Source organism: Sporosarcina sp. P17b (genome assembly GCF_002743115.1).
GTDB lineage: Bacteria > Bacillota > Bacilli > Bacillales_A > Planococcaceae > Sporosarcina > Sporosarcina ureae_C.
This window is the reverse complement of the sequence record NZ_PDYP01000003.1, coordinates 1-57671: the sequence shown is the minus strand read 5'-3', so window position 1 is coordinate 57671 and position 57671 is coordinate 1. Positions and strand designations below refer to the sequence as shown.

The following is a 57671-nucleotide window of genomic DNA, read 5'->3' as shown; positions in this document are numbered from 1 at the left end:
TTGCACTTCAAAAACTTTTCGATACAATTGGACCACGTTATGCAGATCGCCAAGGCGGTTATACACGTATAATGAAAATGGGACCTCGCCGTGGCGATGGCGCACCAGTAGTTATTATCGAATTGGTGTAATTCCAACACTTCGAGGGTGTGTCTGTCACGCACAGCACACCCTCTTATTACAAATACGAGATTTATACGACATAAAAGCTGAGTGTTATGATCCGCGAGCAATCGACTGGTCTAGCTCTACGTACCTCATCTGAGATGTCGGCATGAGCAACCGGCATTTTCGTTTTCAAAGGCGCATTCCTTAGATGAGGTACGCGCTTTTTTTTTATACATAAGAATAGTTCTATACATACGATATACTTATCAAATAATACATTTAAGAGGAGGAGCCTGAATGAAGGAAATTGCGTCGATGCATCACGTAGAGTTTTCTTACGATATGGAAGAAGAGGATTCTTCACATATCCCAAGTAAAGCATTACAGGATGTGTCTTTCACTTTGTATGAAGGAGAATGGTTGGCAGTTGTAGGACATAATGGTTCTGGCAAGTCCACGCTGGCGAAGCTGTTGATCGGCTTGATGTTTCCTTCTTCAGGTGATGTGAATCTCTTTTTAGAACGACTTTCTGAAAACAATCTTTGGGAAACCCGTTCGCGCATGGGGATCGTCTTTCAAAATCCCGATAACCAATTCGTCGGCTCAACGGTACAGGATGATGTGGCGTTTGCACTGGAAAACAATGGCGTGCCGTATGACGTGATGGTTAAACGAGTCCACGAGGCCCTAGAGCAAGTGAAGATGACGGATTACATCAATCATGAACCCCATCATCTCTCAGGGGGCCAGAAACAACGTGTGGCCATTGCAGGCGCATTGGCTTTGCAACCTGAGTTGCTTATTTTAGATGAAGCTACTTCTATGTTGGATCCCCATGGACGTGAAGAAGTAATAGAAATTGTTAAGAAGTTACGTTCTGAAATAGGCTTGACTGTGTTGTCGATTACCCACGACTTAGAAGAAGTGTTATTAGCAGATCGGATTTTGGTTATGAATGAAGGACAAGTCTTAATGATCGGTACACCGCAAGAGATCTTTCAGCAAGGAACTGAACTTGAAAAGGTCGGCCTCGACTTACCGTTCGCTCTGCGTGTTTCAGAGCTATTGAGAACAGCTGGTGTAGAATTGCAAGGTAATCATATGACAGAAGAAGAGTTGGTGAATGAATTGTGGACATTTCACTTCAGCAAGTAGGTTACTTATATGCTAAAGATTCACCGTTTGAGAAACGAGCCTTGCAGGATGTGACAGCTACAATCCCTTCAGGCTCATATACGTCGATCATTGGTCATACAGGCTCTGGTAAATCTACATTATTGCTTCATTTGAATGGATTATTAAAGCCATCTGAAGGTACCGTCATGATAGGCAATACTAAAATTACAGCTCAAACAAAAGGTAAACAAATGAAGGAAGTTCGGCATCAAGTAGGAATTGTGTTTCAGTTCCCTGAACATCAGTTATTTGAAGAAACAGTTGAGAAAGATATTATGTTCGGTCCTATAAATTTTGGTGTGCCGAAAGAGATAGCAAGAGCTCGAGCGCATGAACTCGTCAAACTTTTAGGTTTGCCGGATGATGTGCTTCAGAAGTCTCCTTTTGAGCTGTCAGGCGGCCAAATGCGGCGTGTGGCGATTGCGGGTGTCCTAGCATTCAAACCGTCTGTTCTAGTCCTTGACGAGCCAACAGCGGGACTTGATCCTAAAGGGCGTAAAGAAATCATGGAGCTGTTTTATCATCTGCATGAGACCGAAAACCTGACGACCATTCTTGTTACCCATAGTATGGAAGATGCCGCACGATACAGCGATAGAATTCTTGTGATGCATGAGGGAACGTCGGTTATGGAAGGAACACCTGAAGAGATATTCAGTCAAGAAGAGGAACTTCATTCATTTCGACTCAGTGTACCGCGTTCGATACGTTTTCAGCGTGAGATCGAAAAGATGAGTGGACAACGTTTTGATCAAATTGCGCTTACTGAAGACATACTGGCAAATGAACTAGCGAAAGTCATTGCAAGAAAAGAGGAACGGCCATGTTAGAGAAAATGATTATTGGTCGTTTTATTCCAGGGACGTCTATTGTGCACCGAATGGATCCGCGTTCGAAGTTACTCTTTGTCTTTTTATTTGTAGTAGCGGTGTTCTTAGCGAACAATGTTGTATCTTATGCAATATTGCTAGTCTTTACAGCATTTGTCATCGCACTCGCAAGAATTAGACCCTACTTTTTGGTCAATGGATTAAAACCGGTCATCTTTTTGATTATTTTCACTCTCCTCTTACATATCTTCTTTACGCGTGAAGGGCCCATCATATTTGAATGGAAGTTTATCAAAATTTATGAAGAGGGACTGCGAATGGGTATTTTTATATCTATCCGATTCCTAGTACTTGTGTTGATTACGACAGTATTAACATTGACCACTTCACCAATTTCGATCACAGATGGATTAGAGACATTGCTCAACCCTTTTAAAAAGTTGAAGTTACCGGTGCATGAACTTGCATTGATGATGTCCATTTCGCTCCGTTTCATCCCAACTCTTATGGATGAAACGGATAAGATTTTAAAAGCCCAGCTTGCAAGAGGATCAGATTTAAGCAGCGGTTCGATTAAAGAACGAGTCCAGGCCGTCATTCCGTTACTCGTGCCGTTATTTGTCAGTGCCTTTAAACGCGCAGAAGATTTAGCAGTGGCAATGGAAGTACGCGGCTACCGTGGTGGGGAAGGCCGTACGAGATTCCGCCAGCTATCGTGGCAAATGAGAGATACAGCTGTCTTGATCGCATTTGTAATCTTGGTGGGTGTATTGCTGTGGGTAAGGAAGTGAATAATTTGAAACGAATGAAAGCAACTGTTGCGTATGATGGAACGAATTTTGCTGGCTATCAATCCCAACCAGGCATGCGGACAGTTCAAGCCGAAATCGATAAGGCGCTTGTTAAATTGCATAAGAATCCAACTTCACACGCTGTGGCGAGTGGACGCACCGACGCCGGCGTGCATGCATTAGGTCAGGTCATCCATTTCGATACGCCACTTGATTTAGGCGATCGCTGGCTAATGGCTTTGAATGTGCTGTTGCCTAAAGATGTACGTATTACGGCTGTTGAACAGACATCTGAAGACTTCCACGCACGCTATGGTGCAAAAGGAAAGACGTATCGCTATAAATGGTCGTATGGGGAATTGCAAAGTCCATTTGAACGCAACTTCGCTGTTCATTTAGGTAGATGGAATCCAGATGTGGAACGAATGAATGCAGGAGCTGCTTATTTGATCGGTACACATGACTTCACCAGTTTCTGTTCGGCGAAGACTGCTACTTCGAATAAAGTTCGCACAATCCGAAAGCTGACAATTGAACGGTATCAGGATGAGCTGATTCTTGAAGTAGAAGGTGATGGGTTTCTTTACAATATGGTGAGAACAATTGCTGGTGCTTTGCTGGCGGTAGGCATCGGTTGGGACGAGCCGGAAGATATCCAGAAAATTCTCGAGGCGAAAGATCGTCAAAGGGCAGGGAAGACAGCGGCAGCACACGGTTTGTACTTACTAGAGGTCACCTATTAAGCTCATGGCAACTAATCCTGGCGTATTCATAAAAACGCTTGACTTTATGGACAATAAAGGATAACATGATAAATGGTATTTCAATAACCCCACAAACAAGCCCCGGAAGTTTATTTGTGTTTAGGGATAGAGAAAACAAGGGAACAGATTTGATATTTTAGGAGGATACACAATATGCGCACAACATTCATGGCTAAAGGTCACGAAGTCGAACGTAAATGGCTAGTTGTCGACGCTGAAGGACAAACGCTTGGTCGTCTTGCTTCAGAAGTTGCAACTCTTTTACGCGGTAAACATAAACCAACGTTTACACCACATGTTGATACAGGTGATCACGTGATCATCATCAACGCTGAAAAAATCCAATTGACTGGTAACAAGTTAAAAGATAAAATGTACTACCGTCACTCTGGTTACACAGGTAGCATCAAGTCACGTACTGCTCTTGAAATGCGTACTAACTACCCTGTGAAAATGCTTGAACTTGCGATTAAAGGAATGCTTCCAAACGGTCCTCTAGGTCGTCAAACAATCAAGAAATTACACGTATTTGCTGGTCCTGAACATCAGCATGCAGCACAAAAACCAGAAGCTTTTGAGCTTCGCGGTTAATTAAGAGGAGGAAACCCACTTGGCACAAGTACAATATATCGGCACTGGCCGTCGTAAAAGCTCAGTAGCTCGTGTACGTCTAATTCCTGGCGAAGGCAAAATTGTCGTCAATAATCGTGACGTAGAGGACTACGTACCATTCGAAACACTTCGTGAAATCATTAAACAACCACTAGTTACAACGGAAACACTTGGAAGCTACGATATCCACGTTAACGTTAACGGTGGAGGTTACACTGGTCAAGCAGGCGCAATCCGTCACGGCGTAGCTCGTGCATTGCTTACTGTAGATCCTGATTTCCGTGCAGCACTTAAATCAGCAGGATTCCTAACACGTGATCCACGTATGAAGGAACGTAAGAAACCAGGTCTTCGCGGCGCTCGTCGTGCTCCACAGTTCTCAAAGCGTTAATTTATATTTTCAAAAGCTCTTCTCATTATTTTATGAGGAGGGCTTTTTTATGTTTAGCATTAGTTGTACTTTTATGTGTAGATATCTTGCCAACCCCTTATGTAAGCGGGAACACTTGAATCTTCACCGAGAAACTGTACAATAAATTAGTAGCAGTAACTCCAAATTACTTTCCAAAACATTTTACTTAAGAAAATAGACCACCCTTCATTTCCAGTTGTATTAGCTATTTGAGAGGCTCACAGATCAACCCCTGATGTTATGAGTCATTAATGAATCAACTGCGAGTAGACCATTTTATAATAATCTTGTTACCATATCATATGATTCAAAATTAGTGACATCTTAACAGAAAAATTATTCCTGCCGCTTATAATAGTTTTATCTGTGAAGTGTTACGCGGTCAACGTTTATGCTAAATAGCATTTGGGTAAACTGTGACAAGTTGAACTTATATATTTATAGGTGTTTTAGTTCAATCGAATGATATGGATAAAAAAACCTGAAGATCGATTGAAAGATTATAGTAGGCCAATGTGGGAATTTTCATTTTATAGAATATTCTATAGCTTAATTCGTATGAAGAAAAGAGTATTGCTGCAGTATATTATATTATTTTAGGAGGTTGAACAATGCGATTACTACCGCGTGAAATTGATAAGTTAATGATCGTTGTTGCGGCAGATCTTGCCAGAAGACGAAAGGATCGGGGACTTAAATTGAATCACCCAGAAGCTATGGCTCTTATTACATATGAGGTATTGGAAGGCGCCAGAGACGGCAAAACAGTTGCAGAACTCATGGCTTATGGCGCGACGATTTTATCTCGTGAAGATGTAATGGATGGTATTCCAGAAATGATTGATGATATTCAAGTAGAAGCAACGTTCCCTGATGGGACGAAGTTAGTCACAGTGCATAATCCAATCAGATAAAAGATGTATAAATAGGAAAGGGGACGTAACGATGATACCAGGCGAATATTTTTTAAAAGAAGAACCGATCATTTGTAATGCAGGTGCTGAAAGTATACATGTGCAAGTTATTAATCATGGCGACAGACCTATTCAAATCGGTTCCCATTACCATTTTTATGAAGTGAATAATGCATTAAAGTTTGATCGGGAAGTGACATACGGTAAACGTCTCAATATACCCGCAGGCGCTGCTGTTCGTTTTGAACCAGGTGATGAGAAAGAAGTGCAGCTAATTGACTATGCTGGAGAAAGAAAAGTTTATGGATTCCATAATAAAGTAGACGGAGCATTGGAAGGCGGGAATGCAAAATGAGTTTTAAAATGGATAGAGAGCAATATGCTCAAATGTATGGACCGACAACCGGAGACTCTGTCCGACTAGCAGATACAGATTTGTTCATCCAAATTGAAAAAGATTATACGAAATATGGAGAAGAAGTTGTGTTCGGTGGCGGTAAAGTTATTCGTGATGGAATGGGACAACATCCTTTCATTACGCGCGAAGAAGATGAACGGGTACCGGATACAGTCATAACAAATGTGGTTGTGCTCGATTACACAGGAATATATAAAGCGGATCTAGCAATTCGAGACGGTAAAATTTCAGGTATCGGTAAGGCGGGTAACCCCCTTGTACAAGACAAAGTAGACATTATTATTGGAACTTCCACTGAAGTTATTTCGGGAGAGGGTAAGATCATTACTGCGGGTGCAATTGATACGCACGTGCATTTCATTAATCCAGCACAAGTAGACGTAGCGCTCACTGCAGGGACAACGACGCTGATCGGCGGTGGAGCTGGGCCTGGAGATGGTTCTCGGGCTACGACAGCCACACCGGGTGCTTGGCATCTTCATTCTATGTTGAAAGCTTTGGATGGACAACCGATCAATATTGGTTTAACGGGTAAAGGGCATGCAGCAGCGGGAGCTCCTTTAGCGGAACAAATAATTGCAGGTGCAATTGGTTTGAAAGTTCATGAAGATTGGGGTGCGACACCGTCCGTTCTCGATCATGCATTACGGATTGCGGATGAATATGACGTGCAAGTCGCTCTTCACGCGGATACATTAAACGAATCCGGATTTTTTGAAGATACGATCAAGGCGATTGATGGTCGCGGTATCCATATGTACCATACAGAAGGTGCGGGTGGCGGACACGCTCCAGATTTAATTAAATCTGCTGGTATGATGAATGTGTTGCCTGCTTCTACGAATCCGACATTGCCGTATACGATTAACACAATTGACGAGCATTTGGATATGGTAATGGTTGCTCATAACTTAAACCCTTCAGTGCCTGAAGATATCGCATTTGCAGATTCACGCATTCGCAATGAAACGATTGCAGCAGAAGATGTCTTACAAGACTTAGGTGTCTTTAGTATGACAAGCTCCGATTCTCAGGCAATGGGCCGTATCGGTGAAGTTGCACTTCGTACATGGCAAGTAGCTCACAAAATGAAAAAGCAACTTGGAGTTATGGAAGGCGATAGTGAGCATTCAGATAATAATCGAGTAAAGCGCTATGTCGCTAAATATACGATTAATCCAGCCATTGCTCATGGTATATCGGAATATATCGGTTCAATTGAAGTTGGAAAAATGGCCGATCTTGTACTATGGGATCCGAAATTCTTTGGGGTTAAACCGGAAATGATTTTGAAAAGTGGTATGGCAGTCTATAGCTTAATGGGTGATGCCAATGCAACGATTCCGACACCGCAGCCGATGATTTATCGTCCGATGTATGCAACGCTCGGTAAGGCATTGTCTCAAAGTTCCATTACGTTTGTTTCGCAAATTGCCTATGATCAAGGAATAAAAGAGAAGCTAGGACTTGATAAAGTAGTGCTGCCTGTCCGTAATATACGCAATCTGACGAAAAAAGATATGAAGTTAAATGCAGCGACACCACATATTGATGTGGATCCACAAACGTACGAAGTGAAAATTGATGGAAAACTGATTACATGCGATCCGATTGACGTAGTGCCAATGGGGCAACGCTATTTCTTATTCTGAGGTGAAGAAAATGATTGTAGAAAAAGTTTTAATGAATGTTAGGGATTTAGATCCAAGTGAGTATGAAAGCCGTCATAAAGAGAAAGTGTACTTAGAAAGTGCACACTTAATGAAAAGAATTCAACGCGTGGAAACTGATCATGGACGTGAAATTGGCATTCGATTAAAAAACCCACGTGATTTAGAAGCGGGAGATATTCTGTTTATGGATGATAAGAATATCATTCTGATTGATGTGCTTTCAGATGATTTAATTATTATTAGCCCACGCACGATGCTTGAAATGGGGACGATTGCTCATCAGCTAGGCAATCGACATTTGCCTGCGCAGTTTGAGGATGAAGATATGCTCGTGCAATATGATTATTTAGTTGAGGATTTGTTGAAAGAAATGGGTATTCCATTTAAGCGAGAAGAACGAAAAGTAGCCAAGGCTTTCCGTCATATCGGACATAGCCATGACTAATCATGCACTATCCTTGCTGCAGCTATGCGATTCCAGTTTCCCGATCGGCTCTTTTAGCCAATCATTCGGACTGGAGACATATATTCAGAAGGACAAGGTTACAGACGCCAATACGTTTTCCGAATGGCTACATGTCTATGTGCATGAACAACTTGCTTATGCAGACGGCTTGGCTGTAAGACTTGTTTATGATGCATTGGATAAGGAAGGTTTTGATAAGATTTGGGAATTGGATCGCATATTGACTGTGCAGAATCTCGCCCGCGAATCACGTGATGGTACTCAGCGCATGGGAGATCGGATGTTAGACATTGCAAAATCCATTTACAATATACCGATGTTATCTATTTACGCGCAGAAAATTCAGGACAAAGAAGCTTTTGGCCATCCGGCTATTGTATTTACAATGATTGGACATCACCTTCAAGTCGAAAAGAATACAACAATTCTATATTATTTATACTCGACGGTTGTTAGTCTTGTGCAAAATGCCGTGCGGGCTATCCCGCTTGGACAAACTGCTGGACAGAAGATTATATACACGTTTCAACAACAACTTCAACAAACAACAGACAAAATAATGGAGTTAGATCAAGAAGAGTTTGGTATCGTATCTCCAGGACTCGAGCTTTCACAAATGCAGCACGAACGTGTTGGCATACGTATTTTTAGTTCATAATGAACGCAATGAAATTGATATTAAGGATGTGCTTAGAATGGGACCAATTAAAATAGGTGTTGGCGGACCAGTTGGTGCAGGAAAAACTATGCTGGTCGAAAAGATTACACGCGCTTTAGAGGGCGAAGTAAGTATGGCGGTTATTACTAATGATATATATACGAAAGAAGATGCCAAGTTTTTAGTTGCGAACGGTATTCTTCCAGAAGACCGCATTGTCGGAGTAGAAACAGGAGGTTGTCCACATACGGCAATTCGTGAAGATGCATCGATGAACTTCGCGGCAATTAATGAATTGAAGGAAAAACATCCCGATGTTGAGCTGATTTTTGTAGAAAGTGGCGGGGATAACCTAGCAGCCACATTCAGTCCGGAACTCGTTGACTTTTCCATTTATATAATTGACGTGGCGCAAGGTGAAAAAATCCCACGTAAAGGTGGGCAAGGAATGATTAAGTCTGATTTATTTATTATTAATAAAACAGACTTAGCCCCATATGTCGGCGCAAGACTTGAGGTAATGGAATCTGACACAAAGATATTTAGAGGAAAGAAACCGTTCTTTTTCACCAATTTAAAAGACGATCAAGGACTAGATGAAGTGGTAGAGTGGGTCAGAAAACATGCTTTATTAAAAGGACTAGGACAAGATGTCTGAATGGACAGGCGTTCTTGACCTCGTCATGGAAAATCGGCTAGGCCGCTCCGTGGCGAAAACTGTCTACTTCCAAGGCGCATTTAAAGTGATGCGTCCTGTCTATTTCAATAAGAACAGTTATCCATGCTATTATTTATTGAATCCTGGCGGTGGCTATTTAGATGGAGATCGGTATCAAATGAAAGTCACGCTTGGTGAAGGGGCGATGCTGACGCTAACGACTCAGTCGTCGACGAAAGTATATAGAACACCAACCAAGCCAGCGTACCAAGAGACGATTTTTCGTATGAAAAAAGACAGTTATCTAGAGTACTTACCGGATGCACTGATTGCATACAAAGATGCTAGTTGTTATCAGAAAAATAGTATATATATGGAAAAAGGGGCGACCTTGCTGTATTCCGATATATTGACTCCCGGCTGGTCGCCGGATGGTGAGAAATTCAGTTACGACATGCTTCGTTTGAAAACAGAGATTTATATGGATGATCAGCTTGTTGCTTTTGACCATATTAAACTCCATCCGGCATCACAAGATATGAATGCGTTAGGCTTTATGGAAGGATACACACATTTAGGTTCGTTAATTGTCGTTGGTGAAAAAACGAGTGATGCTCTATTGGATCGATTGTATGAGGCGATTCAACGAGAAGATGGGGAGTTTGCATTTGGATTATCCAAGCTTGCTGTTCCCGGCTTCACGATTCGCATATTAGCAAACTATACACAGGTTATAGAGCGAATTATTTCAGTCTGTCACCATATAATTAGCGACGAATGGTATCAAACGAAACCAAGTTTTTTACGGAAGTACTAGGACCTACCCGACAATTCAAAAGAGTTGTCGGGTTTTTTTACCAATTGAAGTAAAGCTATATTTATAGTTGCTACGCTGAAGTTTATCAAATAGTGGAAGTATTAAAGACCATATTTCAAATGATTGAAATATGGAATTTTGGGTATCATTATATATATGCACTATAAAGTATAAGGTCGAAACCTTACTCTACTTCCTAACTACACATAATAGGTAATATCGTTAATTGATTTGACAATCACCAATTCCTGAGATATATTCGAATATCATTTGTAATGAGAAGAGAAAAATATAAGTGGGCAGGAATGTTAGAGAAATTAAACTTTAGGCTAGATCGCTTGAATTAGTAGCGATGGATGAAGTAAGATAGCTTATTCTATAAAAAGAGACTTCATACTATTTTGGAGGTGTTTCCTGTGGTTGATGACTTTGAAGCGGAAAAAGTTTTTGAAGACAGGCCGTACGAGCGAATTCAGTTTAAGCTCATATTAGAAGGACGTAAGTATAAAGGTGACTATCATGAAGGTGAAATCCAGTGGCTTCATCCACATCCCAAGCAAGATGTCGGCGAAGAAGAAGTTATTGCCATAGAGGACAAAGTGTTAGAACTGTTGTCTGAGCAAGGAATTAGAAATGAAGCAGATGATATTGAAATCGAACGTTCCCTTAGCAGAAATCAAACCCGTCCACTTCAGTTATTTAAATTGAAGATCCAAGGCGAGGAGTTTAAAGGGACATTTATTAATGGCGAAATCGAATGGTTTCATCCTAAACCAAGACGTAAACTAAAAGATGAGCGCGTAAAGAAAATTGAAGAAGATGTTCAGAAAAAGCTAAAAGAACATCTAGAATAAAAAATGAAACTGCGTGACTGTTTTGTACTTGAGACAGAGTGCAATCTCAATTTGTTTGACCTTTCTGACAAGATATGCCTACAATGGATATACAAATGAAATAGTCGTTACCGCTAGGGGTGCTCTGTGGAGCTGAGAGAAGCATATTGCTTTAACCCTTTAACTTGATCCGGTTCATACCGGCGTAAGGAAGTGGTGCAGATGTTACGTAGCTTCTTTTTGGGGCTCAGTGACGTCTCTCCGCCACTTCTGGTCAAGAAGTGGTTTTTTCATTTACTACGAAAAAGGGGAGAATATACATGAAGTTCACTGAGCGTTTATTAGAGAAGACATTACCGATTTGGAGACAGAATCATAGTCATCCATTTGTCCAAGAGATTGGAAATGGTACGTTGGATCAGGAGAAGTTTCGATTTTATATGGTGCAAGACTATTTGTATTTAATTGATTATGCGAAAGTATTTGCTATAGGCACAATGAAAGCGACCGATGTCGAGATGATGGGGAAATTTGCTGCGTTACTTAACGGTACACTAAACACAGAAATGGATCTTCATCGACAATATGCAGCCCGCTTTGGTATTACTGAAGAAGAGCTTGAGAATGCCGAACCATCTCCAATTGTCCTTGCCTATACGCACTATATGCTGCATGTTAGTCAAAATGGTTCTTTGGCGGAAGTCGTCGCTGCATTATTGCCGTGTGCGTGGAGCTATTGGGAGATCGGCAAAGAGCTTGCTGAGTTGCCTGGTGCGTTGGATCATCCGTTGTACGGTGACTGGGTTCGCATGTATTCATCGGAAGACTTTGGCGAGTTAGCTACTTGGTGCTTAGAATTAATGGACGAAACTGCAAAAGGAAAGCCTGAATCAGAATTAGTGAGGTTAGAAGAAATCTTCCTTAATACGACTCGTTATGAGTATATGTTCTGGGATATGGCTTATACGAAACAAATGTGGCCCGGTGTAAAACAAGAGCAATCGATGACAAATTAATCTACAAAAGACGTCCAACTATTTCGGTTGGATGTTTTTTATTTAGAATCGAAAGGTTGTAAACGGCGCATGCTATTCTTGAAGGAGGTGTGCGCCATCTTTGCGAAAATAGGTTTAGCACTTGGAGTTTTATTGACAAGTGGGTCGCGCACTAGTGATGCGCCAATTGCTACACTTAGTAAAGTGGAAGTGCCGGCATATGCGAAATGGTCAAGGCTTGCTATCAAGCAAACGATGCTCAAGTATCCCCAGGCAGAGATCAAGGATTATTTGCATATCGCTACCAACTCAAAGAAAGTCACGAGTGTGGAGAAGTTTCAACTTTGGTTAAAAGAAGACGATCGAGAATTCGGTGTGATCGTGACAGTCACCTATTCAGCTGAAACAGATAAATTTATTCGCATTGACTTTCAAGAAATACCTGTTAAATAAATCAATGCCCCTATACCATATATTCTGGCGTAGGGGCGTTGATTTATTCAGGGTCTTTTTGATAAAAGAAATTGTGGGTCAAGATGTCGTTGGCATATCGCTTGTGATAGATATGCGTGGCGGATGGTGTACATGGAAATAACTATGCCTAATTAACCGAATCTTATTTAATCTGAAAGTAAACGACGTATCATTTCCTGTCCCGCATCTTTCGGATAGGATCGATACAGGTGACCAGATAAGCGAACGGGATCACCAAAGAAATACCGTTCGTATTGTGTTTGTCGTGTGCCGAACGAACTCATCGTCAAATCCCAAGCTAGACGAAACAGTTGTACACGTTCAACCGCAGTTTTTGTAGCTCCTTGTAGATACTTTTCGAGATCAGGCTGAATAGCGGAATGAAAATCCTTATCGGTAGGTAACGCAATCATCCCACTTGCTCCGATTAGCTGAATGATCTCACTGAAACGCGGGTAGACTTTCGGGAAAATATTGCTTGCTACTTGAAGCGGTATTGCACTGGGACACATATATCCCCATTGATCGAGTGCAGCATCGGCTTCCGATTTATCTCGCAATGCTTTCATCGTTTCGAGCCCAATAATTATTTCAGATAGCTTTTCTTGAATGTGGAGATATTCTGCTATATTAATGGTTTGGACGAGCTGCTCTGCCAAATTCAGCATGAACTCCGTTTTGACAATCTGTCTCGTAATGACTTGATGCGTGGCAAACGGATGGAATGAACTCTTTGAAAAAAATTCTGAAGCTACTTCCGGGTTGTGATGAAAGAATACACGCTCCCATGGGACCAGAACATTATCGAAAATAACTACAGAATCCATCTCTTCAAAACGCGAACTAAGTGGGTAATTGAATGTAGAATCCCCACCGACAAATGATTCCCTGCAAAGAAAACGCAAACCTTTTGTACCGGAAGGAATGGAAAAGGCGAAAGCTTCATCAGGATCTCCAAGAAAAGAAGGTGTGCTGAATACCAGTACTTCATCCGTCACGCCACCCTGAGTTGCAAGTAGCTTAGCTCCTTTAATGATGAGTCCTTCAGACGTCTTTTTAATAATCCTTGCTGAGACAGGTTCATCTGACATATTAAAAGCACTCTGAGATCGATTGACCTGTGGCGTAATGAAGGTATGAGTAAAAGATAGGTCCTCTTCTCGCGCTCGTTCATACAGCGCTTGAATATGTTCTGGAAAGCAGTTTTCCTTACCGAGCAAGTGAGGGGAAGATGAGGCAAAGCTCATGATCACCGTATTGAGGTAATCGGGACTTCTACCAAGCAAGCCGCAAGAAAGTCTTGCCCATTCTTCTGTCATGATTCTGCGGTTTTGCAAATCGGTTTTGGTTTTAGGTTGTAAGTAAGAAAGTCCAATTCGCTCATTTGTGACTGGCGAAGCATATGTCATGAGAGATCTATGTGAAGGTGACAGTTGTAAATCATATAGAGAAGCCTTTGTTTCTATAAGCCCCTTAAAAGCTGGATGTTCAGAGATAGGTCCTTTCAATTGTTGCCCATCGAGCCAAATTTCCGCGTTCTGCGCATTCATTCTGCGTACAAAATCATTGCCATTTATAGCACCCATACCATTCCTCCTGAATTTTCTAGTTGCTATAGTATATTATGGCATCTTCATGAATGATCAAAATAGTTCTCGTTTTGAACAATAGACAATAGTTTTGATACAATACAGAAAGAGTACATAGGAAATTTATCTGGGCCAGGGAAAGGTGTGTATACAATGAATGAAGAATTGGTAATGAAGTATATCGTGTCGTGTACAAATCTATATGGGATTGTGCCTGTTGAAAAAGTTATTGAAATCTACAATAATCAAAATGAAGAAAGTATTTCATTGAATGAAGTGGAAAGTCTTTTGCAATCTACGCAAATGAAACAAAAACTTGAGGAGAGTTTCGTCTATATTCAATCAAATGAATTTGTAGCTGAGGCGACAAGCGAAGAAGATGAAAAGGAAAATCTAAAACGAAGTGCAGCTGAAAAGCCATATTATGTACCGGGAAAAGAAGAACTGCTATGTTACATTGACGAAGAGTATTTTCAAGAAACTCCCGAGCAATTACTGGTAAAGAATATGTTGAAAGAGGACTTCGGTGATCAATTGGATGTCGATGAAGAAGTCTCTGAACTAGTATATAATCTGCAAGTAAGTGGCGGCGACTTCATGATGGAACTATCCTTGTTTATAGCTGGTCTAGAACTGCCTATCAAAAAATCTGAGCGTTATATCCCTGCGATTGTCGAAGTAGCAGACACTACTAGATTGTGGGAAAATCGTGGACATACTATGAAAGAATTACAGCAACTCTAATTAGTTCGTTTCAATAGACAATGCTCAACCTAGCAAGATAGAATAAAGGTACATTAAACACACATTAAACATTTTGGAGGATATGACTCATGACTTTAAAAGAATTGACTGCAAAAGAAGTTCAAGAGCAATTGGAAAGTGGTAAAAAACTGAATATCATCGATGTACGCGAAGATGACGAAGTAGCAGAAGGTATGATTCCAGGTGCAGAACACATCGCCCTCGGTAATCTACCTGTCGAAATGCACGACTTGAATGCAGAAACACCCTTCATCCTCGTATGCCGTTCAGGTGGCAGAAGTGGCCGTGCTCAAGAGCTTATGGCAGACGAAGGATTTGACGTAACGAACATGGTAGGCGGCATGCTAGCATGGGAAGGCGAAACAAAGTAATAAGTTAAACCAAAGCTGTCGTAAGAAGTGAAAACTTCTTACGACAGCTTTTTTATTAAAAGGGATAGAAGTTGAATTGCACTGTAACGATGCATCCCGTCTTCTAATTCATTAATCCGCTGACGTGTAGACATAACCTCAAAAGTCCAAGCGTATAGTGAAAGAAAAAGGCGGTGTCTGTATGAAAAAGTGGCTTGTAGCAGGGTTACTCATAATTTTCTCATTAGGTGGAGTGTTATACGGCGTCAAAGCATCTGATCGTGGCTTCTTTCTGCCCTCTGAGCTTGGTGGGGTAAGTATCCTCATTGACCCTGGTCATGGTGGGGAAGACGGGGGGGCTTCGGCAGGTGAACTCATTGAAAAAGATATTACATTAAACATTTCCCATGAAGTGAGTAAACTTTTAAAGAAAAAAGGTGCAACTGTAGAAATGACGAGAGAGAAAAGTGGCGATGCGATTGCAGAACATGCACCATCCGAGAAGTTCACTTCGTTGAGAAGCAGAAAGTTCGCAGACTTGAAACTACGTGAAAGCATGGCAGTCGATTCGAAGCCGGATATGTTTATCAGCGTCCACGTTAACGCGATCCCAGAAGAGCGCTGGAGAGGGGCGCAAGTATTCTATCATCCGGGTGGCCATCCTGAAGGTAAGCAACTGGCGACATCAATCCAAAACGAATTGCGCGATCAATTGAAAAATACAGAGCGGGAAGCTATGAAAATCACGGGAGTCTACTTATTGAAAAAAGTACCAGTACCGGCTGTGTTGGTTGAAACAGGTTTCTTGTCCAATCCAGAGGAAAGGAAATTATTGTCGAATAAATCTTATCAGAAAAAAGTAGCAGCTGCGATTGTAGATGGAATCGTAAAATATCAACTTGCTGATGAACAATGAAGCATATGACGTTTGAGTGAATAGTGAATATGATATACTGAAAAGGAGTGAATGAATTCAGTAGGGAGTGTCGAATGTGATTAATGAACAACAAGTTCGTGAACTGATTGGCGCATTGGAAGATCCGTTTTTACATAAAACATTGGCAGAAACAAATGGAATTGTGGATGTAACCATAAAACCTGAGAAAGAACATGTCAGTGTTAAAGTCGCGATTGCGAAAGTGAATACCGGAGAGCAATTGACGCTACAATCAAAAGTGGTTGAAGTATTGAAAGAAGCAGGAGCCGACTCGGTTGGCATTCGTTTTGAAGAATTGCCTAAAGAAGTATTGGAACAATTCCGCGGCACGGTGACGGAAGCGGAAACGCAGGATATCTTATCACCTTTATCTAACATTGAATTTATTTCGATTGCATCTGGTAAAGGCGGCGTCGGAAAGTCTACGGTCTCTGTGAACTTGGCAGTGGCTTTAGCAAGACGCGGCAAAAAGGTCGGATTGATCGATGCAGATATTTATGGCTTTAGTGTACCAGATATGATGGGTATTACGGCTATGCCTGAAGTACGTGAAGATCGCATCATGCCAGTAGAACGTTTTGGCGTAAAAGTCATTTCAATGGGCTTCTTTGTTGAAGACAACGCACCCGTTGTTTGGCGTGGACCTATGCTTGGAAAAGTGTTGGATCAATTCTTCCGTGATGTGGAGTGGGGCGAGCTGGATTACTTATTGCTCGACTTGCCACCAGGAACAGGTGACGTAGCACTTGATATTCACCAAATGATCCCTGCGTCTAAAGAAATCGTCGTTACGACTCCACATCCAACTGCAGCATTTGTAGCAGCGCGTGCAGGAGCGATGGCGTTACAAACTGAGCATGAGCTACTTGGTGTAGTTGAAAACATGTCTTGGTTCGCATCTAAAGCAACAGGTGAGAAAGAGTATGTCTTCGGTCAAGGTGGAGGTGTCCGTCTTTCTGAGGAGCTTCGTACGGAACTATTAGGACAAATCCCTCTTGGTCAGCCTGACTGGAACGAAACGGAATTCGCACCTTCAGTTTATGCAGAAGATCATCCGATTGGAAAGATCTACTTAGAAGTTGCTGATACAGTAATCAAAAAAACTAAAAAGTAATAAATAGCAGACGAAAAAGGTTATTTTCCTTCTTCGTCTGTTTTTTTATCTTTTCCTCCATCTTTTCCACTGTCCTCAGCAGCCCCTTTACCAGCTTTCATAATCAGTTCTTGCCACTTTGCTTGCATGAGTGGGCTATTGATCGTATCTTCCACAGCCTTCTCCATTTCTTTCTTGAGTGTCGCTGAATTAACGATCTTCTCCATCTGTTTCATCATGTCTGGCTGTCCGAAAAACTTCTCCATTTCTTTTTGAAATGAAGCATCTCCCATCAAATCTTTCATAATATCGGCTTGTTGCTTTTTCATGCTCTTAGCTACGCTTTCAGTAAACTTAGGATCTTCAAAAGCTGTCTTCCAAAAACGCTCTCCCTCTTTAGAAAGTAAGACGTTTTCAATACTTTGCTTCACTTCTGGTTGTTCGAGTACGAGTAACTCCCTGAACTCAGGATCAGTCATTATTTTCCGGAGTGCTTTTTTTCCATCTTCCGTCTGGATTGCATCTGTCATCATCTTCTTCATTTCGTCATAGCTTGGTGACGCCTGACTTCCTCCGCTGCAACCCGCAAGGAATAGAAGGAATAGAAAAATGCCTGCAAATTTTTTCATTCCACTCAACCTTCCACTTGTATTTTCATTTATTGTTCACAATATAAGAAGGAATATGCATGATTCGTTCAATGAAATAGATTTTTTTGTCGATCGTTGATACACTAGGATGGACATGATAAAAAGGGGAACAGTGCTGTGACAATACGAAATTGGGTTAAATTTTTCTTGCGCGCAATGGCAATTGGTGGATCAATTACAGCGGTTGTTGGTCTAATAGTACGTTGGGACTTCTTCTATGGATATTTACAGGCAGGCGAGATAGGGCAATTTCTTGGTGCCTTTTTATGGATGATTTTTTTAGGCTTTACGATGAGTGTAGTTGCGCAAATGGGCTTCTTCGCCTATTTGACTGTTCATCAGTTTGGCGTCAATATGTTCCGTACGTTAACTTTGTGGAACTGGGTGCAAATGCTAATCATAGTCGTTGTGCTGTTTGATTTAGTATTTTTCCGTTTCCAATTAACGAAAGCAGATACAAGTCGGACGTTTCTGTATATTTTCTTACTCATTACTTTGATCGGTGTATCAGTAGTGACAGCGTACTTTAAAGCGCAATGGACGAAAAAACATGCGCTGACTTCTGCGTTGTTTTTCATGATCGTCATTACGACGCTGGAATGGTTGCCGGCGCTTATGGTTACTTCCGGTAACAAAGATGAATGGGTAACCATTCTTCTATTCCCACTGCTTGCGGTAAATGCATATCAATTATTAATATTGCCTAAATACAACAGACAATCCGATATTGATAAAGAGAAGTTGGACAAACGCAGAAATGAAAGAAAAAAGACAAAGAAAAAAACAGTTAAATCCTAAAAAAAACTGACAGGAGATTTCTCTCCTGTCAGTTTTTATTGTGGGATTTTTTTCGTTTTAACAGTGGATCGGAATAAGAGATCCTCTACGGATTGAAAAGTACGACTAGCAATCAAACGCTGAATATCAGCAGTGGCCACTTGCTCATGATGATCATATGGAACGGTAATGATTTCACCTTTGGAGGCTTTTGGTAATGTACCACCAGACCATTGTACAGTAGACCCAAGTGCATTGATTTCTGCCTTGCTCAACTGCTGTAACAAGTCTAAAGGGAATTCCTCATCTGTCGTACGGAACCAAAGCGGACGTTTGTTGAACAGTTCTTCAAATGTTTGTAGTTGCTTACTCAAAAGTTTCGGATCACTTTCATAGTGTTGACCTTCGGTACCGAGTAAAGCGATAGGTAACGAGCGCTTGTTAATTTGTTCTGTAAGGTGGGGAAAGCGTGAAGCCCAGTCACTATCGATGAAAAGAAGGGGATACGGTTGTGATAAATGTTCGAGAAGCTCCTCTACTTCTTTTTCACCGAAAGAAATATTAATCGTCAACGCAGAACCTTGTGTACCTTTTACTATCACTGCCGGTTGTTCTGTTAATCGGAAAACCGTCTTCAGAGTAGAAGTAGGCTTGGCCAATTGTGGGATAAACGCTAAGAACACTGCAATCAAAACGAAAGAGAAGAGAAGTTTTTTTATCATGCCAATCTCCTTAATTATGTGAAGTCTAAACTATTGTATGAAAACCTCTTGACGTCTATGACTAAGCCTATTATAATTAAAAATGCTTGAGGGATTAAAAGTACTTGTTGCAAACAGTTAGCAAGCATGCTATAATGATTTTTGTCGTCAAACATAATATGTTTATTATTATTCCGCAGTAGCTCAGTGGTAGAGCAATCGGCTGTTAACCGATCGGTCGTAAGTTCGAGTCTTACCTGCGGAGCCATTTTTTTATGCTTCCATAGCTCAGCAGGTAGAGTGCTTCCATGGTAAGGAAGAAGTCGCCGGTTCGAGTCCGGCTGGAAGCTCCATGAACACTTTAATGGCCCCTTGGTCAAGCGGTTAAGACACCGCCCTTTCACGGCGGTATCACGGGTTCGAATCCCGTAGGGGTCACCAATTAACTTTTATAGCAAAGTAGCAATGCGAAGCTTATCGCATAATCCTGTTAAAATTGGGAGAAGCGAGTAGTGCAAGGAAGCAAGTGAGAGAAGGAAGGAGCGTACTTAGGTACGTGACTGACTAAGCGAGTGAAGCCTGACGCAGCAATGCGAAGCTTATCGCAATTTTAACAAGGTGGGGTAGCGAAGTGGCTAAACGCGGCGGACTGTAAATCCGCTCCCTCCGGGTTCGGCGGTTCGAATCCGTCCCCCACCACCATTTTTTTACTTTAACGAAAATATAACCATCTATACATTGGGGTATAGCCAAGCGGTAAGGCAACGGACTTTGACTCCGTCACTCGTTGGTTCGAATCCAGCTACCCCAGCCATTTAACTAACATACTTATAATTTCATAATACATATGTCGAATCCTTGTTATTTATAAAATAATATAGGGTTTTTTTGTGAAGAAAAACAGTAGTTCATATAGAACAATTCAAATAATCATGTATAATAATCTATAACACGTATAGGTAGTTTCTCTTGTTTTAACAATGAATATGACTGAATATAGGGATTGTGATATAGCTATGGAAGAGTCTTTAAATAATATGAAGAAATTCGTGGAGTCAAGTAGTGAAAAAGAATTACAAAAAACACTTAGTGATATAGCTTATACATTAGAGCAAGCAGCTATAGTTGCAATTACTGACTCACGCGGGACGATTCAATATGCCAATGAACATTTTGAAAAACTCTCGAAATATTCGAGTGAAGAATTAATTGGCTCGAATCAGAGTATAGTAAATTCAGGCCACCACGATGCAGCCTTTTTTAAAGATATGTGGTCTTCGATTGGCTCGGGTAAAACTTGGCGCGGTGATATATGTAATCGTGCGAAAGATGGATCCACTTATTGGGTCGATACAACAATTGTCCCGTTTTTAAATGATAAAGGTAAACCTTATCAATATATTGCAATTCGCTATGATATTTCAGAGAGAAAGCAGATGGAACTAGAAATACGAAAAAGCGCGGAGCTTTATGAAATTATTACAGCTAATGCATCTGATTACATTGCCGTGATTGATCGGGAGGGCAATTTTTATTATGCATCTCCATCTTTCCAAAAGCTTCTCGGACATACAGAGAACGATCTATATTCTCGTTCATTTTTTTCTTACATATATAAAAAGAATCGACAAAAGGTAGAAAAGAAGATTTCGCAGTTTGTAGGGTATCAACGTCAAACAATGAACTTAGAGTTTTCTTTTTTAGATAGTAAAAATGGATTGCATATTATGGAAGCGAAAATTGATGAAGTGGATGAAGCACTCGAATATGAAGATAAGCTACTAGTCGTCATGCGAGATGTCACAGAACGTGTGAAGTCAGAAGCGAAAATTAAGTATCTGGTCTATAACGATCAGTTGACTTCCTTAATGAATAGAAATTCATTTAGAGAACAGATGGCTTTGGCATTTGAAAGAGCACGCACCCGCAAACAAGTATTTGCACTTGTCCATATAAATATTGATCGACTCCGTTATGCAAATGATTTACTTGGGCATGAAGCGGGAGACTATTTATTGGCGATGGTCGGAGAGCGACTAAAAAAGAGAACGGGACCTGAAAGTTTGTTGGCTCGTATTGCAGGAGACGAGTTTGCATTCATTATCACAGGACTGAAAGATGAAGAGGAGTTCTATAATCATGCGGAAGATATTCGTACCTTTTTAGAGAAACCGATTCAAGTAGGCAAGCAAAGTTACACATTGTCTATTAGTTGCGGTATTTCTATGTATCCTGAACATGCAAATCAACCCTCCGATTTGATTACTAAAGCCACTTTGGCATTAGGCAAAGTCAAGTTGCGAGGTGGCGGCGATAGTGAAATGTATGAGCCGGGTACTTCAAAGATGTCGTTAGAGCGAATATTACTTGAAAATGAATTACGTAAAAGTGTCCAACAACAACACTTTTATCTGGAGTATCAACCAAAAGTTTTACTGGATACCGGTAAGTTAGCAGGTGTTGAAGCACTCGTACGTTGGAATCATCCAGATCTGGGCATTATACCCCCTATGAAGTTCATTCCATTGGCTGAAGAAACGAAGATTATTGTGCCGCTAGGAGAATGGATTTTACGTGAAGTTTGCAAGCGTGCGCAGATTGAAGCAGCAGCTGGTGAAACGTGCCGATTTGCTGTGAATGTCTCAACTGTCCAAATGAAAGAAGAGGGTTTTGTAGACTCTGTCTTGAATATAATTAAGGAATATCACGTGCCACCTGAAATGCTCGAGTTGGAACTGACAGAAAGCTCGTTTATGGATACGGATGGTATGAAGGATGCCATTCAGAGGCTACGAAGTGAAGGCATTACTATTGCGATCGATGATTTCGGTACAGGCTATAGTACATTCAGTTATATAAAAGAACTTCCAGCTGATACGCTGAAAATTGATATGGCGTTTGTACGCGATATTTTAGAGAATGAAAATAGTCAGGCCATTGTCAAAGCGATTGTGACACTTGCTGATACAGCGGGATTGAATGTGGTAGCAGAAGGAATAGAATTACCTGAGCAGGCAAAAATGCTCTATAATTTAGGATGTCGTGAAGGACAAGGCTATTATTACGGTCGCCCGATGTCATTAGAAGATTCACTACAGATTAGAGAACGTCGTTCAGTTTTTCAAAATAAAAATTAATATGTAGGAGGAACATTATGCGAAAACTAGATATTTCTTTAATTGGAGTACCCGTCGATCTTGGTCAAAGCCGACGAGGAGTGGATATGGGACCAAGCGCCATTCGATATGCAGGGGCTGTTGAGCGTCTTCAAGCACTAGGTCATGACGTTACGGATCAAGGGAATATCTCTGTTTCACCAGTACACGACCTAACATGCAATGAGGCGGGATTGAAGAACTTGTCAGAAGTGACGGCAGCGACAGAAGAACTCGCTGAAAAAGTTTCCGCGATTGTGAAAAATAAAAAGTTTCCACTAGTACTTGGTGGCGATCATAGTATTGCTATCGGTACACTTGCAGGATTGGCCGAACACTATAAAAACCTCGGAATCATTTGGTATGACGCACATGCAGATATGAATACAAGTGAGACATCTCCTTCAGGTAATATACACGGCATGCCGCTTGCAGTTAGTATGGGGCTAGGACATGAGCAACTAGTGAATGTGCATAGTGACGGAGCGAAAATAAATCCTGAGAATGTAGTAATTATTGGTGCGCGGTCGGTTGACCCGGGTGAAAGACAATTAATTAAAGAAAAAGGCGTGAAAGTATTCACAATGCATGAAGTTGACCGTTATGGCATGTCAGCGGTAATTCAGCAAACGTTGGAGTATTTTGCTTCGAGAGAAGTAGATGGCGTTCATTTGTCGTTAGATTTGGACGGTTTGGATCCATTGTATACTCCAGGAGTCGGAACGCCGGTGCCTGGTGGAATCACATATCGCGAAAGTCATTTAGCTATGGAATTGCTAGAAGATGCAAATGTAATCACATCTGCAGAATTCGTTGAAGTAAACCCTGTGCTAGATGAGTACAATAAAACCGCAGATGTAGCAGTCGGACTTATGGGATCTTTATTTGGTGAAAAACTACTATAATTTGTTGAAGTGATTGAAGCCTATAGGTTTTGATCACTTTTTTCTTTGTGGAAATGACTATCACTCTCAGTGTGAATAATGATAAAGTAGGGATGGACAAAATAAATGAAGAAAAAATGAAACCAAATGAAGTATCTAACGTATATAAAGGGACAGCCGCATAAGAGCGGAAGGTGAAGCCTATTGGACGAATTGATTAATAAACGAGTAAAAGAAGTATTAAACGGTAATCAAGAAGCTTTTGAAGAGATTGTTATTCATTTTCAACACCGATTATATCAAGTGTGCTATCGAATGTTGAATAATGCAGCGGAAGCGGAAGATATTGCACAAGAGGCTTTTGTGCGTGCCTATGTAAATTTGGAAACGTATGATCAAAAGCGGAAGTTTTCTACTTGGCTGTATCGTATTGCGACTAATCTATGTATTGATCGTATTCGTAAGAAAAAACCCGATTATTATCTAGATGCTACGGTGCCAGGAACAGAAGGCTTGGATATGTATTCACAAATCGCAACGGATCATCAGCTACCTGAAGAAGAAGTAGAGAAGATGGAAATGAAAGATCGTGTTCAATATGAAGTAAACAGGCTGCCCGATAAATACCGTACGATAATTATTTTGAGATATATGGAAGACCTACAGTTGCAGGAGATTGCTGACATTTTAGAGATGCCACTTGGTACAGTGAAAACACGAGTACATCGTGGACGTGAAGCACTTCGACAACAAATGGGGAGTATGTAGGAGGTTGGATTCATGGAAAAATGTCCTAAACATGTTGTCCATTATATGCATGCGTTTTTAGATGGTGAAATCACTAATGAAGAAGAGCAGATTTTGAACGAACATTTAAAGTCCTGTGAAGAGTGCAGAGATATATTCGAGGAATTACAGCAAACCGTTACCTTGTTTACAAGTATAGATGTAGTGGAAGCACCTGCTGGATTTGTCAGTAACGTGAATGCGCGATTACCCAGACAGACCATCAAGAAAGGTCCGAAGAAGTGGTTCCGTCAGCATCCATTTATGGTGGCGGCTGCGTTGTTTTTATTGCTTATGAGCGCATCATTCTTCTCGAGCTTTGAAAATGAACAACAGTTTTCATTTACTAAACAACCTAATATAGTGGTTGAAGGGGAGACTGTAGTTGTACCAGCGGGTGAGACGGTTGTCGGAGATCTTGTCGTAAAGAATGGAAACCTTCGAATAGAAGGAGAAGTAGACGGCAATGTGACCGTGATACGCGGTTCGAAGTATATGGCCTCCACTGCCGTCATTACAGGATCAAGCGAAGAGATTAATGAAATATTCGATTGGCTATGGTATAAGATGAAATCTGTCGCAAAAGATATTATCCCTGCCTCGAAAGAACAAAAGGTCGAAAAGGAATAAGAATAAGTTAAAAAGGTGATGCGGCTTCCAGGCTTACGCATCACCTTTTTTAATTCTCATTCGTTTATACAACACCTTTTAGTTGGGCATGTTAGTTGGGAATTATGCTATACTAGATAAATAAGAACTTTTTTAAAAGGTAGGGGAAGCACATGCCGGGTTTGGAGCAAGTAACAACATTAGCACCAATAGGAATACTGAAAAATATTGTGGATGTGCTTCTTGTTTGGTTCGTACTCTATAAATTAATTACTATTATTAAAGGGACAAAAGCCGTTCAATTACTGAAAGGTATTTTCGTGATTTTGATTGGTCGTTATATCACGGAATGGCTTGGTTTGAAAACTCTTCAATGGATGATGGAAGAAGTGCTTCGCTTCGGTTTCTTGGCTGCTATCATCATATTCCAGCCCGAATTACGTAGAGCGCTAGAACAATTAGGACGAGGCAGACTCTTTGCGCGGACTGCAATGCAAGAAGAAGAAGAACGTGACCGTCTGATTGATGCATTTGTCAAATCCGTTAGCTATATGGCTAAGCGGCGTATTGGTGCGTTAATTACAATTGAAAAGGAAACAGGTCTTAGTGAATACATCGAAACAGGCATCCCTTTGAACTCACATATTACATCCGAACTTCTTATCAATATTTTCATTCCGAACACGCCATTGCATGACGGGGCTGTTATTGTGACGAAAAACCGTATTGCAGCTGCAGGTTGTTATTTACCCTTATCAGAAAGTCCGTTTATTTCAAAAGAACTCGGCACACGGCATCGTGCGGCGCTTGGAATTAGTGAAGTAACTGATTCGGTAACCATCATTGTTTCAGAAGAAACGGGTGCGATTAGTGTGGCGACAGACGGAGAAATCAACCGTAAACTAGATATAGAAGAATTTGAAAAAATATTACGTATTTCATGGTTTGGTAACACTACAGGACAAACAGATACTTCTCTATGGAAGTGGGGGAAGAGAAAAAATGGATAAATTCATGGACAGCCCCTGGTTTCTGCGATTGACCGCATTGTTTTTGGCGATTATGCTGTTTTTATCAGTAAAAGCTGAAGATCAATCCAGCCGAAATACTATGGGCGATGTATTCGATCTTATACAAGACGTGCCCGTAGAAGTATACTATGATACCGAGAATTTAGTTGTAACTGGCGTTCCTGATATGGTCAATATGACAATTGAAGGTCCTGCTCAAATTGTACAGACTACGAAGTTATTAAAAGATTTCTCATTGAAATTGGATTTGCAGAATTTAACGCTAGGTGAACATAACGTTCGTATACAAGCAGAAAACTTATCCGATAAACTGGATGTTCGACTTGACCCTGCAACGGTTAGTATCAATATTGAAGAAAAGGTAACTCAATCATTCCGTGTGGATCCAGAGATGAACACTAGATTATTAGCTGAAGGTTATGAAGTGAAAAGTATGGATGTCCAGCCTTCTACGATTAATGTAACAGGAGCGAAAAGTGTTGTGAATGCAATTAATTTCGTGAAAGTTTCTATTACAAGTGAAGGTAGTTTGGATAAATCGTTTGAACAAAAATCTCGCGTTCGTGTATTGGATCGAGACTTGAATAAATTATCAGTTTCATTGGATCCGGAAGAAGTCACTGTCAAAGTGGATATTCAGGAATACAGCCGTGAAGTTCCATTGAAATTGCAGCAAATAGGACAGCCGACAGAAGAAGTAACTATTGAAAGTGCAGTCCCAGAAAATAAATCAATTCGTATATATGGTCCGAAGAGTGTAGTCGACGCTATTAAAGAAATTCCAGTAGAGTTGGATGTAACGAAAATAAATAAAACTGGAAAAGTGGAAGTAGACGTAAAAAAACCTGAAGGAATTACTCGAATAGTACCTGCTAAATTAAAAGTCCAGGTGAAGGTTTCAGGTGAAGCTTCGGATATATCAAAAAAGACGGACGATAGTAAAGAATCATAAAATCTTACCAAACGTGATCTACTTAGATAAGATCGAAAGGAAGAATAGAACATGACACAGTATTTTGGAACAGACGGCGTCAGAGGTGTAGCTAACAAAGAGCTAACACCCGAGCTAGCATTTAAACTAGGCAGAATCGGTGGATATTTATTCACTAAAGAAGTAGAAGAAAAAGCAGAAGTGTTAGTAGGTAGAGATACACGGATTTCTGGCTTAATGCTTGAGAATGCCTTAATAGCAGGTCTACTATCTGTTGGTGTGGAGGTCATGAAACTGGGCGTCATCAGTACACCAGGTGTTGCCTATTTAACACGCGTTATGAATGCTCAAGCAGGGGTCATGATTTCAGCATCACACAACCCTGTTGAAGATAATGGAATTAAGTTCTTCGGAGAAAGTGGCTTTAAATTAACAGATGCACAAGAAGAGGAATTTGAACAACTATTAAACGCGGAAGAAGATACATTGCCTCGTCCGGTTGGGGGAAATGTTGGGACCATTACGGAATACTTTGAAGGCGGTCAAAAATATATTCAATATCTGAAACAAATCGTGGATGAGGACTTTGAGAATATCCATGTTGCACTGGATTGCGCGCACGGTGCGACTTCAGTTTTGGCGACACATGTATTTGCGGATTTGGATGCAGACTTGACTACAATGGGCGCTTCTCCAAACGGCTTGAATATTAATGATGGAGTTGGATCTACACACCCTGAAACCCTTGCGTCACTTGTAGTGGAAAAGAGTGCAGATATCGGACTGGCATTTGATGGCGATGGGGATCGTCTCATTGCAGTTGATGAAAAAGGAAATATAGTCGATGGTGATCAGATTATGTTCATCGTTGCTCGATATTTACATAGCAAAGGTAGATTAAAAGGAGACACAATTGTCTCTACAGTGATGAGTAATCTGGGTTTCTATAAGGCTTTAGAAGAATTCGGCATGAAGAGTGTCCAAACAGCTGTTGGTGATCGCTATGTTGTAGAAGAGATGCGCAAGAATTCTTATAATCTTGGTGGAGAACAATCCGGTCACATTATTTTCATGGATTATAATACAACGGGTGATGGTTTACTGACGGCATTGCAATTAGTTAATATTATGCAACAAACAGGTAAAAAATTATCTGAATTGGCATCTGAAATGACCGTGTATCCACAGAAACTCATCAATATTCGTGTTAATGATAAATATGCTGTTATGGATAATATGCGTATTGTTGGAGTTATTAACGAAGTGGAGAAAGAGATGAATGGACAGGGAAGAGTACTTGTACGCCCTTCCGGTACAGAGCCTCTTGTTCGTGTAATGGTCGAATCTGAAACAGAAGCACAATGTGTGGCTTATGCAGATCGAATTTCACAAGTAGTGAAAGAAGAAATGGGTCTAGAATAAATATGCATTTGAGCTGGTAGTAGTACGTTCTATATTACCAGCTTTCTTTTTGTACACAGGTGAATACGGGGAATCAGAAGTAGAGGCCAAATGGGAATGCTTCCGCTGAACGGAGGGGAAAATAGTGAGTCAAAAGAAATATCAGAATATGCTCGCACAACGTACTGAGAATATCTTTGAAGAGTGGAAAGTTCGTGGTAGTTTAACGGAACGAGAGTTGTATTATTTTCTTCATAAATTGAAGGGAACTTCTGGGACAATCGGATTGCAACAGTTGTCTCTCTTTTGTGCATCACAATTAGAAATCCTGACGTCTTCCAATGATCAGAAAATTCCTGTTTCTTCATTGGAGAATCTGAAGAATCGTATACGTGCGTATTTCGATGATACTGTTGCCGTGAAAAAAGAAGAATTTCAATTACCCGATCGCTACGTCAACCGTCTAGATCAAGAAACCTTTATTCTAATTATTGATGATGACTTGGAGTTTGTATCCTATTTAAAAGAGTTACTTGAGAAGCTAGGTGCTCAAGTAATAATCTCATTAAATGGGAAGCGTGGAATTGAACAATTTTACTCCATGAGACCAAGTATTGTAATTATAGATGCAAAATTACCTGATATGACTGGCTTTGAGGTGCTTGATCAAATTGCAGAAACAGCGCGTCAAAAGAACACAACGTTAGCTATATCTAGTGAAGAAGCAACGAAAGAAATTCTGATCGAGACCTATCGTCGGGGTGCTATGGACTTGATATCCAAACCATTTGATATGGACGTCTTTTTCCCTTATTTGTTCAACCGCCAAATGCGTCAACATGCGATCAGTAGTAGTATGATTACAGACAGTTTGACAGGTGTAGGTAATCGCCGTTACTTCGACGAAACGATTAATACGTTGGCTAAAAAGGCAGATCAATCGGAAGCGATTTTCTCGCTTGTCATAGTGGACTTAGATCACTTTAAACAAGTAAATGATTTGTACGGGCATCCAGCAGGCGATGAAGTACTACGGAAGTTTGGAGAAATCATTAAAAATGAAAAACGTGAAGGCGATTATGTGTTTCGCTATGGCGGTGAAGAGTTTGCTTTGTTGTTTGATAACATTAAAGCGGAAGACACAGTACATGCCGTTGAACGGATTCGGGATAAATTTAATGAAACTATATTCACTTCAGGTGACGAAACCTTCCAAGTAACCTTCTCGGCAGGCAGTGCGACGTATAAAGGGAATACCGCAAATCTGATATCCGCTTCTGACCAAGCACTTTATGAAGCCAAACGTTCAGGGAGAAATCAAACTGTCATCTACGATCAGAGAAAACGGGTTGTAAAAAGAAAGTTGATTGTCATTATTGTAGACGATGATTCGTTTATCAGACAGATTCTTCAACAAACTTTGCTAGAGTTAAAATCCTCTGAGATCGATATTACAGTCAAGACGTATGCTGACGGCCCTTCGTTTTTAGAGGATGACTGGTACAGTCAAGATGCCTACTTTATCGTACTACTTGATGGGGTCATGCCGAAAATGGATGGATTGGAAGTGTTGAGTCGCTTAAAGAGTGACCACGCCAAAACAAATGTCACAGTGTCTATGATGACTGCCAGAAAAAGTGCGAATGATATTAAGGCAGCTCTTTGGCTTGGTGCGGATGATTATATTATTAAGCCTTTCCAACCGACAGAAGTACTTGGACGAATTGATAAGCTGGCTAATCGTTTATTTGACAAAAGAGAATAGAAGGAGGTGCCCACTTTGACATATGTAGGAAAGAAAGTGTTAGTTGTAGATGATGAAGAAATTTTGCGTATGCTGCTCACGGATACTTTAGAATTTGAAGGATTTCAAGTAGAAGAAGCAGAAGACGGGGAAGAAGCCTTTGAAAAGATTCAAAGCAATCAGTATGATGTCATTCTTTTGGATTATATGATGCCGCGTATGACAGGTTTGGAACTATTGGAGCGTCTACAACCGCTGAAACTGGAAACCCCTGTTATTATGCTTACTGCGAAAGCACAACAAGCAGATCAGGATGCCGCTTTAGCGAAAGGGGCCACTTACTTCATGCCTAAACCGTTTAGCCCGAATGAACTGATTGAATTGGTTAAATCACTATTTTAATTTCACTACATATCTATACAAAAAAGAACGTCCTTCCAAACTGGAAAGGACGTTCTTTTTAGTTGTTCTCAGGGTATAAAATTCTTCCGTCTGGTTGATCTATAGTTTGTATGATAATAGTGGACAACTCACTAAGTGGGTAAGGCTTCGTCAAATATTCGCTGACATGAAATTTCTCCATCAGTAATGGTTCTTTTTCCATAGAAGAGGAAATGACAATAGGTATCGATTGAGTTCTAGCGTATGCTTTCATTTGTTTAATTAACTCCCAGCCGTTTTCACCTTTATCTAACATTAAATCAACGACGACTGCCACGGGCTGCATTTTTTCAATACATACGAATGCTTTGCTTACTTTGGAATGATGAATTACTGAAAATCCATTACTTGCTAACTCTTCTCCTAGCAATAATGAGATATTTACATCATCCTCCACAATTACGACCAAAGGTTTATCAGTATCAATCTGTTCTTTAGGCAATAGCTGTTTTAAAGGAAGTGAGAAGAAAATAGTCGTTCCTACATTTTCCTCGGAGTCTACCCAAATTTGTCCATTATGGTCTTGTACGATCTCCTTACAAATAGATAGTCCAAGCCCTGTGCCGCCTATTTTTCTACTGTAGCTATTATCAAATCTATAGAATTTCTCAAATAGATGCTCGGTATTATCTGAAGGAATTCCAATACCTTCATCTGATATGGAAACTACCACTGTATCCTGTTGATTTAAAAGAGTGATATTTACTTTTCCGCCATCAGGGGAAAATTTAATAGCATTGCCGATTAAATTCATGAATACTTGAAGAATTCGATCATAATCAGCTCGCACTATAGAAGAGTAGGTTAAATCCTGCACGTTTATAGTATGAATTGGTGATTGAATGAGTAAATTAGCCACAGCTTTTTCAGCTACTTCCATGACGGATAAATCTTCGAGAGTATAGGATTGACGACCTGATTCCATTCGCTGAATATCTAAAAAGTCATTGATAAGTGAAGTCAGTCTATTTGCTTCGCTGTGTATCGTTTCAAGATAACGTTTTTTGCGTGTGTCATCCATGTCCTTATTTAGCAAAAGCTCAGAGAATCCAAGAATACTGGATAATGGCGTTCGTAATTCGTGACTGACAGTCGACACTAGTTCGGTCTTCATTTGATTGACTTCATGTTCATGTGTTATATCACGGTGTACAAAGATAGTTCCGACCTTTTCTTCTTGAATAATAATTGGGACACTATATACTTCCATGACACATGATCTTTCAGATGGTAATGAGAGTATATATTTGTTAGTAATAGATTCAGTCGATTCGGGTTTGAGTGCATTTTCAAGAAATGCTTTGTGTTCAATAGGATTATTGATACGATCCAAGAAATACTCTGTCCATTTTTCACGTGACCACTGTCCATGTTCTGTTTCAGGTTCCATGCCAAGTAACTGAAATAAGGCCGCATTGTACTTATCATTTTCACTTGTATTTGAAACGAAACGAATACCTTCATTTATATTATCCAATATACTTTGATTCAATTGACGTTCATGACTTATGAGCTCGTATTGCTCAATCCGGTCTACTCCAATTGCTATTCGTTTTAGCAAACCGTATAAATCGTCTTGATCATCCTCGGTAAATGGCTTACCGATGCGCGAAATGATGGAGACTACGCTGAGTTCGTTTGAGGTGTTGTAAATGCCTGTCACGAAATCATAGACAAATGTAGTGTTGTCAGCAATACCTTTTTCATAATCTGCTTCTCGTTTGATAATGAAATAGGGCTCTGTTTCAAGACGGACTTTCATATATTCGAGACGTTCTCGTTTAATTTCATTGAAAAGATTTTCTGAAACACCCTTTAGCGCATGAATGTCGCTTTTAGGAAACCATAGAAAACTTAAGTCGGATTGATAGATTTGATTTAGGTAGTTGGAAGTTTGATCGCACACTTCTTGCTTATCTAACGAGAATGACAAAAGATGACTCAAGCCATTGTAACGTTCTAAACGTAAACGAGAAAATCTAGCTTCTGATAAGGCGAATTCCATCTTTGTTTGACGATGAAACAATTCATCCTGTTGTGTGATTAACTCCTCATTTTGAGAAAGTAGTTCTTGTTCATTCATTTGAATGCGCTGCATCATTTTATGAATGGATTGGGAAAGTGCGCCGATTTCATTATCTGCTTGTATAGGCTGGAACAGGACTGTACCCTCTGTTTCATACTGATCTGCTGCGCGTGTGATCTCTTCAACAGGCTTTACTACACGGTTGATAACGTTCCACACCATGTAGATGGGAATGAGTAAGAAGATAAAGCCGAGTATTGTGATAAGTAAAAAGAATACTTTAGATTGTTGTTTTATTCGATCATATGATCCTGTAAGCTTTTCTTTTGATGAGTCTTCGTATTTATTGGCATATGTAATAAAATTATTAACGGAAAGATTTGCCCCACTCTTTGCCAATTCACGCAAGCCTTCATAATCGTCTCCTTCAACGAAATGAATAGCGGTTGGAAGTGTTACGTTTTCGTATTCCATCAAAAAATTGTCAATTTCACTAATGATTTTCTGTTCTTCTGCATTTAGGCGAAGCGATTTGAATTCACGGGAATAGGAGTGAATATCTTCAATTGCTTTGTAAGCAAAGTTTAGTTCTTCTTCTATTTGAAATGCATAGTAGCCCCGGATTCGGAAAAAGAGATCTTGGACTGAGTCTGATATATTTTCCACCAATTGTGTCTTTTTGTATGAGTCTTGCTGTTCGTCTTCCAAGTCATCCCAAGAGCTACTAGCATAAAAATACATGCTAGTCATTCCTATGATGGCAGTGACTATTGAAATAATAAATACTTTTATATAGTGTTGACGAATACCTTTTTTTTGCGCCATCCGATTACCCCTTCCTACCTACACACATACTCCTATTCTATCATTTTTTTCCACTACATGCTGATAGAACTTTCAGTTTAGGACAAGAAGTTTCAAATGAAAAACAGAGAACAAGCGCTAAAATTTGATAGGCTTGTCCTCTGTATATAATTTATTCGAAAATATATTTCAGTGCTAAAACTGCCTGGTCTACCGACTCCACTGTAACATGTGCTTTGCGGGATAGTTCTTTTAATGGGTGATGATGCTTTTCTTGGCGGATTAAAATGAGTGGTTTCCCAAAAGTTACTGCTGCACTTGCGTCCATAGCGGTGTTCCACTGCTTATACTGTTCGCCAAATAGCGCGATGACAACATCCGATTTCTTTAGTAAAATTTCAGTCCGTAAGTTATTAAGGCTAGAAGCAGCGACGTCTTTGAAGATTTTATCGGGCTGTTCTCCTAGAATCTCTTCTCCGATGTTGTCCGAACGGTCATGGTCTTCCATAGGTCCGACAAAGTCGACAGGTAATTGAAGATCTTTTGCTTGTTGTTTGACTTCTTCTCGCCAAGATGTATGAATCTCCCCAGCTAGGTATACTGTTAATCGCATAAAAACCCCTCCTAGTTTGATAGTCTTTATTGTATCATGCATTACATCTTCATTCATCCGAAGTACTTGAAGAAGGGAAGGTCATTCATATGGTACACTTAAATAAAAAAGAGGAGCGATTAGTATATGAATGGACAGAATCGATCAGATGTTAAACCAGGTTTACGCGTTGCGGTTATTTTGAAGAAGGATCAACGTAGTGGGGTAAAAACAGAAGGCATTGTTAAAGATTTACTGACAAACTCAAGTTTCCATCCCCACGGTATTAAAGTGCGGCTTGAAGATGGACAAGTTGGGCGTGTAGCAGAGATATTGGGTTAATAAGCTCGTGCAGAATATAAAAGCATTATCGAACACACAGCACCATGCTATGTGTTTTTTTATTTTCTATTCTATTTACCGGTTGACGTTCATACAATGGAGTATGGACAAACAATAATGCTCATTGTCTAAGAAAAAATCGGAGGAGGATGAATTATCGAAACACGAAAGAAATCAAGTGTAACTAAACGCGGCTTTTTGAAAACTACTGGGATTGCTACAGGGGCTTTGCTAGGTGGAGGTCTGATTGGCGGACTAGTTGGATATAAAAGCAAGAAATCCATGAATGTTGTAAAAGAGGACAAGTCTAAAAATGTGGAATCAGAAGTGAATACTCGCAGTAGAGTGTTTTTTACTAATCCAGAGGAGTTCGAAACATTAACCGCAGCGGTTGAACGAATCTTTTCTAAAGACGAAATCGGTTCTGGCGCGCTTGGATTAGGCGTACCATTCTTCATTGATAATCAATTAGCCGGTCCCTATGGCAGTAATACAGAAGAGCATATGCAAGGGGCTTTCTATCCTGGTGAACCGAAGGCAGGCTATCAGACCGATCTAACATGTGCGGAAATATTTAGACAGGGGATTGCGAAATTAGAGGAAGAAGCTAGTAGTTTATTCGGCAAACGTTTCGTTGAATTGGAAGAGGTACAAATGGATCGAATTTTGGCTTCTTTCCAAAACAATAAGGTAAGTATGGAAGGTGTAGACTCAGCTTTATTCTTCCGCTTATTGCGTTCTGCTACATTGCAAGGCGTCTATTCGAATCCGATCTATAATGGAAATCACACTATTGAAGATTGGAAGATGAACGGTTTTCCAGGACACCAAATGTCATTCCTCAATGAAATTGAAAATGAAAAAGCAATCGAAATGGAACCTTAAGCGATTGATAGCATAGTATTACAGACTTTACGATGATAGAGTAACAATCCTTTGTAAGTCATCTGACAGAATCTACAAAAATGGCAAAAAATAAAAAGTGATAATTAGTCTCCATGTAGACAGGAAAACCTCATCTTATAAAAAGATGAGGTTTTCTGCTGTTTTATTCTCCGTCTCGATACGTAACAGCTGTACCGGTTGCAATGCACATCATCATACCTTCACGAACCATCTCGAAATCCAAGTCTACCCCAATTACTGCGTTTGCTCCCATAGCACTCGCTTTCTGTGACATTTCGTCGATTGCCGTTTGACGTGCTTCTGTTAGCTTACTTTCATATGCAGCACTGCGGCCACCCACAATATCGGTGACAGACGCAAAAATATCCCGAACGATATTGGCTCCCATAATGGTTTCACCGGATACAATTCCATGATAAGTCTCAATCGTTTTGCCCTGTAGAACATTCGTTGTCGTGTGTAACATCCAATCTCCCCCTTCAATTTGTATATATACGTTATGATGTGAAAATAGGTTTCAATATAACTGCATAGTATGCAAAATCGTCACTAGAATTTCCTATGTCAAAGGGTGTGATTTCCCGGGAAATACTGTCGAGAAAAGTAGTTCTATTCTACGAATCACTAAATAAAGGTGCAAACTGCACTATTCATAAGGTAATATAGGTATATTGATTGAAAGGGGGGAGTTGATTAGATGACTGAGCAAATGTATCAACTTATTTCTATTATTGTCTACATGGTAGCTATGCTGCTAATCGGTTGGTATGCATTCAAGCGAACCTCGAATCTAACTGATTATATGCTAGGCGGGCGTTCTCTTGGACCAGCAGTCACCGCGTTAAGTGCAGGTGCTTCTGATATGTCGGGTTGGCTATTGATGGGCTTGCCTGGTGCTATCTATTTAAGTGGACTCGGTGAAGCATGGATCGCAATAGGCTTGACAGTGGGTGCTTATCTGAACTGGTTATTTGTTGCACCGCGTTTGCGTGCTTATACCCAAATATCGAATAACTCCATCACCATCCCGAGTTTTTTGGATAACAGATTGAAAGATACATCCCGTTTATTGAGAGTGGCTTCAGGAATAATTATTTTGGTATTCTTCACATTCTACGTATCTTCCGGAATGGTCGCGGGAGGGAAGTTCTTCCAGAGCTCGTTTGGATTGGACTACCATACAGGTCTCATCATCGTATCGGTCGTAGTTCTGGCTTATACATTGTTCGGCGGATTTTTAGCAGTTAGCTATACAGATTTTGTACAAGGTCTAATTATGTTTTTGGCACTGATTTTAGTACCAACGTTCGGAATCTTTGTTACAGGTGGTTTCTCTGAAACAGCAGCAAGTATACGTGAAGTCGACCCGGCGTTGTTTAACATTGTGTCAGGCGTCAGTGTTGTCACAATAATATCCTCAGTAGCATGGGGTCTTGGTTATTTTGGACAGCCACATATCATCGTACGTTTCATGGCGATCACTTCAGTGAAAGAGACAAAGAGTGCGAGAAGAATCGGTATTGGCTGGATGTTGCTGAGTTTGATCGGTGCGATCGCTACTGCGCTCATTGGTATAGCATACTTCCAGCAAAATAGTGTGGAATTGGCAGATCCTGAAACAGTCTTTATTGTTCTGGGGCAGATCATATTCCATCCGCTCATCGCAGGTATCATGCTGGCGGCTGTATTGGCGGCTATTATGAGTACGATCTCTTCACAGTTGATTGTGACATCATCGGCTTTGATTGAAGACTTGTATAAAGCGGTGATAAAAACTGACGCTTCTGAGAGTCGCTATGTGTTTTTAGGGCGTATGGCAGTACTAGTGGTGGCGATTATTGCAATGGTTCTTGCTTGGCCTAATAAAGAATCTGTTTTAAAACTTGTTTCGTTTGCATGGGCAGGTTTTGGAGGAGCGTTTGGCCCGATTATTCTCTTATCATTATACTGGAGAAAGCTCACGGCTAAAGGAGCATTATACGGTATGATTATTGGTGCTATAACGGTAGGGATTTGGGGAAGTATAGATTTCCTTCACGATGCATTGTATGAAATTGTTCCTGGATTTGCATTGTGTCTACTTGTTGCGGTTCTCGTAAGTAAAGTAACGTATAAACATGATCCGGTTATTCAAAAAGAATACGATGACACGTTGGAGTTACTAGAAGAAGAATAATACATAAAAGCCATCCTCGCTTTGCGAGGATGGCTTTTATAGTATTAAGCTAGTTTCACAATGGTTCTGCCACGTGCTTGACCTTTCAATAATGTCGGAAGGGCATCGGAAAGTTCATGTAAAAAGATTTCCTGTTGAACGAGTTGCTCTAAATTAGAAAGCTTCAAGTCATTTGCAAGTCGGTCCCAAACTTTTTTGCGAGTTTCCATCGGGCAATAGACCGAATCAATACCGAGCAAATTCACTCCACGTAAGATAAATGGGAAGACGGCCGTCGGAATTTTTGTTCCAGCGGTTAATCCGCTCACTGCCACCGATCCACCATAATCGATTTGACTTAACAAAGAAGCGAGTGGTTCTCCGCCAACCGGATCTACGGCTGCTGCCCACTTTTGTTTACCAAGAGCTCGGATCTTTCCGTCATACACCTCTTCGCGGGAAACAATCGAAGTTGCCCCAATAGACTTCAAATAAGCATGTTCCTCATTTTTACCTGTACTTGCTTCGACTTCATAACCGAGCTTCGATAAAAATGAAATCGCAAAACTTCCAACACCGCCTGTTGCTCCAGTTACTAGCACCTTACCTTTTTCAGAAGATAAATGATTTTCCTCTAAACGTTGAACGGACAATGCAGCCGTGAAGCCAGCTGTTCCAATAATCATAGCTTCCTTTAATGAAAGACCTTCCGGAAGTGGAACTACCCACTCTGATTTCACGCTAGCATATTCACTGTATCCACCAAAGTGCGAAACGCCAATTTCATAACTAGTTGCGATGACTTCATCACCCGGTTTAAATCGATCATCTGTTGAAGATTCCACTACCCCAGCTAAGTCGATACCGGGTATCATTGGGTAGCTCTGTACGATATTTCCATTTGGAATCGATGCTAAACTGTCTTTGTAGTTGATGCCTGAATAGTGGACGCGAATCAATACGTCACCTTCAGGCAGATCGTTTAATGTGAGCTGTTTAACCTGTACTGAAAATTCTTCTTCGTGCTTGTCTACTACAAGAGCGTTAAATAATTGTGTCATGTGAATCTCCTTCCTAAGTTGAACTTTACTGTACTTGTAGTGTAACGCAGTAAGTCCATTCGTTCAAAGTGTAGGATTTACTGCATTTATAACGCGTCCGTCACTTCGTCACCTTCAGGAAGATATTCGTATAAACCAATTTTCTTCAAGCCTTTTTTTATCTTTGTCGTGTAGCCAAGTTTTTCATTCGATAGGAAGGTAGCCTTAGAAATGATTAGTTGCTTCAATGTTGGCAATTGACTAGGATCAATTCGCTGCCAAAGTTGATACGATTCAATCAAGTCTTCCAATGTCAGATGTTTATAATCATCACCTTCAAATTTGGATTCAGGGGAAATCTTGTACCAGATGTCACCATTATCTCGAATCCATTTATCCTTTTGATAAGTAATTGCACGCTGTATATTACGCGCGGTTTGAAGATATCGCCAATCACCGAACTCTTGATAGGACATGAGCAAGATATTCATTCCGCCTAGAGCATGGTTCATGGATGTGTGTGTCGTGACTTTCTGATTAATCGGGAAGTAGTCCGCAATGTAAAACGCATCGCTAGCTACACGATTAATATTTCCTTTTTGTTGTTGAGAAACAAGTAGGTCCGCATAATCACGCAACGGTTCATTCGCAGAAGGAATTCCAAACTCCCCGCCAATTTTATAATAGAATAACGCGATTTGTTCATTGAAACGTGTATCGATGAACGGTGCGTGAATATCATATAAGTTTTTCAAATACGTACTTGTTACTTCTGTTTCCCAATAATCTTTATCTTGTTTAAAATTCTTCAAGTTGACGAAAGCGTTATAGACCAGATTTTCAAAGTACCGTCCTTTATTTTCATGGTAAAGGGTCAGTGCGCGATCTTCTTTCAGCATTAATAATGTACGACCGTAGTTTTGCCCCGTAATAGGCATAGGTTCTGTAGAGTCCGCTAGCTTATTATACGATCCATCTGCCGTGTACCACTTATTACGCTTCTTGTGGTTTTGGCTAGTTTCTCTCATCCACTTGAATATGTCTTCTTTTGAATTGAACAATTGTTCATCGGAGTCTACATACCAATGATCAGCAATTTCCCCTGTATTCGCTTGAAGTGTATAAGAAGATAGCAGTGTTTTACCCGCCAATGCATAGGAAAAGTTTTCCCGCTCGTCCAGAAGTTCGCGTGAGACACTTTGTTCGCCATTATCATAGCGAAGAGATAGTTGTTTGGATTGATACGCTTGCCCAATCATTCGTTCTTCTACCGTGCCGTCTGTCTTAATGAAGCGTAACACGCCTGTTGGATACGTTGTCATATCTGCATCAGCTAAATCCGTGTTTTCCCGCATGAGTGGATAGCGATCGTAGCGGAATAAATCAAAACGTGCGATATTTTGTTCTTTTTGAAGTACTTCTACCGTAATAGATGTTTCAGTAGGATTGGTTAGTTCCGAAAATACAAACACATCTTTATTAGGCAAATCACGGACTGTTAATTTTATTTCTGCACCTTCATTTCCAACAGCGTACGTATATGTGCTGTCACGCGAGAAACCATAGTTAGTTTGCGTAAAGTCTTTATATTCAAATGCCTCCTCAGAGCGCAAATAAAGAGGGTGCGTACTGAACGGTACATTTCCTAAATAGGTCTCGGGTACACTGGTAATATAGGTATCGGATTCTACCGGAGCAGAAAGTGTGTAGTGCTTTGATTGCTTAATGCGGTTGGTTTTCACTAGGATCCCGTGCAATGCTTTTGAAAAATACGCTCTCGAAACAATCGAGTCACCGTAATGAAGAAATTCCTCTATTTGAGGAAACGTGTATACAGGAATGTTCTGCAAAGTAGCTCTATCTGAACTAGATGGCCAACTAGTAGATAACACTTTCCCAATGTCTTTCTCCAGCTTAAAAGCAGTATTGAATGCTTCCCATAGCTCGGTCTTCGTCACGGGTTCATCAAATCCGAAATAGCCTGGACTACTAGGTTGAATCCATCCATTCTTTACAGCAGTTAATGCAAAGCGTCCTTTATCGGAACCCCACGTAATGTCTGAAAAACCATAAGATTTGTCTAGTAGTTCTGAACCGAATATTTTGGATAACGAAACAGCGACCTGTCCTTTAGTTAGGGGAGTTTCGGGATGGAATTGCATGTCGAAATTCCCGGTGATCACTTTCATTTCATCTAGTTGCATAATCTCATTTTTCGCCCAATGGTGGTTGGGAACATCTATATATTTTACATCTGTCGTTTGTGCACTGACAGACTGAATGGAAAAAAAGAGTAGTAGTGCTGTTAAAACAAGTGCGGTATTCCATTTTCTCACCTTCATTACCTCCAGCTGCATTTCAGTTCGATAATATAGTATACCCCAAATAAAATCTTAACAACAACGTGGGAAGCAAATGATTACATATGATACAATCTGAATAGAATGACTGCTTGAAAATTGAAAACAGCGGAGGTTTCTACATGAATAAAGAAGAATTTTTACAACGCTATGCAATTGATCGAAAAGGTACGAACTCCTTGAAATGGGACAAGCTTGAGGAACGTTTCGGTGATGCGGATTTACTTGCAGCATGGGTAGCGGATATGGAATTTAAAGCACCAGAGCAAGTGATAGATGCGATGAAAGAAAAAGTCGACTTTGGAGTATTTGGCTATACATATGCGCCGGATTCTTATTATGACGCATTCATTAAGTGGGAGCGTGATCAGCACGGATATGAAGTGAAACAGGAATGGATGCGCTTCTCTACAGGTGTCGTTACTGCGTTATACTGGTTCGTCAATGCATTTACAAAACCTGAAGATGCCGTGATCATCCTGTCGCCAGTCTATTACCCGTTTGCGAACGCAGTGAAAGATACTGGCCGTACTCTGATCAGTAGCGAACTCGTCAACTCGAATGGTGTCTATACGATCGATTTTGAAGACTTTGAAAAGCAAATAGTAGATCGTGACGTGAAGTTGTTCATTCATTGTACACCGCATAATCCTGTTGGCCGTGTATGGACGGCTGAGGAAGCTGAAAAACTGTTGTCTATTTGTGATAAGCATGACGTGCTAGTTGTATCGGATGAAATCCATCATGATATGACGTTTGACGATCATAAACACATACCATCTGCCATTGTCGCAGACGGTAAATTCGCTGACCGTGTCATAACTGTTACGGCCGCGTCGAAAACATTCAACTTGGCAGGTTTGTTGACATCACAGATTATTATTGAAAACGAAGTGTTATTGAAGCAATTCGATACGTTCGTGAAATCGGTAAATCAGACTGAGGTAAATATGCTTGGCATGACCGCTGCAGAGGCAGCATATAATCATGGCGCAGACTGGCTAGAAGGTTTGCGCGAAGTTGTTCAAGCAAATGCACGCTATGCAGTGGAACAATTTACTGCACATGCACCTAAATTAGTAATTACTCCACTTGAAGGAACGTACTTACTATGGATTGATTTACGCGCATATATCGAGCCAAATGGTGTGAAAGAATTCGTCCAAGATACATGTAGATTAGCTATCGATTACGGAGAGTGGTTCGGAGAAAACTCCAAAGGATTTATCCGTTTGAATCTTGGTACAGAACCGCACTATATTGAAAAGGCAGTCGACAGTATTATCGAGCATTTACCACAGCTATAAGGATATAAAAAGGATCACTACATCGTCAGAGAGACGTTGTGGCGATCCTTTTTTCTTAGACTTCTGAAGGCAGAAATCCGAGAAATGGTTTTAATTCATTCTCAAGAAATGGCTTTGCTTGCAGCATATTTCTAAACGCCGTATAGCGTGTGACTTGCTCAGTACTCGGTTGCTTGTCGTTTCGATAGGCTCGAATCAATATGTTCTTTGGTGTATGTTCCATATCGATGAATTCAACAAGCTGTGCTTCGTAACCGACTAAAGTTAACAGTTCGGCACGAATCGAATCAGTTGCAAGTGCAGCAAAACGTTCCTTTACTAGACCATGCTGCAGCATGACATCCAGTGCAGGAGCTTGAACTTGTGAAAATAGCTCATGCTGACAACAAGGAACGGATAGAATAACCGAAGCTCCCCAGTTAACGGCTTTTGCTAATGCCATATCAGTTGCTACATCACATGCGTGGAGCGTTACGACCATGTCGACTGCCGTATCCCCATCATATTCATTGATATCGCCTACTAAGAATTCGAGCTGATCATAATGCAGATCACGGGCAATTTCCTGACACTCTTCAATAACTTCTTTTTTTAAGTCCAATCCCGTGACCCGAATGTCGAGTCCTTTTTCGATTCGCAAGTAGTGATACAATGCGAACGTCAAATAAGATTTACCTGATCCGAAGTCTAAGATACGAATAGGGCGGTCCTTTGGTAAATGCGATAGAGTGTCATCGATCAATTCGACGAAGCGGTTAATTTGACGAAACTTATCGTGTTTTTGATTTTTGACTTTACCTTCTGGCGTTTGGACACCAAGACGGATAAGGAATGGGTATGGTGTACCTTCATGTAAAGCATAATTCTTTGTCCGATTATGTGCATAGTCAACGGTCTTCTCCGTGTTTAGGAAAATGCGTTTGATGGATACTTTCATTTTTTTAGAAATCTGAATCTGCATCGTTTCATCGGATAAATCAATATGAAACTGTTTGAAGTTTTCCAACGCATCATGAAGCGGCTTTGCCACATCTTCAAGTGCTATATTTTCGTGTTTTAGAACACGTTCATGCTGATATTCAAATTGAATATAAAATGCACCTTTTAATTCAAGTGGTTTTAACTTAATTCTCTTTACATCATTGGATTTCATTCGTGGTCGACTAATGGTCGCGCGGATGAATGTTCCATCTGTCATGCGTCGCTGGAGTAGTTCCAGCACGTCATCTACTGACATTGTTTGACACTCCTGTCTATGTTCAGTTCAATAGGAATCCTTGCTTTTGCAAGAATGCTTGAAGTTCGGCTCTTCTCGGTGCTTCAAGGAAGTCTGCCATTTCCTTTGTCCATGTAGTTTCACGTTGATTGGAGTCGCGGGTAGCGTAGTATTCTTTCATGATTTCATCATATGCTGGTAATAGATCATTGTATTTTTCTTCGTTATACGTATTTTCATGTAAGACTGCTTCTACAGGTAACCGTGGTTTGACACCATTGGATTCATTTGGAACACCAATCGACAAGCCAAATAACGGTACAACACCTTTAGGTAGTTCCAGTACTTCCGAAATTTCTTCCATAGCATTCCGTACGCCGCCGATATAGCAAATACCATACCCTTTTGATTCAGCTGCGATGACGACATTTTGCGAGAATAGACCTACATCAATTGCGCCTACCAATACATTCTCTGCTACGGTATAGTCAATTTCCTGACCGTGTAAACGTGCAGCGTGAGATAATCGGTTGTAGTCCATACAAAAGACCAATACGGCTCCTGCTGTATAGAATTGGCGGCGGTTCTTAGAAAGCTCCGCTAGTTGTCCACGTTTTTCAGTGTCCGTTACATACATGACGGTACAAGCTTGCACAAAGTGAGAACTTGCCGCGTGCTGACCTGCCTTAATTAATTCCATTACTGTTTCTCTTGAGATCGGTTCATCTTTGTAACGTCGAACTGATGAGTGAGACTTTAATAAATCGATTACCATACAATCCCTCCGCATTCGTTTTTATCAGGTCAAAACTTCCTGAAACTATTCTTTTATCCTACACCATTCTGACCTTTCAGGAAACAGAGAAGATTATCTGGACTGCTGTTGATCCCATACTAAGAAAGGTTTTGTTGCATCTGTTATTTTATTCTGAATGAATGGGACAGAACGTTTTTCTGGAGATAGTTGCTGATCCGGAAAGAATTCTATCAGAGGATCTGCAAAACCTATTGCTTGATGCGCCTCTTCTTTACTGCATGCATAAAATATTTGTCCGACAGTAGCCCAATATGACGCACCAAGGCACATCGGACAAGGCTCACCGCTTGCATATAATACACAATCTGACAAATCGTGCGTTTGTAAGTGTGCACACGCTTCTTGGATTGCCAGTAACTCAGCATGGGCTGTTGGGTCATTTACGGTTGACGGTGGATTCACACCTAAACCGATGATTTCTCCATCCTTCACTAGTATCGCAGCAAACGGACCGCCGCCATTCTGAACATTTACTACAGCCAATTCCACTGTATACGTTAGCCATTCTTGATGCTTCATTATGGTTACCTCCTGTCGAAGTAGTTGATTTCCCGAGAAATAGTGTCTGATTTTCTGCTTTCATCATACAAAATATTCGGAACGGAGACAAAGTATTCCATCGTGGGGGAAGTCGGGGAATGCCGTTTGGGAGGAAAGGTTTGTTAAGATAGAAGGAAATCATCTATCAAGGAGGGTATGTTCAGTATGAAACTTGATCACATTGTCTATTTCACTCGCGATCACGTTAAAAACGTAGTCAAAGAACAACGTGCAAAAGGCAATCAGGCAATAGTGGGCGGACAGCATGAGAACTGGGGAACCGCCAATGCATTATTGTATACCGATAATGTATATATTGAATGGCTTACAGTAGAAGATCTCGAAAAAGCGCAAGCCGCAGCCGCCGACCAACCACTTATTGCACAATACTTTTATGATCAGCAACAAGGGGACGGCTGGGCGACTGTATGCTTCTCAGTTGAAGATATGGAACAATGGAAGAAGGAACTAGATAACAAAGGTTTCACAACAACTAAGATTCTTCATGCTTCTCGAAAAACAGAGGAGGGAACAGTGCTTCGTTGGAAGATGCTCTTTATAGAACAAAGTGTATCAAATGAATTACCCTACCCATTTTTTATTGAATGGGAAGAATCAGAAGCACAACGACAGACCCGCCTTGAAAAAACGGGTGCACGTACAGCAACTCATACTCAACAGAGAATTTCAGAATGTGTTTTCCATGTAGAAGATCCATTACGCGAGACAGCGGAGTGGGCAGTGTTATTGTCAAAGAAAGTGGGAGATACACATGACATCCAAATCGGAGATGTTTTATTGCGCTTTGTAGAAAAACAAGACACAGTACAACGCTTGGCGGGGATTCATTGCACATTGAACGATTAGGCAACAGAACGAAGGGTAAACTATATGTAAAGACGTCGGAGGGATGCTAGCATGGATGTGTTAATTGAAAAAGCCGTAATTGTCGGCGTGCACGAACAAAAGGATTTGCATTTTGAATATGCAATGGAAGAGTTGAAGAACTTAGCTGAAGCAATAGATGTAGAAGTCGTAGGTGAAGTGTCACAAAATCTGGAACGAAAAAATCCATCCACTTATATTGGAAAAGGAAAGATTGATGAAATCCGGGACATTTATGAAGATGCGGAAGCAAATTTACTCATATTCAATGATGAATTATCTCCTTCTCAGTTGCGAAATCTTGAAAGGGAACTAGAATGTAAAATCATCGACCGTACGATGCTTATATTGGATATTTTTGCGAGACGCGCACGCAATCGAGAAGCACAAATGCAAGTCGAATTGGCACAACTACAATATACATTGCCCCGACTTGTTGGACTTCGTGCATCACTCAGCAGACAAGGTGGCGGTACGGGAGGCGGCTTGCAGAATAAAGGGGCCGGTGAAACAAAGCTTGAGCTCGATCGCCGAAAGATTGAAGATCAGATTGCTAAACTACGACGGGAACTTGAGCATGTAAGTGACCAACGTGATACGCAACGAAAACAACGAGTAAGAAGCGGTATACCTGTCGTATCTATCGTGGGCTATACAAACGCGGGGAAATCGACGTTGATGAATCGCTTATTGCAATATACGGATGTCGATGAATCCAAAGAGGTTAGTGAAAAGAATATGTTATTCGCAACGCTTGAAACCGCTGTTAGAAAGATCAAGCTCTCTGACAAAAAAGAATTCATTTTGACGGATACGGTAGGGTTCGTTTCCAAACTCCCGCACCATCTCGTCCAAGCATTCCGTTCGACGCTAGAAGAAGCTAAGAATGCAGATTTATTATTGCATGTCGTGGATGTTTCTGATGAAGAACATGGCCATATGATGGATGTAACCAATGAAACCTTAGAAGATATAGGCGTGAAGAGTATTCCTACCCTCAATATATATAATAAATCGGACTTGGCTGAAATCTCCTATCCACGCATAAAAGATCAAAGTATTTGGATGTCTGCTGGCGAAAATAAAGGTATCACTGAATTGTTAACATTGATTCAGCAAAACTTATTCCGTCAATATGTCACATGTAAGCTAATGATTCCATATGATCGTGGCGAAATCGTCGCACATCTTAATGAAAATGCCTCAATTAAAGATACTGCGTACGAAGAAGAAGGAACCGTTATCACAGTAGAGATGCCACAAAGTGAATGTGAACGACTGAAAGAATTTGTTCTGAAGTAAGTATAATTGAAGAAAGGCAAAAAAAGAGCTGCACGCGCAATGCGTGCAGCTAAAACCTTTTATCTTTATAAGAAGAGAAAGGGGGTGGGATGCTTCTAGTTTGCCCGATTGACGAGAATCTAAACCTCTTGACGAAAAATAAGATGAAATACTTAGAGCACTCGTTTATATAGACCAAGAATTTCACTTATTCATTTGGGAGAAAGGATACAAATCGGTAAATATTGGTCGCACTATGAACCCTTTTCTTTGGTCAACCGTACAACTACTTAAGAACAGTATATAAAAGGAGCGATGAATTCTATGAAAAAGTGGACAACGATTTTAACAGCAGGAACGCTAGCGTTTGTATTGAGTGCTTGTGGTCAAACAGCTGAGCCGAAAGAAGATCCAATGACAGGTGAAAAAGAAGAAGTAGTCGTAAAAAGTGAACTAACAGCCGGTGAAGTAATGGAAAAGGCAAATGCTGCTTCAGAAACTCAACATAGTCTGCATTCCGACATGGAAATTAAGCAGAAGATTCAAATGGGAGAAGATACGCATGATGTTGACTCAACAATTAGTATGGACATGATCTTAGAACCGTTGGCTATGCATCAAACGGTCAATACGCAATTAGAGGGTGAAGAAGTGGCTGTAGAGCAGTTCATTACAGAAGACGGTTTCTTCATGAAAGACCCACAATTGGGGAGTTGGATGAAGTTCGAAGATGATATGTACGAACAAATAACGGGACAAATTGCGGGTGCGCAAGAATCACCAGTAGATTTCTCTATGTATCAGGAATATGCAGATGATTTTACATTCGAACAGACGAATGATGAATATGTACTAACATTGAAAGGCTCCGGTGAAAAATTCACGACGCTTATGAATGATATGATGAAACAAAACATGCCAGCGGGAGCAGATGAATCCTTATTAGAAGAATCAGATATGAAAGTGGAAAAAGTGGATATGAAAATCACACTCGATAAAAAGACATTCTTTACGAAAGACTTTGATATGGATATGATTATGGTTCTGGAACAGCAAGGGGAACAAGCTAAAATTACACAAAACATTAAAGGGACTATGACAAAAATCAATGAAATTGAAGAAATCAAAGTGCCTAAGGAAATACTTGAAAGTGCAGTAGATATGAGTGATATGATGAATCAGCAATAAAAAAACGTTTTCCGTATTACACGGAAAACGTTTTTTTACTGCTTAAAGCAATTTATGGAACAAAACATAGTATTGAAGTCTCATTGTTTGGGTTCTACAAAAAGTATTGATAATGATTTTCAGTTAGCGGTTGACATCATATGCTAAACGCGTTAATGTTGTTCATGAGCGAATGATAATCATTTTCATTTAAGTGATAAAAGCTCAAATATTCGATATCGAGGTTCTTCATGAAGAAACGTTACTTAATTATAGCGGTTATACTTCTATCATTCGTTTCGCTGTTTGTTGGCGCAAGCCGAATCACACCAGCGGACCTATTAGACTGGCGCTCAGAAGAAACAGAGATTTTCTTAATTAGTCGAGTTCCACGATTAGTCGCGATACTGCTTGCAGGTGCCGGAATGAGTATTGCCGGTTTAATCATGCAACAACTTAGCCGAAATAAATTCGTTTCCCCAACTACGGCAGGCACATTAGACGCGACCAAGCTTGGAATCTTAGTATCTATGTTGATATTTACTAACGCAACACTACTTGAAAAAATGGCGGTCTCATTCACATTTGCCTTACTTGGTACATTCTTGTTCATGCAAATCCTTGACCGTATTAAATTTAAAGATGCGATATTCATTCCGCTTGTTGGATTGATGTTCGGTAGCATCTTATCTTCCATTACCACATTCTTTGCATTTAAAGCTAACGTGATTCAGAACATGTCTGCTTGGCTTCAAGGAGACTTTTCCATGATCATGAAAGGCCGTTATGAGCTTTTATACATCAGTATTCCTGTGTTAATCATTACATATTTATATGCGAATCGATTTACAGTGGCGGGAATGGGAGAAGATTTTGCCAAGAACTTAGGACTGGCTTACAAGAGTATAGTCAATATTGGATTAGTCCTAGTCGCATTGATTACGACAACTGTAGTATTGACAGTGGGACTGATTCCTTTCTTAGGATTAATCATCCCGAACATCGTCTCCATCTTTAAAGGAGATCATCTACAAAAGACGTTGCCACATACCGCATTACTAGGCGCGGTTTTCCTTCTTATCTGTGACATTCTGGGCAGGGTTATTATATTCCCGTATGAGATCTCGATTAGTTTAATGGTCGGTGTCATCGGAAGCGCAATCTTCCTGTTCTTGTTGTTTAGGGGGAAAGCTTATGCGTAACAGAACGAAGTTACTAATTTTACTAGCATTTTCATTGGTGTTTTGTGGATTATATTTATTCCATGACTTGAACGGTAGTTATGACTATGCGCTTCCTAGAAGAGCCATTAAAGTAGTCGCGATGGTTTTGACAGGTGTCGCTGTGGCATATTCCACCGTCATTTTTCAGACGATTACGCATAACCGTATCCTGACACCGAGTATTATGGGATTGGATTCATTGTATATCCTGTTGCAAACCGTCCTAATATTCTTTTTCGGATCAACATCATTCGTACTGATTAATCAGCAATTCAACTTCATGCTATCGGTTGGAGCGATGGTATTGTTCGCTTTGCTGCTCTATCACTTTTTATTTGGCAGAGGAAACCGTCCAATCTACTTCTTGTTGTTGGTCGGTATTATAGTCGGTACATTCTTTGGAAGTATTTCTACATTCCTGCAAGTGATGATTGACCCGAATGAATTCTTGCGCGTGCAAGATAAGATGTTTGCGAGTTTTAACAATATTAATGGGGATCTCGTCTGGTGGGCATTTGCCATACTGGTCATCACGCTGATTATCGGTTGGCGCTATATCAATGAGCTTGATGTCTTATCATTGGGTCGCGATACAGCGATAAACCTCGGTGTGCCGTATCAGAAAGTCGTCAAACTGATGCTGATCCTGTCCGCCGTGTTAATTGCGGTATCCACGGCACTCGTAGGACCGATTACATTCTTCGGATTAATCGTCGCCAATTTGTCGTATCAATTCTTTAAAACATTTAAGCATTCAATCTTAATCATGGGTGCTGCGTTGATGAGTATCATTGCATTAGTCGGCGGTCAGTGGATCGTCGAACGCATCTTCTCTTTCTCGACCACACTGAGTGTGATCATTAACTTTGTCGGTGGCATGTACTTTATTTACTTATTATTAAAGGAGAGTCGATCCTCATGATTCAAGTTCGTGAGCTAACGAAATTTTATGGCAAAAAAGCAGTCGTCGAAAAGGTCAGTGTAAATATACATCGTGGAAAAATCACATCATTCATTGGACCAAACGGGGCTGGTAAATCTACTCTTCTTTCAATGGTAAGTCGATTAATGGATGCCGACACGGGCGAAGTATTGCTTGATAAACATAAAGTAAAAGAAATGAAATCCAATGACTTTGCTAAGCGCGTTGCGATATTAAAGCAATCCAACTTCATGAACGTTAAGTTGACAATCCGTGAACTCGTCGCATTCGGCCGTTTCCCGCACTGTAAGGGCCGTTTGCAAGATGAAGATGAGCGGATGGTTGATCAGGCGCTTGAATATATGGGCTTGATCGACATGCAAGAAGCTTATTTGGATGAATTATCCGGTGGACAGCGTCAACGAGCTTTCATTGCGATGACGATTGCACAAGATACGGATTATATTTTACTGGATGAGCCGCTAAATAACTTGGATATGAAACATTCTGTACAGATTATGAAAATCTTGCGTCAGCTTGTTGATGATTTAGGAAAAACAGTGGTTATCGTCTTGCATGACATTAACTTTGCGTCCGTCTATTCAGACCGTATCGTTGCATTAAAGAATGGTAAAGTCGTCAAGGACGGTTTAACCAACGATATTATTACATCAGAGTCATTGCGTGAGATCTATGATATGGAGATTCCGATTCAACAAATGAAGAATTGCCGTATTTGCGTCTACTTTAACTCGTAAAATCAAATTGAAAAGTGAGGACTATAATTCAGATGAAAAAACTTACACTCTCCCTATTTGCACTAATCTTAATGCTTGCACTAGCTGCTTGTGGCGGTGCAAAAGAAGAAGAAAAACCTGCAGACAACGCAACACCTGAAGATAAGCCAGCTGAAGAAAGTACGGAAGTAACAATTGAACATGAACTTGGCGAAACAACACTTGAGAAAAACCCTGAAAAAGTTGTAGTATTCGACTTTGGAACTTTGGATACATTAGATGAGCTTGGAGTAGAGGTAGCAGGTCTTCCACAATCAAACGTACCTGGTTACCTATCTAAGTATGAAGATGAAAAGTATGAAAACCTTGGTAGTTTGAAAGAGCCTGACTTTGAAGCAATCAATGAAATGAAGCCTGATGTAATTCTGATCTCTGCTCGTCAAGCAGATTTGTATGACCAGTTGTCTGAAATCGCACCAACTATCTACTTGGGCGTTGATACATCTAACTATATGGAATCTTTCAAAGAGAACATGGGTAAAATTGCTACAATCTTCGATAAAGAAGATGAAATGAATACTGAATTAGCAAATGTAGATGCAAGCATCGAAGAAATCAAAGCTAAAACTGAAGGAATCGACAGCAAAGCATTGATCGTCTTGGCAACTGAAGGAAAAGTAAGTGCATACGGTCCAAGCTCACGTTTCGGACTAGTTCACGACGTATTCGGTTTTGAACCGGCTGATGACAAAATTGAAGTTTCTACACATGGACAAAATATTACGTTTGAATATATCTTAGAAACAAACCCAGATATTCTTTTCGTGATCGACCGCGACGCAGCAATTGGTAACGGTGCAACAGCAAAAGATTCGGTTGAAAATGACCTAGTGAAGAAAACAAATGCATTCAAGAACGAAAAAATGGTTTATTTGAATGGTGAATACTGGTACCTATCTGGTGGCGGACTTCAATCAATCAAAGAAATGATCAAAGAAGTAGAAGCTGGACTATAAGAATGAAGGTAAACCCGGGAGACTTAGTCTTCCGGGTTTTTTCATTTTTGTGTTGGTAAATAGATGTAGCGTGCTCAATGAACTGGCTTGAACGCTCTATCGGACTCCGTGAGTGCTCTATCGGTCTTCGCAACCGCTCTATAGGCCCACATAAATGCTCATAGCCCCAATTTCAACCTCAACCCCAACCCCAATCCCATCCCACCAAGCAGCACCTCAAAAACACTAGTCAAATACATAGACAAAGTGCTATAATGACACATGTAAAGACACCTAAAGATTACATAATGGAAAGGTAGAAGACAGGTGAAGAAGAAAGAGATTTCAAGGAATAAATTATTAGGCATCGCGGGTACGGGATGGATGTTCGATGCGATGGATGTCGGAATTTTATCCTTCATCATTGCTGCGCTCGCTGTTGAATGGAATCTAACTTCAACAGAGATGGGATGGATAGGCAGTGTGAACTCTATCGGTATGGCCATCGGAGCATTCGGCTTCGGTTTATTAGCCGATCGGATTGGACGAAAACATGTATTCATGCTGACGTTGGTGTTGTTTTCCGTAGCGAGTGGCTTATCCGCGCTGACGACGACTCTGTGGGCATTCTTGGCATTGCGTTTCTTAGTCGGAGCAGGATTGGGTGGGGAACTCCCAGTCGCATCGACGCTTGTGTCAGAAAGTGTTTCGGCAAAAGAGCGTGGGCGGGTAGTCGTTCTGTTGGAAAGTTTTTGGGCGGCTGGTTGGCTTATTGCTGCGTTGATCGCATATTTTGTAATTCCTGCATTCGGTTGGCGTGTCGCTTTGATCATCACGGCTTTGCCTGCTTTCTATGCAATTTATCTACGCCGAAATTTACCGGATTCCAAAAAGTTTGAAGAAGAAGGTAAAACGACAGAAACGACAGGTCATAAACTTAAACAATTACTTGCTCCGGCATTCAGGAAACGAACGATTATGTTGTGGATCGTTTGGTTTGCTGTTGTCTTCTCATATTACGGTATGTTCCTGTGGTTACCGAGTGTCATGGTGATCAAAGGTTTCAGTCTGATCAAAAGCTTTGGCTATGTATTACTCATGACATTGGCACAGCTTCCTGGTTATTTCAGTGCCGCATGGCTAATCGAGCGCATGGGACGTAAATTTGTTCTGGCTACTTATTTATTTGGAACGGCAATCAGTGCGCTTGCTTTCGGTAATGCGGAGACATTGACTACATTGATGCTAGCTGGTGCATTTCTATCCTTCTTCAACCTAGGTGCGTGGGGAGCACTCTATGCTTATTCTCCGGAACAATATCCTACAGCCATTCGAGCTACGGGGTCTGGAGTCGCTGCTGCTATTGGGCGCGTAGGAGGCATTTTCGGACCGCTTCTTGTAGGCTCGTTGTTAGCAGCAGGCTATGGGTTCGGAATCATCTTTGGCATTTTTTGTGCAGCTATTATGGTAGGAGTGCTAGCTGTGATCTTCCTTGGAACAGAAACGAAACAAACCGAATTGACATAGTATAAAGTAAGCCGTTTCCATTTAACATAAATGGGAGCGGCTTTTTCAATGGCTAACATTTTTGATTCTACGCAGAAACCTTTATAATTACAGAAAGGAGTGGATACGATGTTTCGCATACCAGATGAAATGGTGCGTATAGCTTTAGAACGTAGCGAAGGATTTCCGGTAGAAGGCTTTGTCCGTGGAGAAGGTCCGAAATCACCTACACTCTTATTGATCGGAGAGGCGCCAGGGGAACATGAAGCGATACATGGTGTTCCGTTCGTTGGACGTGCAGGTGATGAGCTGATGAAGTCACTTTCATCCATCGGTTTAACGCGTGAAGATGTTTATATGACTAGTTCATTCCGAAGTAGACCTTATAAATGGGGGACGAAGAAAGAACGAGATGGAACGTTAACGGAACGTAAATATAATCGTCCACCGACACAAAAAGAGCAACTGGCCCATGCGCTTGTACTTGATTTTGAAGTAGCAAATCTTCAACCTAAGCTCATTGTGACACTTGGTAATATTGGTTTGCAGCGATTGCTTGGAAAACATGCGAAGGTCACAGCCTTGCATGGACAAGTTCTTACGCAACCTGTTCAATATTTGGCGGCATTAGAAGATAAACAATATAGTTTAACGGATGAATCCTACACGATATTACCGACATTCCATCCAGCATCCGTATTTTATCGCCCATCTCTTAGACCCGAACTTGAAGCCGATTGGCAGCGTATCGGTGAGTATCTTCAAGGGCTTACGCAACATGCATTTGAATAAGGTAGAAAAGAGGGTACATCATGAGTGCTCAAGCAAAACCAAAAGGATCCATTAAAAACTTTATGAGTTTAGTTAAAATGTTACATTGGCCAATAGCCGTGACGGTCTTCGCATTGATACTTTCTCTAGTTGAAACAGCTGCAGGACTGGCTGTACCGTTAATTACTAAAGATTTAGTGGACTCTTTCACAAGTGAATTACTAAATTGGAAAACGGGTATCTTCTTGCTCGTCTTATTTGTAGTGCAAGCAATTGCCGGTGGATTTTCCTACTACATGCTTGCCTACATAGGCGAGACGGTAGTTGCGGACTTGCGCAATCAATTATGGCAAAAGGTACTCCGGTTGCCTGTACCGTACTTTGATCAAAATGAAACGGGAGAAACGATGAGCCGCATCACACAAGATACCACTGTATTAAAATCCCTCGTCTCAGAGCATCTAGTATCGTTCATTTCGGGTATGATCTCCATTATCGGAGCGGTCATTATTCTATTGGTACTGGATTGGAAAATGACGGTTATTATGTTAGTCAGTATACCCATCAGTATGGCGATTCTGTATCCGCTTGGGCGGTTAATGCATAAAGTTGCAAAAGCAACACAAGCTGAAATGGCGAAGTTTTCCGGGCATCTCGGACGTGTGCTTGGAGATATACGTTTAGTGAAAGCGTATCGCGCAGAACCTGCTGAAGGTGAAAAAGGAAAAATTGCCATTCAGTCTTTGTTTCGATATGGGATGAAAGAAGCGAAAATCCAAGCAGTAATTTCGCCTATTATGATGTTGACTATGATGGGTATCCTAGTAGTGATTCTTGGATACGGTGGAGCCCAAGTCGCAAAAGGCGCATTATCGGCCGGAACGCTCGTCGCAATTATATTCTTGTTATTTCAGATTATCGTACCATTTGCACAAATGGCTCAGTTTTTCACTTCATTCCAAAAAGCAGTAGGTGCAACGGAGCGAATTCAAGGGATTTTGCGAATGGATTCAGAGTCTGCAGAAGGTAACAGTATAACGAAAGCAGAAGAAGCCATTACGTTTTCAAATGTTCATTTTTCATATGAAGAGGGAAAGAACGTAGTGAACGGAATTTCATTCAAAGCTGAGCCAGGCACTGTAACGGCATTTGTCGGACCAAGTGGTGGCGGGAAGACGACGATCTTTTCACTGGTAGAAAGATTTTATCAACCTACATCTGGGGAAATACGAGTTGGAGAAAATCCGATCGATACTATTCCTTTATCTGATTGGCGAAAGCGCATAGGCTACGTCTCACAAGAAAGCCCGTTACTCAGCGGAACCATTCTCGACAATATTGCATATGGTCTTGAAGAAAGACCACCTATTGAACAAGTTATTGAAGCTGCAAAAGCTGCCAATGCTTATACTTTCATAAAAGATATGCCTGATCAATTCGATACGATGGTAGGGGAGCGTGGCATGAAGCTCTCTGGGGGGCAGCGCCAGCGAATTGCGATTGCACGTGCGTTACTGCATAATCCTAAGATTTTATTATTGGATGAAGCTACATCAAATTTAGATAGTGGTTCGGAAACGCATGTTCAAGAAGCGCTACGTCATTTAATGTACGGTAGGACGACTCTCATTATTGCGCATCGGTTAGCAACGGTGCTGCATGCAGATCAACTATTATTTTTAGAGAATGGCCAGATCACCGGTAGAGGAAATCACACAGAACTATTAAATACACATGATCTCTATCGTGAATTCGCAACAGGACAAGGCTTGGCATAAGAAGTGAAAGGAGAAGATAGTATGTATGAACCGATAGATCCATCGTTCTTTGATGCTCCTGTCTTAGAGCTTGCTCGCAATTTAGTCGGCCAATATATTGTCCATGAACAACCCGAAGGACTATCAGTAGTCAGGATTGTGGAAACAGAAGCGTATCATGGGGCCGAAGACCGTGCTGCACATAGTTACGGTAACCGTAGAACGAAACGTACGGAAGTGATGTTCGGAGAGCCGGGATCCGTCTATACATATCAGATGCACACCCATGTACTGATGAATGTCGTGAGCGCACAAGAAGGTACACCTCATGCGGTCTTATTACGTGCGGGTGAGCCGATAGAGGGAGTAAGTCATATGCAGGCAAGGCGCGGCATACACATTAAGAAAGTGACGGATCTTACGAATGGGCCAGGCAAGCTTTCCAAGGCGCTTGGAGTGACGATGTCATACTATGGGCATCATTGGACGCAAAAGCCTCTCTATATCGCAGAGGGCTTACCTCAAAGCGAGATAGAAGCCGGGCCACGAGTAGGGATTGGGAATACAGGAGAAGCTGTACATTATCCTTGGCGTTTTTACGAAAAAGACAATCCGTTCGTCTCGAAATATAGAAAATAGGCTAACGAACATTTTAGATGTATCTAGCTACAGAGAAGAATAGGGGAAATCATGAAGAAATTATTAAAAATGGGCAGTGCTTTTATTGGAATCGTTGTAGGAGCAGGATTTGCTTCTGGCAATGAAATCATTACGTATTTTACGAGCTTCGGCTATTTAGGCATGATTGGCGCAGTAATTTGTACGGCCCTGTTCGCGTATTTAGGAATGACATTAACGCGTCTTGGAAGTAGAATGCAGACACCATCGCATAAAGACGTAATCTACAAAATCAGCGGACGTTATCTAGGCGTCATCGTGGATGGCATTATTATCTTCACGCTATTTGGCGTTGGAGTGGTGATGCTTGCAGGTGCAGGCGCCAATTTACACCAGCAATTCGGCTTGCCGACGTATGTAGGTAGTTTACTAATGATAGTATTAGTGTTCTTGACGGTATTATTAAACGTAGATAAGGTAGTTGCGATAATCGGCAGTGTCACGCCGTTTTTAATTATTGCGGTAGTCGCTGTATCTGTTTATAGTATCGTCACGATGGATACAACGTTCGCTGTTCTTGACCCTATTGCAAAAGCCCTGCCCACAACATTGCCTAACTGGTTTATATCTGCCATTAATTATGTATCGTTTAATATTGCGCTAGGTGCACCGATGGCGATTGTCATGGGGAGTGCGGAGAAAAATGAAAAAACAGCAGCATGGGGAGGATTTGCAGGTGGCTTTGGATTGGGTATTTTAATTCTGTTAAGTCACTTGGCGATCTTCTCGCAAGTAGAGAGCGTAGCAGGGGCAGAATTGCCGATGCTTGCGGTTATTAATAATATTTCACCGATCTTTGCTATTTTCATGGCATGTATTTTGTACGGCATGATATTCAATACAGCAGTTAGCATGTTCTATGCATTTGGTGCTCGGTTCATCAAAAGTGGCACGCTAAAGTTTAAAGTGTTTGTAGCATTATCACTAGTAATTGGCTATGTACTTAGCTTCTTTGGATTTACTAAATTGGTCAGTACGCTATATCCAGTTGTTGGCTATTTGGGTTTGTTTTTAGTAGCAGCACTCATCATGGCTTCATTCCGTATGCCGAATAAAATATAAAAAATGAGGCTGGGACATAACTAGCCAGAAGTGAGCCAAAAAAGGGTTCGATCATCGGTTTTTGATGATCGAACCCTTTTTGTATAGAAATCCTTGTACGACTTCTATACATTTACCTCCCTGGCAGTGTACTTTCTCA

The 57671-nt window shown here is 40.8% G+C and carries 58 protein-coding genes, 5 tRNA genes and 1 riboswitch (1 of these 64 running past the window's edge); of the genes, 52 read left to right on the top strand and 11 right to left on the bottom strand.

Features of this window, described 5'->3' with window-relative positions; genetic code table 11:
- The 17 genes from rplQ to CSV76_RS04180 form a co-directional block, all read left to right on the top strand.
- Window positions 1–131 carry the final stretch of a 50S ribosomal protein L17 gene (gene rplQ, locus CSV76_RS04260; protein ID WP_085427448.1) on the top strand. The gene continues 250 nt to the left of window position 1, outside the view, so the window shows 131 of its 381 coding nt (coding positions 251–381); its start codon lies beyond the left edge, outside the window; its stop codon occupies window positions 129–131.
- Between the two features lie 274 nt (window positions 132–405).
- A complete protein-coding gene (locus tag CSV76_RS04255; RefSeq protein WP_085427447.1) occupies window positions 406–1263 on the top strand; it encodes an energy-coupling factor ABC transporter ATP-binding protein in 858 nt (285 codons plus the stop codon).
- On the top strand, window positions 1239–2114 hold the full coding sequence (locus CSV76_RS04250) for an energy-coupling factor ABC transporter ATP-binding protein (protein ID WP_099624834.1): 876 nt from the start codon (window positions 1239–1241) through the stop codon (window positions 2112–2114). The genes CSV76_RS04255 and CSV76_RS04250 overlap by 25 nt, the downstream gene beginning before the upstream one ends.
- Window positions 2108–2905, top strand: coding sequence for an energy-coupling factor transporter transmembrane component T family protein (locus CSV76_RS04245; protein ID WP_099624833.1), 798 nt, complete (start codon window positions 2108–2110; stop codon window positions 2903–2905). Before CSV76_RS04250 ends, CSV76_RS04245 begins: the two co-directional genes overlap by 7 nt.
- Window positions 2906–2919: 14 nt before the next feature.
- Window positions 2920–3648 (top strand): tRNA pseudouridine(38-40) synthase TruA, encoded by a 729-nt coding sequence (gene truA, locus CSV76_RS04240; RefSeq protein WP_369823289.1) that lies wholly within the window; start codon window positions 2920–2922, stop codon window positions 3646–3648.
- A 174-nt stretch (window positions 3649–3822) separates the two neighbouring features.
- Complete coding sequence (gene rplM, locus CSV76_RS04235) at window positions 3823–4260, top strand: 50S ribosomal protein L13 (protein ID WP_029053249.1); 438 nt, start codon at window positions 3823–3825, stop codon at window positions 4258–4260.
- A 19-nt stretch (window positions 4261–4279) separates the two neighbouring features.
- On the top strand, window positions 4280–4672 hold the full coding sequence (rpsI, locus tag CSV76_RS04230; protein ID WP_085131997.1) for a 30S ribosomal protein S9: 393 nt from the start codon (window positions 4280–4282) through the stop codon (window positions 4670–4672).
- A gap of 632 nt (window positions 4673–5304) precedes the next feature.
- Window positions 5305–5607 carry an urease subunit gamma gene (locus CSV76_RS04225; RefSeq protein WP_085427443.1) on the top strand — a complete coding sequence of 101 codons (303 nt, stop codon included), beginning with the start codon at window positions 5305–5307 and terminating at the stop codon, window positions 5605–5607.
- A 31-nt stretch (window positions 5608–5638) separates the two neighbouring features.
- Window positions 5639–5962 (top strand): urease subunit beta, encoded by a 324-nt coding sequence (locus CSV76_RS04220; RefSeq protein ID WP_085427442.1) that lies wholly within the window; start codon window positions 5639–5641, stop codon window positions 5960–5962.
- Window positions 5959–7677: an urease subunit alpha gene (gene ureC, locus CSV76_RS04215; protein WP_099624832.1), complete on the top strand. Its 1719-nt coding sequence runs from the start codon at window positions 5959–5961 to the stop codon at window positions 7675–7677. The genes CSV76_RS04220 and ureC overlap by 4 nt, the downstream gene beginning before the upstream one ends.
- Before the next feature lie 10 nt (window positions 7678–7687).
- The gene (gene ureE / locus CSV76_RS04210; protein ID WP_085427440.1) at window positions 7688–8143 is read left to right on the top strand and encodes an urease accessory protein UreE; all 456 of its coding nucleotides are present in this window, start codon (window positions 7688–7690) and stop codon (window positions 8141–8143) included.
- A complete protein-coding gene (locus CSV76_RS04205) occupies window positions 8136–8822 on the top strand; it encodes an urease accessory protein UreF (protein WP_099624831.1) in 687 nt (228 codons plus the stop codon). The genes ureE and CSV76_RS04205 overlap by 8 nt, the downstream gene beginning before the upstream one ends.
- Before the next feature lie 37 nt (window positions 8823–8859).
- Entirely contained in the window at window positions 8860–9480 is a 621-nt protein-coding gene (gene ureG / locus CSV76_RS04200) for an urease accessory protein UreG (protein ID WP_085427438.1), read from the top strand.
- On the top strand, window positions 9473–10297 hold the full coding sequence (locus CSV76_RS04195) for an urease accessory protein UreD (RefSeq protein ID WP_085427437.1): 825 nt from the start codon (window positions 9473–9475) through the stop codon (window positions 10295–10297). The genes ureG and CSV76_RS04195 overlap by 8 nt, the downstream gene beginning before the upstream one ends.
- A gap of 416 nt (window positions 10298–10713) precedes the next feature.
- Window positions 10714–11151 carry a HicA family toxin-antitoxin system gene (locus CSV76_RS04190; RefSeq protein WP_232319615.1) on the top strand — a complete coding sequence of 146 codons (438 nt, stop codon included), beginning with the start codon at window positions 10714–10716 and terminating at the stop codon, window positions 11149–11151.
- Between the two features lie 105 nt (window positions 11152–11256).
- A riboswitch (TPP riboswitch) is annotated at window positions 11257–11359 on the top strand.
- Between the two features lie 91 nt (window positions 11360–11450).
- The gene (gene tenA / locus CSV76_RS04185) at window positions 11451–12146 is read left to right on the top strand and encodes a thiaminase II (protein WP_099624830.1); all 696 of its coding nucleotides are present in this window, start codon (window positions 11451–11453) and stop codon (window positions 12144–12146) included.
- A gap of 87 nt (window positions 12147–12233) precedes the next feature.
- The gene (locus CSV76_RS04180) at window positions 12234–12578 is read left to right on the top strand and encodes a DUF3889 domain-containing protein (protein ID WP_233192337.1); all 345 of its coding nucleotides are present in this window, start codon (window positions 12234–12236) and stop codon (window positions 12576–12578) included.
- Between the two features lie 167 nt (window positions 12579–12745).
- Here CSV76_RS04180 and hpaB read toward each other — a convergent pair whose 3' ends face one another.
- Window positions 12746–14185 carry a 4-hydroxyphenylacetate 3-monooxygenase, oxygenase component gene (gene hpaB, locus CSV76_RS04175; protein WP_085427433.1) on the bottom strand — a complete coding sequence of 480 codons (1440 nt, stop codon included), beginning with the start codon at window positions 14183–14185 and terminating at the stop codon, window positions 12746–12748.
- A 156-nt stretch (window positions 14186–14341) separates the two neighbouring features.
- Between hpaB and CSV76_RS04170 the strand changes: the two genes are divergently transcribed.
- From CSV76_RS04170 to CSV76_RS04155, 4 genes are all read left to right on the top strand, one after another.
- Window positions 14342–14932: a hypothetical protein gene (locus CSV76_RS04170; RefSeq protein WP_099624828.1), complete on the top strand. Its 591-nt coding sequence runs from the start codon at window positions 14342–14344 to the stop codon at window positions 14930–14932.
- Window positions 14933–15021: 89 nt separating this feature from the next.
- Complete coding sequence (locus CSV76_RS04165) at window positions 15022–15324, top strand: rhodanese-like domain-containing protein (protein ID WP_085427431.1); 303 nt, start codon at window positions 15022–15024, stop codon at window positions 15322–15324.
- A gap of 181 nt (window positions 15325–15505) precedes the next feature.
- A complete protein-coding gene (locus tag CSV76_RS04160; protein WP_085427430.1) occupies window positions 15506–16219 on the top strand; it encodes an N-acetylmuramoyl-L-alanine amidase in 714 nt (237 codons plus the stop codon).
- A 76-nt stretch (window positions 16220–16295) separates the two neighbouring features.
- A complete protein-coding gene (locus CSV76_RS04155; RefSeq protein ID WP_085427429.1) occupies window positions 16296–17354 on the top strand; it encodes an Mrp/NBP35 family ATP-binding protein in 1059 nt (352 codons plus the stop codon).
- A gap of 20 nt (window positions 17355–17374) precedes the next feature.
- Here CSV76_RS04155 and gerD read toward each other — a convergent pair whose 3' ends face one another.
- Entirely contained in the window at window positions 17375–17962 is a 588-nt protein-coding gene (gene gerD / locus CSV76_RS04150) for a spore germination lipoprotein GerD (RefSeq protein ID WP_085427428.1), read from the bottom strand.
- 138 nt (window positions 17963–18100) lie between these two features.
- On the opposite strand from gerD, the gene CSV76_RS04145 reads away from it, so the two are divergent.
- Window positions 18101–18781, top strand: a complete 681-nt coding sequence (locus CSV76_RS04145; protein ID WP_099624827.1) for a KinB-signaling pathway activation protein — start codon at window positions 18101–18103, stop codon at window positions 18779–18781.
- A 35-nt stretch (window positions 18782–18816) separates the two neighbouring features.
- On the opposite strand, the gene CSV76_RS04140 is transcribed toward CSV76_RS04145, so the two are convergent.
- Window positions 18817–19482 carry a polysaccharide deacetylase family protein gene (locus tag CSV76_RS04140; RefSeq protein ID WP_099624826.1) on the bottom strand — a complete coding sequence of 222 codons (666 nt, stop codon included), beginning with the start codon at window positions 19480–19482 and terminating at the stop codon, window positions 18817–18819.
- A 172-nt stretch (window positions 19483–19654) separates the two neighbouring features.
- On the opposite strand from CSV76_RS04140, the gene CSV76_RS04135 reads away from it, so the two are divergent.
- From CSV76_RS04135 to CSV76_RS04070, 14 genes are all read left to right on the top strand, one after another.
- Window positions 19655–19729 (top strand) — tRNA-Asn (locus CSV76_RS04135).
- A gap of 9 nt (window positions 19730–19738) precedes the next feature.
- Window positions 19739–19814 (top strand) — tRNA-Thr (locus CSV76_RS04130).
- Window positions 19815–19827: 13 nt separating this feature from the next.
- Window positions 19828–19902 (top strand) — tRNA-Glu (locus CSV76_RS04125).
- Between the two features lie 176 nt (window positions 19903–20078).
- Window positions 20079–20163 (top strand) — tRNA-Tyr (locus CSV76_RS04120).
- A gap of 37 nt (window positions 20164–20200) precedes the next feature.
- Window positions 20201–20275 (top strand) — tRNA-Gln (locus CSV76_RS04115).
- A gap of 223 nt (window positions 20276–20498) precedes the next feature.
- Window positions 20499–22598, top strand: coding sequence for a sensor domain-containing protein (locus CSV76_RS04110; protein WP_158232736.1), 2100 nt, complete (start codon window positions 20499–20501; stop codon window positions 22596–22598).
- A gap of 17 nt (window positions 22599–22615) precedes the next feature.
- Complete coding sequence (gene rocF, locus CSV76_RS04105; protein WP_085427424.1) at window positions 22616–23521, top strand: arginase; 906 nt, start codon at window positions 22616–22618, stop codon at window positions 23519–23521.
- A gap of 183 nt (window positions 23522–23704) precedes the next feature.
- A complete protein-coding gene (gene sigW / locus CSV76_RS04100; RefSeq protein WP_085427423.1) occupies window positions 23705–24268 on the top strand; it encodes an RNA polymerase sigma factor SigW in 564 nt (187 codons plus the stop codon).
- 12 nt (window positions 24269–24280) lie between these two features.
- On the top strand, window positions 24281–24916 hold the full coding sequence (locus CSV76_RS04095; protein WP_085427422.1) for an anti-sigma factor family protein: 636 nt from the start codon (window positions 24281–24283) through the stop codon (window positions 24914–24916).
- Between the two features lie 152 nt (window positions 24917–25068).
- Window positions 25069–25905 carry a diadenylate cyclase CdaA gene (cdaA, locus tag CSV76_RS04090; RefSeq protein ID WP_085427421.1) on the top strand — a complete coding sequence of 279 codons (837 nt, stop codon included), beginning with the start codon at window positions 25069–25071 and terminating at the stop codon, window positions 25903–25905.
- On the top strand, window positions 25898–26878 hold the full coding sequence (locus CSV76_RS04085) for a CdaR family protein (RefSeq protein ID WP_085427420.1): 981 nt from the start codon (window positions 25898–25900) through the stop codon (window positions 26876–26878). Before cdaA ends, CSV76_RS04085 begins: the two co-directional genes overlap by 8 nt.
- Window positions 26879–26929: 51 nt before the next feature.
- Window positions 26930–28279, top strand: a complete 1350-nt coding sequence (gene glmM / locus CSV76_RS04080; protein WP_085427419.1) for a phosphoglucosamine mutase — start codon at window positions 26930–26932, stop codon at window positions 28277–28279.
- 124 nt (window positions 28280–28403) lie between these two features.
- On the top strand, window positions 28404–30023 hold the full coding sequence (locus tag CSV76_RS04075; RefSeq protein WP_085427418.1) for a diguanylate cyclase: 1620 nt from the start codon (window positions 28404–28406) through the stop codon (window positions 30021–30023).
- 15 nt (window positions 30024–30038) lie between these two features.
- Window positions 30039–30404, top strand: a complete 366-nt coding sequence (locus tag CSV76_RS04070) for a response regulator transcription factor (RefSeq protein ID WP_085427417.1) — start codon at window positions 30039–30041, stop codon at window positions 30402–30404.
- Between the two features lie 58 nt (window positions 30405–30462).
- On the opposite strand, the gene CSV76_RS04065 is transcribed toward CSV76_RS04070, so the two are convergent.
- Together CSV76_RS04065 and CSV76_RS04060 are read right to left on the bottom strand one after the other, a co-directional pair.
- Complete coding sequence (locus tag CSV76_RS04065) at window positions 30463–33294, bottom strand: ATP-binding protein (protein ID WP_099624825.1); 2832 nt, start codon at window positions 33292–33294, stop codon at window positions 30463–30465.
- 151 nt (window positions 33295–33445) lie between these two features.
- On the bottom strand, window positions 33446–33886 hold the full coding sequence (locus tag CSV76_RS04060) for a YtoQ family protein (protein WP_085427415.1): 441 nt from the start codon (window positions 33884–33886) through the stop codon (window positions 33446–33448).
- A 126-nt stretch (window positions 33887–34012) separates the two neighbouring features.
- Here CSV76_RS04060 and CSV76_RS04055 point away from each other — a divergent pair, with 126 nt between their 5' ends.
- Together CSV76_RS04055 and CSV76_RS04050 are read left to right on the top strand one after the other, a co-directional pair.
- On the top strand, window positions 34013–34207 hold the full coding sequence (locus CSV76_RS04055; RefSeq protein WP_099624824.1) for a YwbE family protein: 195 nt from the start codon (window positions 34013–34015) through the stop codon (window positions 34205–34207).
- 198 nt (window positions 34208–34405) lie between these two features.
- Window positions 34406–35092 (top strand): gluconate 2-dehydrogenase subunit 3 family protein, encoded by a 687-nt coding sequence (locus CSV76_RS04050; RefSeq protein WP_233192333.1) that lies wholly within the window; start codon window positions 34406–34408, stop codon window positions 35090–35092.
- Between the two features lie 163 nt (window positions 35093–35255).
- Here CSV76_RS04050 and CSV76_RS04045 read toward each other — a convergent pair whose 3' ends face one another.
- Window positions 35256–35579 (bottom strand): YbjQ family protein, encoded by a 324-nt coding sequence (locus tag CSV76_RS04045; protein WP_085427412.1) that lies wholly within the window; start codon window positions 35577–35579, stop codon window positions 35256–35258.
- Between the two features lie 231 nt (window positions 35580–35810).
- Between CSV76_RS04045 and putP the strand changes: the two genes are divergently transcribed.
- Window positions 35811–37289, top strand: a complete 1479-nt coding sequence (putP, locus tag CSV76_RS04040) for a sodium/proline symporter PutP (RefSeq protein WP_099624822.1) — start codon at window positions 35811–35813, stop codon at window positions 37287–37289.
- Window positions 37290–37333: 44 nt separating this feature from the next.
- On the opposite strand, the gene CSV76_RS04035 is transcribed toward putP, so the two are convergent.
- Together CSV76_RS04035 and CSV76_RS04030 are read right to left on the bottom strand one after the other, a co-directional pair.
- Window positions 37334–38329: an NADPH:quinone oxidoreductase family protein gene (locus CSV76_RS04035; RefSeq protein WP_099624821.1), complete on the bottom strand. Its 996-nt coding sequence runs from the start codon at window positions 38327–38329 to the stop codon at window positions 37334–37336.
- A gap of 86 nt (window positions 38330–38415) precedes the next feature.
- Window positions 38416–40644, bottom strand: coding sequence for an S-layer homology domain-containing protein (locus CSV76_RS04030; RefSeq protein WP_158232616.1), 2229 nt, complete (start codon window positions 40642–40644; stop codon window positions 38416–38418).
- Window positions 40645–40790: 146 nt separating this feature from the next.
- Between CSV76_RS04030 and CSV76_RS04025 the strand changes: the two genes are divergently transcribed.
- Window positions 40791–41975 carry a MalY/PatB family protein gene (locus tag CSV76_RS04025; RefSeq protein ID WP_085427408.1) on the top strand — a complete coding sequence of 395 codons (1185 nt, stop codon included), beginning with the start codon at window positions 40791–40793 and terminating at the stop codon, window positions 41973–41975.
- 55 nt (window positions 41976–42030) lie between these two features.
- Here the strand turns inward: CSV76_RS04025 and CSV76_RS04020 are convergent, their stop codons facing one another.
- From CSV76_RS04020 to CSV76_RS04010, 3 genes are all read right to left on the bottom strand, one after another.
- Entirely contained in the window at window positions 42031–43212 is a 1182-nt protein-coding gene (locus CSV76_RS04020) for a class I SAM-dependent methyltransferase (RefSeq protein WP_099624820.1), read from the bottom strand.
- 22 nt (window positions 43213–43234) lie between these two features.
- A complete protein-coding gene (gene nfsA / locus CSV76_RS04015) occupies window positions 43235–43966 on the bottom strand; it encodes an oxygen-insensitive NADPH nitroreductase (protein ID WP_099624819.1) in 732 nt (243 codons plus the stop codon).
- Window positions 43967–44059: 93 nt separating this feature from the next.
- On the bottom strand, window positions 44060–44527 hold the full coding sequence (locus CSV76_RS04010) for a nucleoside deaminase (protein WP_085427405.1): 468 nt from the start codon (window positions 44525–44527) through the stop codon (window positions 44060–44062).
- Window positions 44528–44713: 186 nt separating this feature from the next.
- Here CSV76_RS04010 and CSV76_RS04005 point away from each other — a divergent pair, with 186 nt between their 5' ends.
- The 12 genes from CSV76_RS04005 to CSV76_RS03950 all read left to right on the top strand — a co-directional run bounded on the left by CSV76_RS04005 (window position 44714) and on the right by CSV76_RS03950 (window position 57532).
- The gene (locus CSV76_RS04005; RefSeq protein ID WP_158232615.1) at window positions 44714–45415 is read left to right on the top strand and encodes a VOC family protein; all 702 of its coding nucleotides are present in this window, start codon (window positions 44714–44716) and stop codon (window positions 45413–45415) included.
- Between the two features lie 51 nt (window positions 45416–45466).
- On the top strand, window positions 45467–46735 hold the full coding sequence (gene hflX, locus CSV76_RS04000) for a GTPase HflX (protein WP_099624817.1): 1269 nt from the start codon (window positions 45467–45469) through the stop codon (window positions 46733–46735).
- Between the two features lie 303 nt (window positions 46736–47038).
- Window positions 47039–47902 (top strand): DUF6612 family protein, encoded by an 864-nt coding sequence (locus CSV76_RS03995; protein WP_099624816.1) that lies wholly within the window; start codon window positions 47039–47041, stop codon window positions 47900–47902.
- A gap of 230 nt (window positions 47903–48132) precedes the next feature.
- Window positions 48133–49083, top strand: coding sequence for an ABC transporter permease (locus CSV76_RS03990; protein ID WP_085427401.1), 951 nt, complete (start codon window positions 48133–48135; stop codon window positions 49081–49083).
- Window positions 49076–50026 carry an iron chelate uptake ABC transporter family permease subunit gene (locus CSV76_RS03985; RefSeq protein WP_085427400.1) on the top strand — a complete coding sequence of 317 codons (951 nt, stop codon included), beginning with the start codon at window positions 49076–49078 and terminating at the stop codon, window positions 50024–50026. Before CSV76_RS03990 ends, CSV76_RS03985 begins: the two co-directional genes overlap by 8 nt.
- Window positions 50023–50784 (top strand): iron ABC transporter ATP-binding protein, encoded by a 762-nt coding sequence (locus CSV76_RS03980; protein ID WP_085427399.1) that lies wholly within the window; start codon window positions 50023–50025, stop codon window positions 50782–50784. Before CSV76_RS03985 ends, CSV76_RS03980 begins: the two co-directional genes overlap by 4 nt.
- Before the next feature lie 32 nt (window positions 50785–50816).
- The gene (locus tag CSV76_RS03975; RefSeq protein ID WP_085427398.1) at window positions 50817–51779 is read left to right on the top strand and encodes a siderophore ABC transporter substrate-binding protein; all 963 of its coding nucleotides are present in this window, start codon (window positions 50817–50819) and stop codon (window positions 51777–51779) included.
- Between the two features lie 363 nt (window positions 51780–52142).
- On the top strand, window positions 52143–53285 hold the full coding sequence (locus CSV76_RS03970) for an MFS transporter (protein ID WP_199173036.1): 1143 nt from the start codon (window positions 52143–52145) through the stop codon (window positions 53283–53285).
- A 108-nt stretch (window positions 53286–53393) separates the two neighbouring features.
- Window positions 53394–54056: a uracil-DNA glycosylase gene (locus CSV76_RS03965; protein ID WP_099624814.1), complete on the top strand. Its 663-nt coding sequence runs from the start codon at window positions 53394–53396 to the stop codon at window positions 54054–54056.
- 20 nt (window positions 54057–54076) lie between these two features.
- Window positions 54077–55813, top strand: a complete 1737-nt coding sequence (locus tag CSV76_RS03960) for an ABC transporter ATP-binding protein (RefSeq protein WP_099624813.1) — start codon at window positions 54077–54079, stop codon at window positions 55811–55813.
- Between the two features lie 21 nt (window positions 55814–55834).
- The gene (locus tag CSV76_RS03955) at window positions 55835–56431 is read left to right on the top strand and encodes a DNA-3-methyladenine glycosylase (RefSeq protein ID WP_099624812.1); all 597 of its coding nucleotides are present in this window, start codon (window positions 55835–55837) and stop codon (window positions 56429–56431) included.
- Between the two features lie 51 nt (window positions 56432–56482).
- The gene (locus CSV76_RS03950) at window positions 56483–57532 is read left to right on the top strand and encodes a YkvI family membrane protein (RefSeq protein ID WP_099624811.1); all 1050 of its coding nucleotides are present in this window, start codon (window positions 56483–56485) and stop codon (window positions 57530–57532) included.
- Window positions 57533–57671 lie beyond the last annotated feature (139 nt).

What these genes read in the sequence shown, in the direction of transcription:
- CSV76_RS04255 (WP_085427447.1), top strand. Translation starts at nt 406, where the DNA reads ATGAAGGAAATTGCGTCGATGCATCACGTAGAGTTTTCTTACGATATG.
- CSV76_RS04245 (WP_099624833.1), top strand. Translation starts at nt 2,108, where the DNA reads ATGTTAGAGAAAATGATTATTGGTCGTTTTATTCCAGGGACGTCTATT.
- truA (WP_369823289.1), top strand. Translation starts at nt 2,920, where the DNA reads ATGAAAGCAACTGTTGCGTATGATGGAACGAATTTTGCTGGCTATCAA.
- rplM (WP_029053249.1), top strand. Translation starts at nt 3,823, where the DNA reads ATGCGCACAACATTCATGGCTAAAGGTCACGAAGTCGAACGTAAATGG.
- CSV76_RS04225 (WP_085427443.1), top strand. Translation starts at nt 5,305, where the DNA reads ATGCGATTACTACCGCGTGAAATTGATAAGTTAATGATCGTTGTTGCG.
- CSV76_RS04220 (WP_085427442.1), top strand. Translation starts at nt 5,639, where the DNA reads ATGATACCAGGCGAATATTTTTTAAAAGAAGAACCGATCATTTGTAAT.
- ureC (WP_099624832.1), top strand. Translation starts at nt 5,959, where the DNA reads ATGAGTTTTAAAATGGATAGAGAGCAATATGCTCAAATGTATGGACCG.
- ureE (WP_085427440.1), top strand. Translation starts at nt 7,688, where the DNA reads ATGATTGTAGAAAAAGTTTTAATGAATGTTAGGGATTTAGATCCAAGT.
- CSV76_RS04205 (WP_099624831.1), top strand. Translation starts at nt 8,136, where the DNA reads ATGACTAATCATGCACTATCCTTGCTGCAGCTATGCGATTCCAGTTTC.
- ureG (WP_085427438.1), top strand. Translation starts at nt 8,860, where the DNA reads ATGGGACCAATTAAAATAGGTGTTGGCGGACCAGTTGGTGCAGGAAAA.
- CSV76_RS04195 (WP_085427437.1), top strand. Translation starts at nt 9,473, where the DNA reads ATGTCTGAATGGACAGGCGTTCTTGACCTCGTCATGGAAAATCGGCTA.
- tenA (WP_099624830.1), top strand. Translation starts at nt 11,451, where the DNA reads ATGAAGTTCACTGAGCGTTTATTAGAGAAGACATTACCGATTTGGAGA.
- hpaB (WP_085427433.1), bottom strand. Translation starts at nt 14,185, where the DNA reads ATGGGTGCTATAAATGGCAATGATTTTGTACGCAGAATGAATGCGCAG.
- CSV76_RS04170 (WP_099624828.1), top strand. Translation starts at nt 14,342, where the DNA reads ATGAATGAAGAATTGGTAATGAAGTATATCGTGTCGTGTACAAATCTA.
- CSV76_RS04165 (WP_085427431.1), top strand. Translation starts at nt 15,022, where the DNA reads ATGACTTTAAAAGAATTGACTGCAAAAGAAGTTCAAGAGCAATTGGAA.
- CSV76_RS04160 (WP_085427430.1), top strand. Translation starts at nt 15,506, where the DNA reads ATGAAAAAGTGGCTTGTAGCAGGGTTACTCATAATTTTCTCATTAGGT.
- gerD (WP_085427428.1), bottom strand. Translation starts at nt 17,962, where the DNA reads ATGAAAAAATTTGCAGGCATTTTTCTATTCCTTCTATTCCTTGCGGGT.
- CSV76_RS04140 (WP_099624826.1), bottom strand. Translation starts at nt 19,482, where the DNA reads ATGATAAAAAAACTTCTCTTCTCTTTCGTTTTGATTGCAGTGTTCTTA.
- CSV76_RS04110 (WP_158232736.1), top strand. Translation starts at nt 20,499, where the DNA reads ATGAAGAAATTCGTGGAGTCAAGTAGTGAAAAAGAATTACAAAAAACA.
- rocF (WP_085427424.1), top strand. Translation starts at nt 22,616, where the DNA reads ATGCGAAAACTAGATATTTCTTTAATTGGAGTACCCGTCGATCTTGGT.
- CSV76_RS04095 (WP_085427422.1), top strand. Translation starts at nt 24,281, where the DNA reads ATGGAAAAATGTCCTAAACATGTTGTCCATTATATGCATGCGTTTTTA.
- cdaA (WP_085427421.1), top strand. Translation starts at nt 25,069, where the DNA reads ATGCCGGGTTTGGAGCAAGTAACAACATTAGCACCAATAGGAATACTG.
- CSV76_RS04085 (WP_085427420.1), top strand. Translation starts at nt 25,898, where the DNA reads ATGGATAAATTCATGGACAGCCCCTGGTTTCTGCGATTGACCGCATTG.
- glmM (WP_085427419.1), top strand. Translation starts at nt 26,930, where the DNA reads ATGACACAGTATTTTGGAACAGACGGCGTCAGAGGTGTAGCTAACAAA.
- CSV76_RS04065 (WP_099624825.1), bottom strand. Translation starts at nt 33,294, where the DNA reads ATGGCGCAAAAAAAAGGTATTCGTCAACACTATATAAAAGTATTTATT.
- CSV76_RS04060 (WP_085427415.1), bottom strand. Translation starts at nt 33,886, where the DNA reads ATGCGATTAACAGTATACCTAGCTGGGGAGATTCATACATCTTGGCGA.
- CSV76_RS04055 (WP_099624824.1), top strand. Translation starts at nt 34,013, where the DNA reads ATGAATGGACAGAATCGATCAGATGTTAAACCAGGTTTACGCGTTGCG.
- CSV76_RS04045 (WP_085427412.1), bottom strand. Translation starts at nt 35,579, where the DNA reads ATGTTACACACGACAACGAATGTTCTACAGGGCAAAACGATTGAGACT.
- putP (WP_099624822.1), top strand. Translation starts at nt 35,811, where the DNA reads ATGACTGAGCAAATGTATCAACTTATTTCTATTATTGTCTACATGGTA.
- CSV76_RS04035 (WP_099624821.1), bottom strand. Translation starts at nt 38,329, where the DNA reads ATGACACAATTATTTAACGCTCTTGTAGTAGACAAGCACGAAGAAGAA.
- CSV76_RS04025 (WP_085427408.1), top strand. Translation starts at nt 40,791, where the DNA reads ATGAATAAAGAAGAATTTTTACAACGCTATGCAATTGATCGAAAAGGT.
- CSV76_RS04020 (WP_099624820.1), bottom strand. Translation starts at nt 43,212, where the DNA reads ATGTCAGTAGATGACGTGCTGGAACTACTCCAGCGACGCATGACAGAT.
- nfsA (WP_099624819.1), bottom strand. Translation starts at nt 43,966, where the DNA reads ATGGTAATCGATTTATTAAAGTCTCACTCATCAGTTCGACGTTACAAA.
- CSV76_RS04010 (WP_085427405.1), bottom strand. Translation starts at nt 44,527, where the DNA reads ATGAAGCATCAAGAATGGCTAACGTATACAGTGGAATTGGCTGTAGTA.
- CSV76_RS04005 (WP_158232615.1), top strand. Translation starts at nt 44,714, where the DNA reads ATGAAACTTGATCACATTGTCTATTTCACTCGCGATCACGTTAAAAAC.
- hflX (WP_099624817.1), top strand. Translation starts at nt 45,467, where the DNA reads ATGGATGTGTTAATTGAAAAAGCCGTAATTGTCGGCGTGCACGAACAA.
- CSV76_RS03995 (WP_099624816.1), top strand. Translation starts at nt 47,039, where the DNA reads ATGAAAAAGTGGACAACGATTTTAACAGCAGGAACGCTAGCGTTTGTA.
- CSV76_RS03990 (WP_085427401.1), top strand. Translation starts at nt 48,133, where the DNA reads ATGAAGAAACGTTACTTAATTATAGCGGTTATACTTCTATCATTCGTT.
- CSV76_RS03985 (WP_085427400.1), top strand. Translation starts at nt 49,076, where the DNA reads ATGCGTAACAGAACGAAGTTACTAATTTTACTAGCATTTTCATTGGTG.
- CSV76_RS03980 (WP_085427399.1), top strand. Translation starts at nt 50,023, where the DNA reads ATGATTCAAGTTCGTGAGCTAACGAAATTTTATGGCAAAAAAGCAGTC.
- CSV76_RS03975 (WP_085427398.1), top strand. Translation starts at nt 50,817, where the DNA reads ATGAAAAAACTTACACTCTCCCTATTTGCACTAATCTTAATGCTTGCA.
- CSV76_RS03970 (WP_199173036.1), top strand. Translation starts at nt 52,143, where the DNA reads ATGTTCGATGCGATGGATGTCGGAATTTTATCCTTCATCATTGCTGCG.
- CSV76_RS03965 (WP_099624814.1), top strand. Translation starts at nt 53,394, where the DNA reads ATGTTTCGCATACCAGATGAAATGGTGCGTATAGCTTTAGAACGTAGC.
- CSV76_RS03960 (WP_099624813.1), top strand. Translation starts at nt 54,077, where the DNA reads ATGAGTGCTCAAGCAAAACCAAAAGGATCCATTAAAAACTTTATGAGT.
- CSV76_RS03955 (WP_099624812.1), top strand. Translation starts at nt 55,835, where the DNA reads ATGTATGAACCGATAGATCCATCGTTCTTTGATGCTCCTGTCTTAGAG.
- CSV76_RS03950 (WP_099624811.1), top strand. Translation starts at nt 56,483, where the DNA reads ATGAAGAAATTATTAAAAATGGGCAGTGCTTTTATTGGAATCGTTGTA.